The organism is Paenarthrobacter sp. AB444 (assembly GCF_028736865.1).
Classification (GTDB): Bacteria; Actinomycetota; Actinomycetes; order Actinomycetales; family Micrococcaceae; genus Arthrobacter; species Arthrobacter nicotinovorans_B.
This window is the reverse complement of the sequence record NZ_JAQZBY010000003.1, coordinates 166,218-220,082: the sequence shown is the minus strand read 5'-3', so window position 1 is coordinate 220,082 and position 53,865 is coordinate 166,218. Positions and strand designations below refer to the sequence as shown.

Annotated in this window: 60 protein-coding genes, 4 tRNA genes and 1 riboswitch (2 of these 65 running past the window's edge); of the genes, 26 read left to right on the top strand and 38 right to left on the bottom strand. The window is 63.8% G+C overall.

Annotation, left to right across the window (positions count from 1 at the left end):
- Positions 1–496, top strand: the 3' portion of a protein-coding gene (locus PQ627_RS06305) for a CoA transferase subunit B (protein ID WP_274259377.1). The gene continues 209 nt to the left of window position 1, outside the view; 496 of the gene's 705 nt are visible here — the last part of the coding sequence; its start codon lies off the left edge, out of view; the stop codon is at positions 494–496.
- Positions 493–1,707, top strand: a complete 1,215-nt coding sequence (locus PQ627_RS06300) for an acetyl-CoA acetyltransferase (protein WP_274259375.1) — start codon at positions 493–495, stop codon at positions 1,705–1,707. The genes PQ627_RS06305 and PQ627_RS06300 overlap by 4 nt, the downstream gene beginning before the upstream one ends.
- Positions 1,708–1,786: 79 nt before the next feature.
- Here PQ627_RS06300 and PQ627_RS06295 read toward each other — a convergent pair whose 3' ends face one another.
- Both PQ627_RS06295 and PQ627_RS06290 read right to left on the bottom strand, forming a co-directional pair.
- Complete coding sequence (locus PQ627_RS06295) at positions 1,787–2,470, bottom strand: ankyrin repeat domain-containing protein (RefSeq protein WP_274259373.1); 684 nt, start codon at positions 2,468–2,470, stop codon at positions 1,787–1,789.
- Between the two features lie 62 nt (positions 2,471–2,532).
- The gene (locus tag PQ627_RS06290; RefSeq protein ID WP_274259371.1) at positions 2,533–3,105 is read right to left on the bottom strand and encodes a GlcG/HbpS family heme-binding protein; all 573 of its coding nucleotides are present in this window, start codon (positions 3,103–3,105) and stop codon (positions 2,533–2,535) included.
- A gap of 185 nt (positions 3,106–3,290) precedes the next feature.
- Here PQ627_RS06290 and PQ627_RS06285 point away from each other — a divergent pair, with 185 nt between their 5' ends.
- From PQ627_RS06285 to PQ627_RS06265, 5 genes are all read left to right on the top strand, one after another.
- Positions 3,291–4,487 carry a sensor histidine kinase gene (locus tag PQ627_RS06285; RefSeq protein ID WP_274259369.1) on the top strand — a complete coding sequence of 399 codons (1,197 nt, stop codon included), beginning with the start codon at positions 3,291–3,293 and terminating at the stop codon, positions 4,485–4,487.
- On the top strand, positions 4,484–5,110 hold the full coding sequence (locus PQ627_RS06280; RefSeq protein ID WP_274259366.1) for a response regulator: 627 nt from the start codon (positions 4,484–4,486) through the stop codon (positions 5,108–5,110). Before PQ627_RS06285 ends, PQ627_RS06280 begins: the two co-directional genes overlap by 4 nt.
- Positions 5,111–5,136: 26 nt before the next feature.
- On the top strand, positions 5,137–5,703 hold the full coding sequence (locus PQ627_RS06275; RefSeq protein WP_274259365.1) for an HdeD family acid-resistance protein: 567 nt from the start codon (positions 5,137–5,139) through the stop codon (positions 5,701–5,703).
- Positions 5,704–5,783: 80 nt separating this feature from the next.
- The gene (locus PQ627_RS06270; RefSeq protein ID WP_274259363.1) at positions 5,784–6,590 is read left to right on the top strand and encodes an exodeoxyribonuclease III; all 807 of its coding nucleotides are present in this window, start codon (positions 5,784–5,786) and stop codon (positions 6,588–6,590) included.
- Positions 6,591–6,626: 36 nt separating this feature from the next.
- A complete protein-coding gene (locus PQ627_RS06265; RefSeq protein WP_274259361.1) occupies positions 6,627–7,511 on the top strand; it encodes a hypothetical protein in 885 nt (294 codons plus the stop codon).
- Here PQ627_RS06265 and PQ627_RS06260 read toward each other — a convergent pair.
- The 5 genes from PQ627_RS06260 to PQ627_RS06240 form a co-directional block, all read right to left on the bottom strand.
- A complete protein-coding gene (locus PQ627_RS06260) occupies positions 7,508–8,566 on the bottom strand; it encodes a LacI family DNA-binding transcriptional regulator (protein ID WP_144661806.1) in 1,059 nt (352 codons plus the stop codon). The two genes, PQ627_RS06265 and PQ627_RS06260, sit on opposite strands and share 4 nt — an antisense overlap.
- Positions 8,567–8,699: 133 nt before the next feature.
- The gene (locus tag PQ627_RS06255) at positions 8,700–8,906 is read right to left on the bottom strand and encodes a hypothetical protein (RefSeq protein ID WP_400452519.1); all 207 of its coding nucleotides are present in this window, start codon (positions 8,904–8,906) and stop codon (positions 8,700–8,702) included.
- A 59-nt stretch (positions 8,907–8,965) separates the two neighbouring features.
- Positions 8,966–9,850 carry a carbohydrate ABC transporter permease gene (locus PQ627_RS06250; protein ID WP_274259357.1) on the bottom strand — a complete coding sequence of 295 codons (885 nt, stop codon included), beginning with the start codon at positions 9,848–9,850 and terminating at the stop codon, positions 8,966–8,968.
- A 1-nt stretch (position 9,851) separates the two neighbouring features.
- The gene (locus PQ627_RS06245; protein WP_373458807.1) at positions 9,852–10,871 is read right to left on the bottom strand and encodes a carbohydrate ABC transporter permease; all 1,020 of its coding nucleotides are present in this window, start codon (positions 10,869–10,871) and stop codon (positions 9,852–9,854) included.
- Positions 10,872–10,958: 87 nt separating this feature from the next.
- Positions 10,959–12,251: an ABC transporter substrate-binding protein gene (locus PQ627_RS06240; RefSeq protein WP_144661803.1), complete on the bottom strand. Its 1,293-nt coding sequence runs from the start codon at positions 12,249–12,251 to the stop codon at positions 10,959–10,961.
- Between the two features lie 289 nt (positions 12,252–12,540).
- Here PQ627_RS06240 and PQ627_RS06235 point away from each other — a divergent pair, with 289 nt between their 5' ends.
- Complete coding sequence (locus tag PQ627_RS06235) at positions 12,541–12,942, top strand: helix-turn-helix domain-containing protein (protein WP_144661802.1); 402 nt, start codon at positions 12,541–12,543, stop codon at positions 12,940–12,942.
- A 4-nt stretch (positions 12,943–12,946) separates the two neighbouring features.
- On the opposite strand, the gene PQ627_RS06230 is transcribed toward PQ627_RS06235, so the two are convergent.
- From PQ627_RS06230 to PQ627_RS06200, 7 genes are all read right to left on the bottom strand, one after another.
- A complete protein-coding gene (locus PQ627_RS06230; RefSeq protein WP_274259354.1) occupies positions 12,947–13,633 on the bottom strand; it encodes a DNA alkylation repair protein in 687 nt (228 codons plus the stop codon).
- 1 nt (position 13,634) lies between these two features.
- A complete protein-coding gene (locus tag PQ627_RS06225; RefSeq protein ID WP_144661800.1) occupies positions 13,635–14,246 on the bottom strand; it encodes a hypothetical protein in 612 nt (203 codons plus the stop codon).
- A complete protein-coding gene (locus PQ627_RS06220; protein ID WP_274259352.1) occupies positions 14,243–14,896 on the bottom strand; it encodes a DUF6286 domain-containing protein in 654 nt (217 codons plus the stop codon). Before PQ627_RS06220 ends, PQ627_RS06225 begins: the two co-directional genes overlap by 4 nt.
- Complete coding sequence (locus tag PQ627_RS06215; protein ID WP_274259350.1) at positions 14,893–15,273, bottom strand: hypothetical protein; 381 nt, start codon at positions 15,271–15,273, stop codon at positions 14,893–14,895. The genes PQ627_RS06220 and PQ627_RS06215 overlap by 4 nt, the downstream gene beginning before the upstream one ends.
- Positions 15,270–15,461: a DUF2273 domain-containing protein gene (locus tag PQ627_RS06210; RefSeq protein WP_144661797.1), complete on the bottom strand. Its 192-nt coding sequence runs from the start codon at positions 15,459–15,461 to the stop codon at positions 15,270–15,272. The genes PQ627_RS06215 and PQ627_RS06210 overlap by 4 nt, the downstream gene beginning before the upstream one ends.
- Complete coding sequence (locus tag PQ627_RS06205; protein WP_144661796.1) at positions 15,458–15,904, bottom strand: Asp23/Gls24 family envelope stress response protein; 447 nt, start codon at positions 15,902–15,904, stop codon at positions 15,458–15,460. Before PQ627_RS06205 ends, PQ627_RS06210 begins: the two co-directional genes overlap by 4 nt.
- Positions 15,905–15,981: 77 nt before the next feature.
- Positions 15,982–16,500 carry a hypothetical protein gene (locus tag PQ627_RS06200; RefSeq protein WP_274259347.1) on the bottom strand — a complete coding sequence of 173 codons (519 nt, stop codon included), beginning with the start codon at positions 16,498–16,500 and terminating at the stop codon, positions 15,982–15,984.
- A gap of 168 nt (positions 16,501–16,668) precedes the next feature.
- Between PQ627_RS06200 and PQ627_RS06195 the strand changes: the two genes are divergently transcribed.
- Together PQ627_RS06195 and PQ627_RS06190 are read left to right on the top strand one after the other, a co-directional pair.
- Positions 16,669–17,310, top strand: coding sequence for a DUF6318 family protein (locus PQ627_RS06195; protein WP_274259345.1), 642 nt, complete (start codon positions 16,669–16,671; stop codon positions 17,308–17,310).
- Between the two features lie 218 nt (positions 17,311–17,528).
- Positions 17,529–18,257 (top strand): PKD domain-containing protein, encoded by a 729-nt coding sequence (locus PQ627_RS06190; RefSeq protein WP_274259343.1) that lies wholly within the window; start codon positions 17,529–17,531, stop codon positions 18,255–18,257.
- Between the two features lie 282 nt (positions 18,258–18,539).
- Here the strand turns inward: PQ627_RS06190 and PQ627_RS06185 are convergent.
- The 3 genes from PQ627_RS06185 to PQ627_RS06175 form a co-directional block, all read right to left on the bottom strand.
- A tRNA-Phe gene (locus PQ627_RS06185) sits at positions 18,540–18,615 on the bottom strand.
- 46 nt (positions 18,616–18,661) lie between these two features.
- Positions 18,662–18,735, bottom strand: a tRNA-Asp gene (locus PQ627_RS06180).
- A gap of 84 nt (positions 18,736–18,819) precedes the next feature.
- Positions 18,820–18,892 (bottom strand) — tRNA-Glu (locus PQ627_RS06175).
- 304 nt (positions 18,893–19,196) lie between these two features.
- Here PQ627_RS06175 and PQ627_RS06170 point away from each other — a divergent pair.
- Positions 19,197–20,138 (top strand): DMT family transporter, encoded by a 942-nt coding sequence (locus PQ627_RS06170; RefSeq protein WP_274259341.1) that lies wholly within the window; start codon positions 19,197–19,199, stop codon positions 20,136–20,138.
- Here PQ627_RS06170 and PQ627_RS06165 read toward each other — a convergent pair.
- Positions 20,135–21,058: a PfkB family carbohydrate kinase gene (locus PQ627_RS06165; RefSeq protein WP_144661792.1), complete on the bottom strand. Its 924-nt coding sequence runs from the start codon at positions 21,056–21,058 to the stop codon at positions 20,135–20,137. The two genes, PQ627_RS06170 and PQ627_RS06165, sit on opposite strands and share 4 nt — an antisense overlap.
- 92 nt (positions 21,059–21,150) lie before the next feature.
- Here PQ627_RS06165 and PQ627_RS06160 point away from each other — a divergent pair, with 92 nt between their 5' ends.
- Together PQ627_RS06160 and PQ627_RS06155 are read left to right on the top strand one after the other, a co-directional pair.
- Positions 21,151–21,612 carry a metallopeptidase family protein gene (locus tag PQ627_RS06160; protein WP_144661791.1) on the top strand — a complete coding sequence of 154 codons (462 nt, stop codon included), beginning with the start codon at positions 21,151–21,153 and terminating at the stop codon, positions 21,610–21,612.
- Between the two features lie 10 nt (positions 21,613–21,622).
- A complete protein-coding gene (locus PQ627_RS06155) occupies positions 21,623–22,543 on the top strand; it encodes a cation diffusion facilitator family transporter (protein WP_144661790.1) in 921 nt (306 codons plus the stop codon).
- Here PQ627_RS06155 and PQ627_RS06150 read toward each other — a convergent pair.
- Together PQ627_RS06150 and PQ627_RS06145 are read right to left on the bottom strand one after the other, a co-directional pair.
- Entirely contained in the window at positions 22,540–25,191 is a 2,652-nt protein-coding gene (locus PQ627_RS06150; protein ID WP_274259437.1) for a PEP/pyruvate-binding domain-containing protein, read from the bottom strand. The genes PQ627_RS06155 and PQ627_RS06150 overlap by 4 nt on opposite strands.
- Positions 25,192–25,241: 50 nt before the next feature.
- Positions 25,242–26,279 carry a universal stress protein gene (locus PQ627_RS06145; protein WP_274259338.1) on the bottom strand — a complete coding sequence of 346 codons (1,038 nt, stop codon included), beginning with the start codon at positions 26,277–26,279 and terminating at the stop codon, positions 25,242–25,244.
- Positions 26,280–26,696: 417 nt separating this feature from the next.
- Here PQ627_RS06145 and PQ627_RS06140 point away from each other — a divergent pair, with 417 nt between their 5' ends.
- The gene (locus tag PQ627_RS06140; RefSeq protein ID WP_274259336.1) at positions 26,697–27,377 is read left to right on the top strand and encodes an FAD-dependent monooxygenase; all 681 of its coding nucleotides are present in this window, start codon (positions 26,697–26,699) and stop codon (positions 27,375–27,377) included.
- A gap of 107 nt (positions 27,378–27,484) precedes the next feature.
- Here the strand turns inward: PQ627_RS06140 and PQ627_RS06135 are convergent, their stop codons facing one another.
- Together PQ627_RS06135 and PQ627_RS06130 are read right to left on the bottom strand one after the other, a co-directional pair.
- The gene (locus PQ627_RS06135; protein WP_274259334.1) at positions 27,485–28,270 is read right to left on the bottom strand and encodes an NlpC/P60 family protein; all 786 of its coding nucleotides are present in this window, start codon (positions 28,268–28,270) and stop codon (positions 27,485–27,487) included.
- Between the two features lie 3 nt (positions 28,271–28,273).
- A riboswitch (cyclic di-AMP (ydaO/yuaA leader) is annotated at positions 28,274–28,438 on the bottom strand.
- Between the two features lie 174 nt (positions 28,439–28,612).
- Complete coding sequence (locus tag PQ627_RS06130) at positions 28,613–29,245, bottom strand: copper resistance CopC family protein (protein ID WP_274259332.1); 633 nt, start codon at positions 29,243–29,245, stop codon at positions 28,613–28,615.
- A gap of 114 nt (positions 29,246–29,359) precedes the next feature.
- On the opposite strand from PQ627_RS06130, the gene PQ627_RS06125 reads away from it, so the two are divergent.
- The 5 genes from PQ627_RS06125 (at position 29,360) to PQ627_RS06105 (ending at position 32,966) form a co-directional block, all read left to right on the top strand.
- A complete protein-coding gene (locus PQ627_RS06125; protein WP_144661785.1) occupies positions 29,360–30,802 on the top strand; it encodes an NCS2 family permease in 1,443 nt (480 codons plus the stop codon).
- A gap of 88 nt (positions 30,803–30,890) precedes the next feature.
- The gene (hutG, locus tag PQ627_RS06120) at positions 30,891–31,841 is read left to right on the top strand and encodes a formimidoylglutamase (protein ID WP_274259330.1); all 951 of its coding nucleotides are present in this window, start codon (positions 30,891–30,893) and stop codon (positions 31,839–31,841) included.
- A gap of 52 nt (positions 31,842–31,893) precedes the next feature.
- The gene (locus PQ627_RS06115; RefSeq protein ID WP_274259328.1) at positions 31,894–32,391 is read left to right on the top strand and encodes a hypothetical protein; all 498 of its coding nucleotides are present in this window, start codon (positions 31,894–31,896) and stop codon (positions 32,389–32,391) included.
- Between the two features lie 64 nt (positions 32,392–32,455).
- Positions 32,456–32,526 (top strand) — tRNA-Cys (locus PQ627_RS06110).
- Between the two features lie 218 nt (positions 32,527–32,744).
- Complete coding sequence (locus PQ627_RS06105; protein WP_144661782.1) at positions 32,745–32,966, top strand: hypothetical protein; 222 nt, start codon at positions 32,745–32,747, stop codon at positions 32,964–32,966.
- 87 nt (positions 32,967–33,053) lie between these two features.
- Here PQ627_RS06105 and PQ627_RS06100 read toward each other — a convergent pair whose 3' ends face one another.
- From PQ627_RS06100 to PQ627_RS06090, 3 genes are all read right to left on the bottom strand, one after another.
- Positions 33,054–33,302, bottom strand: a complete 249-nt coding sequence (locus tag PQ627_RS06100) for a hypothetical protein (protein WP_262277012.1) — start codon at positions 33,300–33,302, stop codon at positions 33,054–33,056.
- Between the two features lie 197 nt (positions 33,303–33,499).
- The gene (hutH, locus tag PQ627_RS06095) at positions 33,500–35,092 is read right to left on the bottom strand and encodes a histidine ammonia-lyase (RefSeq protein WP_144661780.1); all 1,593 of its coding nucleotides are present in this window, start codon (positions 35,090–35,092) and stop codon (positions 33,500–33,502) included.
- On the bottom strand, positions 35,093–36,823 hold the full coding sequence (locus PQ627_RS06090; RefSeq protein WP_274259323.1) for a urocanate hydratase: 1,731 nt from the start codon (positions 36,821–36,823) through the stop codon (positions 35,093–35,095).
- Positions 36,824–36,986: 163 nt separating this feature from the next.
- On the opposite strand from PQ627_RS06090, the gene PQ627_RS06085 reads away from it, so the two are divergent.
- Entirely contained in the window at positions 36,987–37,430 is a 444-nt protein-coding gene (locus PQ627_RS06085) for an SRPBCC family protein (RefSeq protein ID WP_274259321.1), read from the top strand.
- 38 nt (positions 37,431–37,468) lie between these two features.
- Here PQ627_RS06085 and PQ627_RS06080 read toward each other — a convergent pair whose 3' ends face one another.
- Together PQ627_RS06080 and PQ627_RS06075 are read right to left on the bottom strand one after the other, a co-directional pair.
- A complete protein-coding gene (locus tag PQ627_RS06080) occupies positions 37,469–38,278 on the bottom strand; it encodes an IclR family transcriptional regulator (protein WP_144661777.1) in 810 nt (269 codons plus the stop codon).
- Between the two features lie 156 nt (positions 38,279–38,434).
- Positions 38,435–40,486, bottom strand: coding sequence for an ALF repeat-containing protein (locus tag PQ627_RS06075; RefSeq protein WP_274259319.1), 2,052 nt, complete (start codon positions 40,484–40,486; stop codon positions 38,435–38,437).
- A gap of 259 nt (positions 40,487–40,745) precedes the next feature.
- Between PQ627_RS06075 and PQ627_RS06070 the strand changes: the two genes are divergently transcribed.
- Entirely contained in the window at positions 40,746–42,182 is a 1,437-nt protein-coding gene (locus tag PQ627_RS06070) for an amino acid permease (RefSeq protein WP_274259317.1), read from the top strand.
- A gap of 21 nt (positions 42,183–42,203) precedes the next feature.
- Here the strand turns inward: PQ627_RS06070 and PQ627_RS06065 are convergent, their stop codons facing one another.
- The 3 genes from PQ627_RS06065 to PQ627_RS06055 all read right to left on the bottom strand — a co-directional run bounded on the left by PQ627_RS06065 (position 42,204) and on the right by PQ627_RS06055 (position 45,050).
- Positions 42,204–42,788 (bottom strand): hypothetical protein, encoded by a 585-nt coding sequence (locus PQ627_RS06065; protein WP_274259315.1) that lies wholly within the window; start codon positions 42,786–42,788, stop codon positions 42,204–42,206.
- Between the two features lie 128 nt (positions 42,789–42,916).
- Positions 42,917–43,666, bottom strand: a complete 750-nt coding sequence (locus PQ627_RS06060; protein ID WP_274259313.1) for a 3-hydroxybutyrate dehydrogenase — start codon at positions 43,664–43,666, stop codon at positions 42,917–42,919.
- Positions 43,667–43,670: 4 nt separating this feature from the next.
- Entirely contained in the window at positions 43,671–45,050 is a 1,380-nt protein-coding gene (locus PQ627_RS06055) for an MFS transporter (protein WP_274259311.1), read from the bottom strand.
- Between the two features lie 137 nt (positions 45,051–45,187).
- On the opposite strand from PQ627_RS06055, the gene PQ627_RS06050 reads away from it, so the two are divergent.
- The gene (locus PQ627_RS06050) at positions 45,188–46,084 is read left to right on the top strand and encodes a LysR family transcriptional regulator (RefSeq protein WP_274259310.1); all 897 of its coding nucleotides are present in this window, start codon (positions 45,188–45,190) and stop codon (positions 46,082–46,084) included.
- An 82-nt stretch (positions 46,085–46,166) separates the two neighbouring features.
- Here the strand turns inward: PQ627_RS06050 and PQ627_RS06045 are convergent, their stop codons facing one another.
- Entirely contained in the window at positions 46,167–47,042 is an 876-nt protein-coding gene (locus tag PQ627_RS06045; protein ID WP_274259308.1) for a spermidine synthase, read from the bottom strand.
- A 117-nt stretch (positions 47,043–47,159) separates the two neighbouring features.
- Here PQ627_RS06045 and PQ627_RS06040 point away from each other — a divergent pair, with 117 nt between their 5' ends.
- Complete coding sequence (locus PQ627_RS06040; protein ID WP_274259306.1) at positions 47,160–47,360, top strand: hypothetical protein; 201 nt, start codon at positions 47,160–47,162, stop codon at positions 47,358–47,360.
- Between the two features lies 1 nt (position 47,361).
- On the opposite strand, the gene PQ627_RS06035 is transcribed toward PQ627_RS06040, so the two are convergent.
- From PQ627_RS06035 to PQ627_RS06025, 3 genes are read right to left on the bottom strand one after another with little or no spacing between them, the layout of a single operon-like run.
- A complete protein-coding gene (locus PQ627_RS06035; protein ID WP_274259304.1) occupies positions 47,362–47,865 on the bottom strand; it encodes a GNAT family N-acetyltransferase in 504 nt (167 codons plus the stop codon).
- Entirely contained in the window at positions 47,866–48,537 is a 672-nt protein-coding gene (locus PQ627_RS06030) for an O-methyltransferase (RefSeq protein WP_274259303.1), read from the bottom strand.
- 40 nt (positions 48,538–48,577) lie between these two features.
- On the bottom strand, positions 48,578–48,910 hold the full coding sequence (locus PQ627_RS06025) for a thiamine-binding protein (RefSeq protein WP_144661767.1): 333 nt from the start codon (positions 48,908–48,910) through the stop codon (positions 48,578–48,580).
- Positions 48,911–49,001: 91 nt separating this feature from the next.
- On the opposite strand from PQ627_RS06025, the gene PQ627_RS06020 reads away from it, so the two are divergent.
- Complete coding sequence (locus PQ627_RS06020; RefSeq protein ID WP_144661766.1) at positions 49,002–49,631, top strand: TetR/AcrR family transcriptional regulator; 630 nt, start codon at positions 49,002–49,004, stop codon at positions 49,629–49,631.
- Between the two features lie 30 nt (positions 49,632–49,661).
- Here PQ627_RS06020 and PQ627_RS06015 read toward each other — a convergent pair whose 3' ends face one another.
- Genes PQ627_RS06015 through PQ627_RS06000 form a run of 4 tightly spaced genes read right to left on the bottom strand, consistent with a single transcriptional unit; the run spans position 49,662 to position 52,090 of the window.
- Positions 49,662–49,973: an AzlD domain-containing protein gene (locus PQ627_RS06015; RefSeq protein ID WP_274259299.1), complete on the bottom strand. Its 312-nt coding sequence runs from the start codon at positions 49,971–49,973 to the stop codon at positions 49,662–49,664.
- Positions 49,970–50,728, bottom strand: coding sequence for an AzlC family ABC transporter permease (locus PQ627_RS06010; RefSeq protein ID WP_274259297.1), 759 nt, complete (start codon positions 50,726–50,728; stop codon positions 49,970–49,972). The genes PQ627_RS06015 and PQ627_RS06010 overlap by 4 nt, the downstream gene beginning before the upstream one ends.
- A complete protein-coding gene (locus tag PQ627_RS06005) occupies positions 50,725–51,159 on the bottom strand; it encodes a DoxX family protein (protein ID WP_274259295.1) in 435 nt (144 codons plus the stop codon). Before PQ627_RS06005 ends, PQ627_RS06010 begins: the two co-directional genes overlap by 4 nt.
- 43 nt (positions 51,160–51,202) lie before the next feature.
- Positions 51,203–52,090: a glycerophosphodiester phosphodiesterase gene (locus PQ627_RS06000; protein ID WP_274259293.1), complete on the bottom strand. Its 888-nt coding sequence runs from the start codon at positions 52,088–52,090 to the stop codon at positions 51,203–51,205.
- Between the two features lie 50 nt (positions 52,091–52,140).
- Here PQ627_RS06000 and PQ627_RS05995 point away from each other — a divergent pair, with 50 nt between their 5' ends.
- Together PQ627_RS05995 and PQ627_RS05990 are read left to right on the top strand one after the other, a co-directional pair.
- Complete coding sequence (locus tag PQ627_RS05995) at positions 52,141–53,496, top strand: DUF445 domain-containing protein (RefSeq protein ID WP_274259291.1); 1,356 nt, start codon at positions 52,141–52,143, stop codon at positions 53,494–53,496.
- 45 nt (positions 53,497–53,541) lie between these two features.
- Positions 53,542–53,865 carry the 5' portion of a VOC family protein gene (locus PQ627_RS05990; protein ID WP_274259289.1) on the top strand. It continues 111 nt past the right edge of the window, so the window shows 324 of its 435 coding nt (coding positions 1–324); it begins with the start codon at positions 53,542–53,544; its stop codon lies beyond the right edge, outside the window.

Sequence of the window (53,865 nt, the reverse complement as noted above, 5' to 3'; positions counted from 1 at the left end):
TAAACAAACCGTCACCATCACTCCCGGCGGCAGCATCTTCGACTCGGCAACGTCGTTCGGCATGATCCGCGGCGGCCACGTCAAGGTCGCCATCCTCGGTGCCATGCAGGTGTCCGGCAGCGGGGACCTGGCCAACTGGACCATCCCCGGCAAGATGGTCAAGGGCATGGGCGGGGCCATGGACCTGGTCGCCGGAACACCGCGGGTAGTGGTCCTGACCGAGCACAATGCCAAGGATGGCTCAGCCAAGATCGTCACCGAATGCACGCTGCCCCTAACGGGCCTGAAGTGCGTGGACCGGATCATCACGGACCTCGCCGTTTTCGACGTCGAGACTAATGAAACGCACGACGGCGGCACGCGCCTGCTGCTGACCCGGCTCGCCCCGGGCGTCACGGTGGAAGAAATCACGGAAAAGACAGAAGCGGCTTTCGAGGTCGCGCTGGAGGACAGCGTGACGGCTGAAGCAGCAGCACTGGAAGGAGCTACGGCATGAGCCTCAAGGATCAATTCGGCAAGGACATCCTGCTCACGGGCTGGGGCCACAGCAAGTTCGGCAAGCTCACGGACGACACTTTGGAGACGCTGATCGTTGAGGTAGCCGGTGACGCCATCCGGAACTCAGGCCTGGACCCCAAGGACATCGACGAGATCTACCTTGGCCAGTTCAACTCCGGCATGCAGCCCTTGGGTTTCACGTCGTCGCTGGCGTTGCAGCTGTCGGCGGATCTGGCCAACGTTCCAGCCACGCGCACCGAAAATGCTTGCGCTTCAGGTTCTGCGGCGTTCCAGCAGGGAGTGAAGGCACTCCTTGCGGGCACAGCCCGGAATGTCCTGGTGATCGGTGCGGAAAAGATGACAGACGCCGGAGCCGACGTGGTGGGGGCAGCGCTGCTTGGCGCGTCCTATGAGATGGCCGGCAAGCCCTCGACAACCGGCTTCACGGGCCTTTTCGCCGAGGTTGCCCAGCACTACGACAAGCGCTACGGCTCATCGATCAGCAGCCCGGGCTACGAAGCTGGCCTCGGAGATGTCCTGGGTTCCATCTCGGCCAAGAACCACCGCAACGGCATGGACAACCCGTACGCCCAGATGCACCGTGACTTCGGCGAGGAGTTCTGCCGCACCATTTCGGACAAGAATCCCATGGTGGCCGAGCCCCTGCGCCGCACTGACTGTTCGCCGGTCTCCGACGGTGCTGCCGCCGTCGTACTGTCCACCCAAGCGAGCAACGGCGCAACCACAGCCGTGCGCCTTGCCGGATTTGGCCACGCGAACGATTTCTTCCCGGCGGAGAAGCGCGACCCCACCGAGTTCGCCGCCACGCGGGCTTCGTGGGAGCGGGCGTTCGGCATGGCGGGCGTTGAGGTAGGCGACCTGGACTTCGCGGAGGTGCACGACTGCTTCACGATCGCCGAACTCATCATGTACGAAGCCATGGGACTGGCGCCACGCGGCGAGGGTTCCCGGGCGATCAAGGAAGGCTGGGTCTACAAGGACGGAAAGCTGCCCGTCAACGTGTCCGGCGGCTTGAAGGCAAAGGGCCACCCTGTTGGCGCCACGGGCGTGTCGCAGCACGTGATCGCGGCGATGCAGCTCAGTGGCACCGCCGGGGACATGCAGTTGCCCAATGCCCGGCGCGGAGCGGTTCAAAACATGGGCGGCGTGGGCATCGCGAATTACGTGAGCATCCTCGAATCGCTGTAGGAACCCAACTAGGGGACAGCAAACGTTCCACTGAGCTCTCATTGGAACAAGTGCTGTCCCCTACTTGGGTGGGCGGGGCTCAGCGGTTCCGGATCAGCGCCGCGATCTCCGTAAATCCGAGCCGCTCCGCGTTCTGCAGGGCGGTCCGGCCTTCGGGGTCGCGGATGTCCGGATCAGCCCCGGCCGCGAGCAACTGCTTCACCACGTCCTGCTGCTTCGGCCCGCCGTTGTTGAGCAGGATCGCTTCCTGCATCGCGGTCCAGCCCAGGTTGTTCACGTGGTTGACCGGCACACCGGCGGCGATCAGGATCCGCACCGTGTCCGTATGCCCGTGCTCGCTCGCGGGGATCAGTGCTGTGCCGCCGTACCTGTTGATGCTGCGGACGTCGGCCCCGGCTTCCAACGTCAGCTGGAGGACTTCGTTGAACCCTTCGGCCCCTGCATAGAGGAACGCGGAGTCCTGGATGGAGTCTTTGGCGTTCACGTTCCCGCCCGCCGCGATCAGCTCCCGGACCCGGACGGGATCGTTGGCTTTCGCGGCGAGGATCAGGAGCCGGTCGGTTTCCCTTTGTGCCTCGGGAGACAGTGGGGTTGGGGCCACCACGGCAGGGGACGACGACGCCGGGCCCGGGCTCGCGCTGGACGCTGCGGTTGGGCTGGGAGCTCCGGGAGTCGTGGCCGCGCTGGGAGGCGACGGCACCGCCGTCGAACATCCCGCCAGCACCCCAAGCACCACCACCAACCCGAGAGTTTTTGTACACATAACGCTCCTAAAACGCTTCCTAAAGGGCATTATCTGCACAAAAACTCCGAGAGGGGGCACGGCTACTTCGCCGCGGCCAGGGCGTCGGCTCCGGCGGTCGCGCAGGCTTCGTCGAGGGCACCGTCGGGGGCACCGCCGACGCCGATACCCGCCACCGATACGCCGTTCACCTTCAGCGGCACGCCACCGGAGAGGAACAAGGTGCCGGGGAGGTCGGCGATGGATGGGCCGTTGCCGTTGACGCGCTTGGCCAACTCGCTGGTTGGAGCACCGAAGGCCGCAGCGGTGTAGGCCTTCTGCTTTGCGGCCTCGATGGTGTGCTCAGCGGCGTTGTCTCCGCGAAGAAGTGCCTGGACGGTACCGAAGCGGTCAACCAAGGCCACGGTCACGAACGGCAGTTTGTCGACCTGGCACTTGGCGAGCGCCGCGTTGACGGCCTTGCTGGATGCACCGACGGTGATGCGGTTCTGGGCTACGACGTTCTCCGGCGCCGGCTGGACGTCCGCCGGAATCTTGGCTGCCGCGGCCTCAGGCACCGCGGACGGTGCAACGGCGTTGGCCACGGCTGTGATCCCGCCGGTGAGCAACAGCGCTCCGGCAGCGGCGGCGGCAAGCATCTTGTTGGGCTTCTTCATGGGTTCTCCTTGGAATGTTCCGGGGTACAACTCCATGCTTCCGCGGGGCACAACAAAGCACATCGGCCCAACGCAGCGCCCAACCTCAGCCTTTCCGCCTCCGGTATCAGCCAAAAGGCGGAGAGACGTTCAGCGGCCCGGGACCTAGCATGGAAAGAGCGCCATCAACCGAACGGGAACCATCCATGACAGCAGGCACCAGGCCGCCGGCCGACGGCCAAAAGGACGGCCGCATCGACGTAGTGGTGCATCTCGGATTCGCGGTGCTCATGGTCGCATCGGGCGTCCGGTACATCATGCGCCACTCCCCCTCGGACAACCTCTGGACCGTGGCCCTGGCCGCCGCAGTGTGCGCGCTTTACGCCGTGACGGCCGCGCTGGCCCGGCCCAGGCCGGCCACGGACCGGATGCAACGCCGGAACGGGCCCCGGATACAACGCCGGAACCTGTGGATTCCGTGGATGATCGCCCTGGTGGCAGCCTGGTCCACCCTTGTCATCGTTGCCCCGAGCTTCGCCTGGTGCTCCTTCGCCATCTTCTTCCTGACGCGCAGGGCTTTCAGCGGCTGGGCGGGCTACACCGCCGGCGGCGTGACCGCAGCGGCCACCGCCGTCGGGCTGTTCCGGATGAGCGACTGGACCGACGTGGCCATGTTGCTCGGCCCGCTGGCCGCCGGCGCCCTGCTCACCCTGATCTACGACAAGATCGAGCGCGACCAGGAGCAGTTGGCCGCCACCGAACGCGAGGCCGGAATCGTCGCCGAACGCGAGCGCGTGTCCCGGGAAATCCACGACACCGTCACGCAGGGCCTCGCCAGCAGCTTGCTCCTCCTTGAGGCGGCGCAGCGTTCCTGGCCCGAGGGTTCGGCCCGGCAGGACGTCGCCAAGGCGTCCGGGCTGCTGAGGCGAAACCTCGCCGACACCCGCAGCCTGGTGCACGAACTTTCCGCCCCCGGCTTGGAATCCGAGCCCCTTCCGGAGGCCCTGCAGCACGCCGCGCGCCAGTACGTGGAGTCCATCGACGTCCACGTCACCGGGCAAGCCCGCCCCATCCCCGCCGAGGTCCGCCATGCCTTGCTCCGCGTGACCCAGAGTGCGGCCGCCAACATCAAGCTCCACGCGCACGCGGACCACGCCAGCGTGACCCTCGGGTACCTCCCGGAGGCGGTCACCCTGGACGTGTACGACGACGGCCGCGGCTTCGATCCCACAGCGGTACCTCCACCGTCGCCCACCGGAGGGTACGGCCTGCGGGCCATGCGGCAACGGGTGGAACAGCTGGGTGGAGAATTGTCCGTGGAGAGCACGCCGGGCGAAGGAACGATCATCGCGGCGCAGCTGCCGCTCGCCCCGCCGACGCGGTCATCAAGGGAGGGCCTTTGACCACCATTTCCGTGCTGCTTGTGGATGACCACACCGTGGTCCGCAGCGGACTCAAGGCGCTGCTGGGCACCCAGCCCGACATCGCCGTCGTCGGTGACGTCTCCTCGGGTGAGGAAGCGCTGGAAGCTGTCCAGGAACATGCGCCCGCTGTGGTGCTGATGGATCTGTCAATGGGCGCCGGGATGGACGGCATCGAGGCCATCAAAAAGCTCCGCCAACGCAACCCGAAGCAGGCGGTGATTGTGTTCACCACCTACGACTCCGACGCCGACATCGTCCGGGCAGTGGACGCCGGAGCCATGGGGTACCTGCTCAAGGACGCCGTTCCCGAAGAGATCTTCGCGGCCGTTCGCGGCGCCGTCCAGGGCAAAAGCGTCATGAGCGCGCCGGTGGCTTCGAGGCTGTTCCAGCACATGCGGAACCCTGACGAAGTGCTCACGCCCCGGGAGGCGGAACTGCTCAGCCTCCTGACCCAGGGCCTCAGCAACCGGGACCTTGGCAAACGCCTCTTCATCTCCGAAGCCACGGTCAAGACACACCTGGCCCACATCTATGCCAAGCTCGGGGTCGAGACCCGGGCGGCGGCCATAGCCACGGCCATCCGTCGGGAGGGGATGCGGTAAAGGCAGCCGTTGGTTACGCTGACCGTATGTCGGACACAACGGGTCGCAGAATGTTCACTACTCCAGGGACGGCTTTGTTGGTCCGGGGAGTCCTCGCCATACTTTTTGGGCTCTTGGTGCTGGTGTTGCCAAATGCCGCGGTGTTCGCAGTCGTGGTGGTGTTCGGATTCTTCGCGATCATCGACGGCGTCACCAGCGTTGCCCACTATTTTTACGATCCTGCCGGCCGCTCCGTCTGGAGCCTGGTGGGTGGATTCGTTTCCATCGCCGCCGGCATCCTGGCCATCGCATGGCCCGGTATTACGGCTGCCGCGATCGGCATCCTCATCGGCTTGTGGGCCTTGATGCTGGGAATCTCGCAGATCATCCTGGCGCTGGCTGCCCGCAGCTTTATCCGGAGCTGGGGCCTGTGGCTGCTGACCGGCCTGATCACTACGGTTTTCGGGATTGTCGTCCTGGTCAACCCAGGTGTAGGGCTGTTGGGACTTACGGGCATGCTGGCCGCCTTCGCCATCGTGACGGGGTTGCTGCTGATCGCTTCCGGCATCGGTCTCCGCAAGTTGGCCACCAACCGGACGCTGTACAGGTACTAGTCCCGGGACGCACGGCCCAAGGCGACGGTATTAAGCCGCAGGGGGATGCGCTCAGCGCCAAGTTCGGTAAGTTAGTGGCTGTGAAGATAGCTACCTGGAATGTGAACTCCCTCCGCGCCCGAGCCGACCGCGTGGAGGCCTGGCTTGAGCGCAGCGACTGCGATGTCCTGGCCATCCAGGAGACCAAGTGCAAGGACGAAAACTTCCCCTGGGAACTCTTTGAGCGCATGGGGTACGAGGTAGCGCACTTCGGCGTGAACCAGTGGAACGGCGTTGCCATCGCCTCCCGCGTGGGCTTGGAGGACGTGGAACGCACGTTCGTGGACCAGCCCGCTTTCGGCAAGGCCGGCAAGGACCCGGCCCAGGAAGCCCGCGCCATCGCAGCCACCTGCGGCGGTATCCGCATCTGGAGCCTGTACGTTCCCAACGGCCGCTCCTTGGACGACGAACACATGCCGTACAAGATCAAGTGGCTCGAAGTCCTCCGCGGCCAGGCTGCCGAGTGGGTCCAGGCCGATCCCAACGCCCAGATTGCCCTCATGGGTGACTGGAACATCGCCCCGTTCGACGACGACGTCTGGGACATCGAGCTCTTCCGCAACAACAACTACACCCACGTCAGCGAACCCGAGCGGGCAGCGTTCCACGCGTTCGAAACCGCCGGATTCACCGACGTCGTACGTCCTTACACGCCGGGTCCCGGCGTCTACACGTACTGGGACTACACGCAGTTGCGCTTCCCGAAGAAGGAAGGCATGAGGATCGACTTCTGCCTCGCATCGGCCCCTCTCGCCGCAAGGGTCACAGGCGCGTCGATTGACCGTGAGGAGCGCAAGGGTAAAGGCGCATCCGATCACGCTCCTGTGATTGTGGAGCTCGCAGACTAGGCACCACTGACTCGAAATGAAAGGGGCTGGCCGGACATGAGTGGAAAGCTGTACAGGGGCCAGGCCGGTCTGCCCTTTTCTTCGTCGCTGCGGGTCTACGAGCCCCTCGAGGCTTTCCCTCCCGAGCAGCAGCGCCAGCTCGTGGCCGAGGGCAGCAAGGCAGGTTCCCGGGCCGCCGTCGAAAATGCGGAGCTCCAGGCCTCGCTGGGACGCATCACGCGCTCGGGCGGTGACCCCTTTCCGACCGGCCGCACCGATCTGGTGCGCATGACCCGGGTCCCGATCGGGCGCCACGCCGCGCCGTCCAATGAAGAGGACGACGCCGGGCGGGTACTTTACTGCCCCAGCCAACTGGTGATTCGGGCCGGCTTGGCGGCCAACGCGCTCATGGACGGGGTGCACAGTCCGCTGGCCGACCTGCTCATCCCTGTCTCGCAGAGGGACAAGCACCAACAACGGATCGACCGGATCAATGCCCGGGAAGATACCAAACGCGTCCACACCCGGGCCTCCACCTGGGGAATCCCCTTCAGCTGGTTCTCGCTTTTTGCCGAGTCGGACCGCAAGGACGTGGTGGAATCGGAGGGACGGATCCTCACGGTGCGGGTGTGGACGCCGCTGACCGAGGCTTTGGAAAGGGCGCGGTTTTCCGTGGCCCACCTGGCGCTGGCCGCCCCGGATTTGGACATGCTCGACGACCTGACCCAGCTCACCGAATGGCTTGAACTGTTCCACGTTCAGTCCATGGTGGAGCTGGATTACGGTGCTGTGGCAGACAAGGTGTACCCCGACGATTCGCCCATGGACGTCCGGCTGGGCATAGAGTGCTTGGCCGAAGGCGACATGACCGGCGCCGCTGCGGCCTACAGGCGGCTTGCCTCCCGGTGGATTCCCATCCGGCAGCTGGCGCGCGCTTCCTAGTTTGAGCTGTAGGGCGGTGCGGTTGTCTCGCGGATGATCAGATGGTGCGGCGCCACTTCCGAGTGGACGGCGCCGGGGTTGCCGTCGAGCTCGTCCAACAGCATCCGGGTGGCCAGTTCCGCTTGGTTGTCGGGACGTTGACCAACAGTGGTCAGGCCGAGTGAGGACGAAAAATCGTGATCATCGATGCCGATGACGGACAGGTCCTCCGGGACCCTGACTCCGTGCCGTCCGGCCTCAAAGATCACGCCCATGGCCATCTCGTCGGAGGAACAGAAAATCGCCGTCGGTTTGCGCCCGGGCTGGCTCCACAGCCGGTTGAAGGCCTGCTGCCCACTCGCCACGGTGAAATCGCCCCACTGGTCCCATTCAGGGCGCACTTCCAAACCGGCGTCTGACATGACTTCCTGGAAGGCGCGGATACGCACGCGGGGAACGTCGAAGTTCAAGTCCGTTTCGTCGTCGCCATGAAGCAGGGCAATGTCCTTGTGTCCCAAATCCAGCAGGTGTTTCACGGCGGTGGACGCGGCATCGTAGTCGTTGATGCCAATGTAGGCGCAATCCTCAACGTGGCCACCTACCACCACCAAGGGGATGTCGATCTTGTGGAGGTGCTCCAATTCATCCTCCGTCAAGGACATGCAGAGCACCAACAGGGCGTCGATCTGTTTGTAGACCATGGTGGAGCTGAAGAGCCGCTCGCGGTTGCTGCCGTGGCCGCCCAGGTTGAACAAGGAGAGGTTGTACTTCCTTGAATGGAGTTCACGGTCGGCGCCCTCAATGGCTTTGGAGAAAAACCAGCGGCTGACGAAGGGAGCAAGGACGCCAATGGTGCGGGTGCGGCCCGTCGCCAGCCCGGAGGCCGACGACGACGCCACATAACCCAGCTCACCGGCGACCCTGAGGATCTTCTCCCGCGTTGCCGGAGAAACCCGTGGCAAGCCACGCACTGCCCGTGAGACAGTCGCCGTCGAGACTCCGGCCGCAACGGCAACGTCCTCGATACTGACGCCGGCATGGCCGCCGCGTTGGGACCGCTCGTTCGTCTTTGCCACTAAAGCCCCCTTTTTGGTGCATGCCGAAAGCCGAGGGCTCGTTCCCGGACGGCACCTTACAGCCTATTCCGCCTGCCTGCCGATCGCCGACTTCATGCAGCTTGTTTCGACGTCGGTCAGTTACTGTTCTCTCCTAACCAAGCCGCCGCGTGGTGCGCCGGGGCAACTTGCTGCGCAGCCGGAGCATGCCCCAGAGCGCCAGCACCACGGCCAGAAGACCGAGCGCCCAGCCCCAGGCCGACTGTCCTGAGAGTTCCATCGAAACGGTGGCGATCAGGAGCACCAGGCCCCAGAAAGCCAGGAAGCCGATGATGATGTCGAAATCCTCCGCGGAACGCACCCTTTTGTTGCCCGCATCGGGTTTCGTGGGCGAGGCCCGCCGTCGATCACCGTAACTTGTCACTTGACGGCACCCGCCGTGAGACCCGCAACAATCTTGCGCTGGAAGACCAACACCAGGACCACCAACGGAATGGTGACCACGGTACCCGCTGCCATGACAGCCGTGTACGGTTCCTGGTGGGGCTGTGCACCGGCAAAGTAGGCGATGGCTACAGTGACCGTCTTGGTTGCGTCGTTGGACAACTGGCTGGCGATAAGGAATTCATTCCAGGAGGCAATGAAGGCCAGGATTGCCGTGGTGAACGTTGCCGGCGCTGCCAGCGGAAGGATCACTTTCCGGAAGGCCTGCCCCTGCGTGCAACCGTCGATCCTTGCCGCTTCCTCGAGCTCCCACGGCATTTCACGGAAGAAGGAAGTCAGCGTGTAAACCGTGAGTGGAAGAACGAAGGAGATGTTCGGAATGATCAGCGCCTGGTAGGTTCCGAACCAGCCGATGTTGGTGAACAGCTGGAACAGCGGGGTTACCAAGGCGACGCCCGGGAACATTGAAGCTCCCAGGATGAAGCCGAGGACCACGAACTTGAACCGGAAATTCAGCCGGGCCAGCGCGTAGGCGGCAAAGACGCCGACCAGGAGCGCAACGACTGTCGTGACAGCGCCAACGATGAGGCTGTTCAACAGGTTTCGGCCGAAGTGGTTGCCCAGGCTCTCGTCGAACACTGTGGCGAAGTTGTCCCACGTGACGTGGGTAAAGAACGGCGTAGTGTCGAACGTGTACCCGACATCCCGGAAGGCCGTGACAACCATCCAGTAGAAGGGTGCCAAGCACCAGATGAGGATGACGACGGCACTGATGTAAGTGCGCAGTGACCCCCAGTTGAAGGCGCGCTTGGGTCGTTCAACCGGAGTGGCGGACGTTTTGGAAGCTGTGGCTGTGCTCATCTCACTTGGCCTTTCCGGAAGATGTGGCTGCATCCACGGCGTTCGCCCCGAGGAAGCGGACGAAGATAAAGGCCACAAGGAAGATCACCAGGAATGTAATGGTCGATAGCGCCGCCGCTGTATTGAACCCTTGCCTGATTTGTTGCACGACAAGGATGGACAACGTGGTGGTGCCGTTGGCGCCCTGGGTCATGATCGCGGGAAGGTCGTACATGCGCAGTGCGTCCAGGACGCGGAACAGGATGGCTACCATCAGTGCCGGCCTGACCAACGGAAGCGTGATCAAGCGGAAGCGCTGCCACGTGGACGCGCCGTCGACTTTGGCTGCTTCGTAAACTTCATCAGGAATCAGTTGCAGGCCTGCCAGGATCAACAGCGCCATAAACGGCGTTGTCTTCCAGACGTCGGCAATGATGATGGCCCACTTGGCCGGCCATTCCGAACCTGTCCACAGGATTTGGGTTCCGAACAGCTTGTTGGCGATGCCTTCGAAGGCGAAGATGAAGAACCAGAGCTTGGCGGTGACGGCCGTTGGAATGGCCCACGGCACCAGGACGGCTGCGCGGATCAGGCTGCGGCCACGGAAAGCACGGGCCATGATGATCGCCATCCAGAAGCCGAGGATGGTCTCAAAGGCGACCGTAACTGCCGTGAAGAAAAACGTCGTCCCCATTGAATCCCAGAACTGGGCTCCGAGTGTTCCCGGAGGACAGGCGACGGATCCGCCGCCGGGGGCGGTGCACTGCTGCAACAGCCAGTGTGTGTAGTTTTCAAATCCGGCCGGGCCGCCTTCTGAGAAGAACCCGGTGGCGGGGTCAAGGCCTGAGTCCTTCTGGAAGGACATGATGATTGCGTTGAGCACCGGGTAGATGATCACGATGGCCAGAAGGATGAGCGACGGCGCCAGGAGGGTGTAGGCCCAGCGTCCTTGCGTGAGTTGCTTCCGGTCGGCGCTTTCACGGCTTGGCATTGTGTGCTTGGAAGCGGTCGCCGTGTCTGGTTTTTGTAATTCTGTTGACATGTCAAGACTCCTGTCAGGGAGAAGGCCGTGGCCGGAGTCCGGCTGCCCGCCACTCAGGAACGGGCAGCCGGACTTTAGCCCGGGTGGTTACTTAGCTCCGGCCGACTCAATAGCCGCTTGCATGTCGGAGATTGCCGAGTCCACGGTCTTCTCTCCCTTGAGGGCGGCATAGGCGTTATCCTGCACAGCCTTGGTGACGGCGGGGTAGAACGGCGTCACGGGGCGCGGAACCGCGTTCTCGATGGACGTCTTCAGCACCGGGAGGTACGGCAGCTTGGTCACGAGTTCCTGATCGTCATAGAGCTTGGTCAGGACAGGGGCCAGCGAACCCTGGGTAGCGTAGAAGCGCTGCGTTTCCTCGCTGGTGATGAACTTGATGAAGTCCGCAACCGTTGCCTTGTTCTTGGAGTACACGCTCATGGCGATGTTGTGGCCACCCAGCGAGGAGGCGCCGGGGCCATCCTTGCCCGGGAGGGGAGCCATCTTGAAGGTGTCCTTCACAGTGGACGAGCCATCGGTCTTGGCCAGGTTGTATACGTACGGCCAGTTGCGGTGGAAGAGGAGCTTGCCGGCTTCGAAGGCCTGGCGTCCCTGCTCTTCCTGGAAGGTGATTGCCTCGGTCGGGATGTTGCCATCCTTGTAGGCGTTGACCAGGTTGGTGAGGCCCGCCTTGGCTTCACTGGAGTTCACGGCAGCCTTGCCGGACTCATCAACAATCTTGCCGCCTGCGGAGTTGATGGCTTCGGCCGCGTTGACCGTGAGGCCTTCATACTTCTGGAACTGGCCTGCGTAGCAGCCGATATTGTTCTGCTTGGCGATGTCGCACATCTTCATCATCTCGTCCCACGTCTTGGGCGGGTTGGGCACCAAGTCGCCGCGGTAGTAGAGGATGCCACCGTCCGAGCTCTGCGGAGCCGCGTAGAGGGTGTTGTTGTACGTGGCGCTCTTGACCGTGGACTCGAGCATGCCATCCGTGGAGATCGCCGTCTTGTCCTTGAGCGGCTGGAGCCATCCCTTGGCAGCGAATTCTGCCACCCAGATGAGGTCAACGCTCATGACGTCGTAGTTGGCGTTCTTGGCCTGGAAGTTCTGCACAAGGTCATCGTGCTGCTGGTCGGCCTGGTCGGACTGCTCCTTGAACGTTACTTTCTCGTTCGGGTGCGCAGCATTCCACTTTTCAATAAGCGGCCGGACAACGTTGCTGTTGTCCTTGCCTTGGACGTAGGTGATCGGCCCACGGCCGTCAAGGTTGTTGGCTGCATCGCCGCTGGCACCTCCGGAGTTGGTGCCGCCGCCGCCACCTCCGCCACCACAGGCGGTAAGGGACAGAGCCAGGACTCCGGCGACAGCTGCCGGGAGCAGGAACTTTTTGGATTTCATGCTGGGAACTCCTCGGTGAGTGGACCAGGTTTTTCCGCGGTGCGGTTGATGTGGTGAGGCTCACAATAGTCATGTGATTGCAGAAAATGCAAGCGCTTACACGCGCCGTGACCACAACGATACAAAGTAGTCTGATTATTTGCCGCGACGGGGCCCATGGAGGGGCGTCTTCCGGTCAAGCCGCCCGCATATTCCTCGGGCAGGCTGCCTCCGCGGAAGGCCCTTTCCCGGGCGTTAGTATCCTGTTTCGATTTGATTGCCCAGTATTGCCTATGGAACAGTGGGAAGCGTGGATGAACTCGAAGCACTACAGACCATTGGACGGCTCATCAAAGAGGAACGCCTTGCCCAAGGTCTGAGCCAGGTGCAGTTGGCCAAACAGGCCGGGACTGCCATCAAGACGGTGCGGACGCTGGAATCAGGTACGCGGCGCACTCAGGAAATCAACCAGCGCAAGCTTGAGCATGCGCTGGGTTGGCGTGCGGGGTCCGTGTCCGAGGTACTCAAGGGCAAGTCGAATTTCGCGCCGGACATGATCACACCGGACGACATGCGCTCAAGCGACGTTTCGCGGCAAGCAGGGCCCCATGTTGCGGTTCCCGCTGCCCCCATCGCGCGGGCCTCGCACCTGTCCGACGAAGAACTCCTGGCCGAGCTCACCTACCGGATGATGCAGCGCAACAGAGACTAATGAGTTAGGCACCGGCTTTGCGTCTGACCATTTCAGTGATCCAAACAGGGGCGAAGGGTGAGGTGCAGTTCGGCGGCGTCGGATAATCCTTCAGCACTTCCAGACGCTCACCGATATCCAGTGCACGGTCGCGATATTCCGGGTGCTCAATTCCGATTTGCGCCAGGCAATTGTTCATTGCCCACTGCAAACGCTCCGGAGCCTCCTTCATTTCTGCTTCAATAATGTCCAGCAATTTGCCCAGGTCCAGGCCCTCAGGCTTTTTGACGATGCGCTCCGAGGTCAATGCCCAGCCCGCGCTGGCCACCACAGGATCGGGGTCGGAAAACCAAGCCACCCGCAGATCTTCGGCTGCTGGATTCTTCTTGACCACGTAATTCACCAGCCAGTCGTGCACCTTTGGTGCGCGGGCCTCCCGCAGCATGCCATCCAGCTCGTTTTGGTCATAAGACTTTGGCCGGCAGATCAGGAGAGAAAGCAGTCGGGCGGCGGTGTCGCCCGTAGCCCACAGTTCCCGGGCCAAGTCGGGCTGGACTTTGAGCCGCTTGGCTATGGCCCGCAGTTTTCCGAGATTTACACCGTGATCGTCGCCGTGCTTTTCGTTTATTTCGCGGGCCCGCGGATCCTCCAGCGCTGCAAGCTCCGCGCGGACGTCGGCGACAGAAGCCTTCAGCGCACTGACTGTTTCCATCTCAGCGCACCCGTTCGGCCTTGGTAAACCGTGACCGAGCCCCTGAAACCATATGCACCAGAACGGGGGTCTTCCGGCCGATGACAAGATCCAAGGCCTCAACCAGTTGCGAGATTTCCGCGGCCAGAAGGTGTGGTGCCACACCCTGCCGGGGTTGAACCCGTATGCGAAGGCCCGGCCTGCCCCTGAACTCGTAGGTTGCTACGGACGCACCTGCAAGGTCGGTCCGCTCCGCCAATGCTGACCGGAGTGCCTGCTCGGCGACGCCACCGCCTATCCTTACTTCGCCGTCGACATCGCTGTCATCGCTGCTGGCCACCAGCAGGTTAGCCCGACCCTTGCCCTGCTGCGATAGCCACGCAATCATGGCGACGATGACCACCACCAGGACCACGCCGGCCACGATCCAGAGCCAGCTCTCTTCACGGCCCGGGAAGCGGGTCTGCCGGAACGCATTTTCCGCTTCGGCCCAAACCCCGGCCGCCCAACCGTGCCACCAAGCCGCCACCGCGGGAACGGTAGCCAGCAGCAGGAGCAACAGGCCGACAGCCAGGAGTTTGAACCCGATGATGAACAGCAATACGCGGTTCAGTGCCCGAGGTGTCCCGTTCAAGCTCCGATCACCCCCGAAGACGCCAGGTTGACCCGCACTGTTGGCATGGGCACCGGCGACATCTCTTCGAGCTCAGCCTGGACCGCGGCGAGTACAGCCTCGCGGCTCACCCTGCTCCCGGACGTTGGCCGGACGTTGACCACCACGGTTTGGCGGGAAACCACCACCATGACTTGTTCCTGGGTGACGTTGGCGGCCGTCCGTGCTCGACGGGCCAGCGCCGAGGCCAGCACTTCGTCATCAACCACGACGGCGGTACGCGGGTCGCGGAGCAGATGGCGTGCCCGACGCCCGGGCAGTACAGCTTGGAGGAGGAAGAAGAGGCCTGCCATGGCGATCACGGCTCCGCTCGCTCCCAGTAACAGATGCGAAATGCCCTCTGGAAGGGCGATGATCCGTTCGGCTGCAGTTGTGGGGTCAACCAGCCACGGCGGCTGCCCGACGGCACGGACCCCTGCTTCCAGCAACGCGTACACGCAGAGGACGATGACCAGCACCGCTGCAATGACGGCTGCGGCGGCCCGGGACGAATGGGTCTCCCGGCGCAGAATACGACTCATTTCAGGGTCTTCCCCCGCCACAGGGGTAGCCCCGGGGTTTTGGTCCGGGCCGACAGCCAGGAACTTCTCCGTTTCCTGATCCTGCGTCATTGAACGCGGCCTCCCTCCCTGACGTGGGCCCCACTAATCCTGATATCCACCCTGCTTAATTGGGATCCACTCAGCCGGGTCACCGACTCAAGGACGACGGCTTTGGCAGCTACGGCCCGGTCCCAGATGGAGCCACCGAATCCCTGAACGCGCCTCGGATCGCGGAGGACTTCCGTCAAAGCCGGGACGCTGATGGGTGCCACGATCGACAAAGCCAGCAGGCCGTCGTCGTCAGTCCAGTCTGCGCGGATGTCGCTGGCCTCCACGCCGAGCGCCTCGGCGGCAGCGGCGCGAGCCAGGGAAGTCAAAGCCTGGGTACTGATCCGGTTGTGGCCGGCCAGGCTGGTGGTGTTCTCCACAGCCTCAGCCACGCTCATGATGAAGAGCGCCGGCCCGTAATGGCGTCAAGGACGCTTCGTAGATCCAGCTTTCCGTCAGCTGCCCGGCCAAGGAGCGCTCCGATTCCCATGAAGAGCAGCGAGATCACGAAGCCCCACAGCCCGAACGAGAATGACATGAACGCCACGAAGGCTCCGATCGCGATTCCCACCACGGTCATGCTCACTGGAGTGCCTCCCTTTCCACCACGACGGTCTTGGCTCCGGCCTGTTTTGCCGGCGGCGCAATGAAGACATCGGTGATCTCAATGTTCACTTCGATCACCTGGAGGCCCACGAGTTCCTCGACGGCGCGGTACACCGCGGCCCTGACCTGGTTGGCGACGCCATGCAAGGGATGACCGTAGAGGGCAACCAGCGTGATGTCCACGGCAACTTGGGTTTCGCCCACCTCGGCGCGGACGCCCGCTGCGTGGTCTGAACTTCCTACGGCGTCACGGATCGCGCCAAGAGCACGGGAAGGACCTGATCCGAGGGAGTAGACTCCCGGCACTGCCCGGGCGGCGATGCCCGCCACTTTCGCCACGGCCGCTTCCGAGATAATGGTGCGTCCCGTCCCGGGAATTTCGCCCCCGGGCACAGGATCCGGCTGCACGTTCTGGACTTCCATGGAGCACTCCCCTTCTCTTGAGTACCACCCTAGCGTCTAGCTGCGACGCTTTGGAGACAAAGGGATGCGCGCGGCGCCTAGGCGCAGTTCTTCTCCACCCAGGCCGGGATGGGCTTCATCAGTTCCTCGAACTGGCCGTCGCCGTACTTGGTGAGATCCGATCCCGCGGACTCGGTAAAGTTGCGGAGTTTTTCGAAGGCCGGCTTCAGCTCTTCGGGCACCTTGCCTTGCGCCTTGGACAACTCGTCCTTGGCCTTTTGGACTTCCGCAGGGTCGCCGCCGGTAATGGCCGCCATGGGGAGGATGGTGACGCTGAGCAGCGATGCACTCACCGCGATACAAGCCTCCGACATGGACGCGTATTGTCCGTAGGCGCCGCCGGTTCCCGTGGACGTGCTCGTGGATGTGCTGGGGCTGGCCGAAGCGGAGCTTGACGCATCTTCCGCGGCCGGCGCCTTGGATGAGGCTGCATTCGATGCCGACGGCGTGCTTTGAGCGGCTGGCGCCGGAGCAGAGCAAGCGCTGAGCGTCAGCATTGCGACGATACCGGCAGCGGCAGCGAAGCGACCGGAAGCAGACAGGCGTGAACGTTCCATGATTTCCCCCAAGGATGATGAAAAGACAATTCGATGGGCTAAGAATACGTCGAGGATGCAGCGGGGGCCAAAGACGTTATCCACAGGCACCGGTTCCGGCTGGGAGCCGACCGAATGCCCTGCTTAGACTGGCCGCCACACCGTCGAACAGCTGTTGGGGAGCTCGTCATGTCACGCGTTACGTTTGCCGCTTTATTCATCGCGGCTGCTGTGATTCTCACCGGATGCCAGGGCGGGCCCGGTCCCAGCGCTTCGCCTTCAGGACCGGGCACGACGCCGGCGCCCACCTTGAGCGTCTCGGTTCCGGCGCCCTCGGCTACTCCTACAGCGGTTGCGGGGGTTTACAAGCCGGCAGATTCGAAGGGGAAAGCCGAGAATGTGCCAGTTCCCGTGATGCCGGAGCTGGCGAAGGAGAACTCGAAGGCGGGGTTGGAGGCGTTCATTGGGTACTGGTACGCGACTTACTCCTACGCGATTGAAACTGGCGATCTCACAGCGTGGCGAAACATCACAAATATGGCGATCCCGGTGGCCATAGCCCACAACGACTCAGTGAGACTGAACTACATCGAGGGCAGATGGATGGCCGGAGGCCGACTCGTGACGCCGAGAGTTGACGTTACGTGGAACAGTAACCCGGATCGGATCCAGTCGGCCAAAGTCCAAGTAATCCAGGAAGCCATCCAGTACTACGATGCCGGCGGCACCAAAGGGCAAGCGGATTCCGCCGCAACGAATACGGCCGACGCTGTCTTCGCCAAGTATGGTGACGGTTGGCAAGTAACCGACTACGGATCGATAGTGGGTTAGCTGTGAAGCGGCTGAAATCGAGTGGTGCTTTTCTGCTTCTTCTCATTCTGCAGTCCATCGTCATCTCCACTCCAGCACAAGCAGATGAGACACGCGTCAGCGCTGATCGACATGAGAGGCAGATAGAAGTCGGAGCCACGTTCGTCCTGAATACTGAAACCGGAGCTTCGGAGCCGATATCCGGCACTTCCCCAGGCGCTGAGGACCCGAATCAATACATGGCCGATGTTCACTGCCGTTCAGGCGGCTCCGATACTCCGGATAGAGGCTGCCTCACGCTGGACTGCCCGCCGAAAACTCCCGGCGGCGAAGCAGGCACCCCCGTCATTTGGCGGCAAGCTCCGAAGTCGATCACGAACCCTGTGTGGACGGACTACCCCGCCGTCAGCGGACCCACTTGCTTGTACGGCCCCCAACCCGGGAACGTCCTGGCCGACATCGCTGCCCGGATCCTCACCGACTTCCGGCAACTCCCCGTCAACCCCGGAACACTTCAAGCCCAGCCGTTCCCCCACACCCTCAAAGGCGCACCCACCAACTTCTACACCAGCACAACCGCACAAACCTTCGACGTCACCATCCTCGGCCAAACAGTCCACCTCACCGCCACCCCGACCAGCTACACCTACAACTTCGGCGACGGCACCACCCTCGGCCCCACACCAGCCACCGGATACCCCATCCCCCAAACCGAATGGCTCACCACCGACACCCGCACCAGCCACACCTACACAAACACCGGCAACTACCCAGCCACCGCCACCACCACTTTCACCGGCACCTACTCAGTCAACAACGGCCCACCCCTGCCCATCAACGGAACCCTGAACCTCACCACCCCGCCCATCACCATCCAGGTCTGGAAAACAGAACGAGCCCTCGTCGCCGACACCTGCGAACAAAACCCCCAATCCTGGGGCTGCCCCGGCACCGAACCAACCCACTAAGGCCTCGACACCGCCGCTTCCTGACCCGTTTTGAACCCGAAACAGCTCGAACCCGCCGGAAAATCACGCCATCCGACCTCAAACAAGGTCAGGAAGCCACACAAAGACCCAGCCCGGGCCGCCACCACCCACTTTGACCACGAAACCACCGGGGACACACCACCAGAACGGGCATGTTGGCTTCATCATAGTTCCAAAGTCGGTGGTGGCGGCACACGCAAAGACGGGAACAACGGGTTAAAAGAAGAAAAGCACCAGTTCCGAAGAACTGATGCTTCCCAGTGGTGGCTCCGACCGGCGTCGATCCGGTGACCTTTCGATTTTCAGTCGAACGCTCTACCAACTGAGCTACAGAGCCTAGGTGACATCTCACCTTGAGAACCGAATTGCTTCGGCGCTCAGAGCGACCCTGACGGGACTTGAACCCGCGACCTCCGCCGTGACAGGGCGGCGCGCTAACCAACTGCGCTACAGGGCCTTGCGTTTGCAGTATCTCTACTGCGTTTTTTTCAAGGCTTCTAGCTTACCAGACTTTTTTCGTCCGATTTACCACTTCCTTGCGTACCCCCAACGGGATTCGAACCCGTGCCGCCGCCGTGAAAGGGCGGTGTCCTAGGCCGCTAGACGATGGGGGCCTGAACTCAATTCGGATTTTGCAAAGAAAAGGCACGCTTTATGCGTTCTTTCCGTGTCTCGCTCGTCCGAACTGGACTCTAAAACTTTAGAGCATAGATGCCGATATTCCCAAATCGAGCTCTGCGGGCGCTCGTAGACCCCTCATCGAGAGGCGGGGTCCCACCCCGTTGAGGCCGTCAAAGAGTCGAGATCCCGCCCCTCACGCAGGCACCGGAAGGCCGCGGGCAAACTTTGGCAGGATCTTGCCCTGACGCGTCCGAAAACCGCCAGCCTGCCAAGGCGATGCCCGGATAGATTTGGCTCATGACAACCACTTCCCCGGCCGAACCCGGCCAACCGTCCCCGGGCTTGCCTCCGCGCACCACCCCCGCGCCAGGAGCAGCCATCAGCAAAGCCGGCATCGCAGCGGTCGTCGTCACGGTCGTGCTCTGGGCTTCGGCCTTCGTCGGCATCCGGGCAGTCGGCCCTAGCTTCTCCCCCGGGTCCTTGACCCTGGGACGGTTGGCGGTTGCCGCCGTCGTGCTTGGCATCGTCGTCCTGCCGACCCTGAAAGTCTGGCCGCGCGGCCGGGAGTGGCTGCCCATCGTGGCTTACGGGGTGATGTGGTTCGGCGGCTACAACGTGGCCCTGAACGCCGCTGAACACATGCTCGACGCCGGCACCAGCGCCATGCTGATCAACGTCTCGCCCATCCTCATCGCCATCCTCGCCGGCGTCGTGCTCAAGGAGGGCTTTCCCCGCTGGCTGTTGATCGGCAGCGCCGTGGCCTTCTGCGGTGTCGCGATGATCGCCTTGGGTTCGGGACAGCGTTCGACGGCGGATGTCGCCGGGGTGTTGTTGTGCCTCCTGGCCGCTGTGCTCGCCTCCGTGAGCGCGATCCTGCAGAAACCCGTGCTCCGCAAGTTCTCCGCAGGCCAGGCAACCTGGTTCGGCATCATGATTGGTGCGTTGTGCTGCCTGCCTTGGGCGGGCCAGCTGGTGGCCGAGGTCCAAGCTGCGCCGCTTCCGGCCACGCTCGGCCTGGTGTACCTGGGCGTTTTCCCCACGGCCATCGCCTTCACCACGTGGGCCTATGCGCTCTCGCTCATCTCGGCCGGCAAGCTGGCAGCCACCACATACCTGGTTCCGGGCACGACCATCCTGATTTCGTGGGCTGTCCTCCAGGAAGTTCCCACCATCTGGGGATTGATCGGTGGCGTGGTGTGCCTGGTGGGCGTCGGGCTGACGCGGCGCGGCAACAGCTAGCGGGCCATCTCTGCCAAGAGTTCCCGGTGCGTGGGAGGGTTGGCTCCCCGACGCCCTACGGTAATGGCCGCAGCCATCGACGCGATGTTGCCGATGCGTTCGAGCACGGTAGGTGCGAGTCCGTCGCTGCCTCGGAGCAACAACCCCATGATCAGTGCTGACATGTAGGAATCACCGGCACCAATGGTGTCGGCCACGGTGGACGGCACAGCGCGAACCCGGATCTGTATGTGGCGGGTTGCCATCAACGAACCCTTTGCACCCTCGGTCATCACTGCCAAAGTGGTGCCCAGCGTCAGAAGATGGCTCGCGATGTCTTCCAGCGCCTTGCCCGGATAGAGCCAGTGCGCGTCGGAGGCACTCATCCTGACAACGTCGGTCAGTGGAACAATCTCTTCGAACGTGGTGAGTGCCTCGTGGTGGCTGCCCAGCAGATCAGTGCGGATGTTGGGATCGTAGGTGACCATGCACCCGCCCTGCGCCTGTTCCAACAAGCTCCGGACCGACCCCGCCCCTGGTTCCAGGAACGTCGCGATGGACCCTGTGTGCAGAATCCTCGGCGCATACGGCAGGGCAAGTGGAGCCAGTGCCCATTCAATGTCGAAGGTATAGGCGGCCGAGCCGTCGGCAGCTATCCGGGCTGTCGCCGTCGCGGTCTTTCCCATCGACTGGGACCCGGGCAGCAGCACCACGCCGGCGCTCTGCAAGTGCGCGGCGATGGCGTCGCCGCGCTGGTCCCTGCCGATAGCCGTCAGCAAGCCGGCTTTCACGTCCAGCCGGCCCAAGCCATAGGCAACGTTGGTGGGCGATCCGCCGGGGTACTCGGCCTGCCCGTCGGGCGACTGCACGATATCGATCAGCGCCTCACCCACCACGACGACGTCGAGGGGTTCAGACATGGGGGAAGCGGTGGAAGTCATGCGGTTCCTGTGTCTATGCGGAAGGGACTGAGTTCAGTATCCCTCATCACAGACAGGGCCCCAATACTGCCACAGCAGACTAAAGTCGAGTCATGCCCGCGAATCTTCCTCCCGGACTTCCCATAATTCCCGACGGCGAGCGCCCGTTTTCGCCGTTGCCGGACCGAAGCGCCGCGCACCGGCCGCCCTTCGAGATGTCGCCCGAGGATTTCGAGGAAGCTGTCAGTGATGCCTTGCAGCTGATTCCCGCGAAGGCCGCCCGCGCCATGGACAACGTGGCCATCTTCATTGAGGACGATTACACGCCCCAGCCAGGTGAGGACCCGGCCACCGTGCTGCTGGGTCTCTATGAGGGCGTGCCGCTGACGGAGCGCGACTCGTGGTGGGATGCAGGGTCGCTGCCGGATCGGATCACGATCTTCCGCCAGCCCATCCTGAATATCTGCACCAGCCGCCAAGAGGTCATAGACGAGGTGGCAATCACCGTTGTCCACGAGATCGCCCACCACTTCGGGATTGACGACGACCGCCTGCACGAGCTCGGCTGGGGCTAGCCTTATAACCATGGGGCATGATCACAACCACTCGCACGGCGTCACTGCAACCGGCAAGCACCGGAAACGCCTGATCGCTGTCCTGTGCATCACCTTGGGCGTGGTGGGCATCCAGGTGATTGGCGCCGTCGTCTCCGGCTCCCTCGCACTGCTGGCGGACGCCGGACATATGCTTTCCGACGCCGCAGGCGTCTTCATAGCGCTGATGGCGGCATGGATCGCCACCCGGCCGGCCAGTGACCAGCGGACGTACGGCTACCAGCGCGCGGAAGTGCTCGCTGCCTTGGCCAACGCGCTGATCCTCCTTGTGATCGCCGTCGTGATCATGATCGAGGCCATTCGGCGATTCGGCGAAACAACCGAGATCCATACGGACGTGATGCTGTGGGCCGCCATCCTGGGCGCTGTCGCCAACCTGGTTTCCCTGCTGATCCTGCAAGGAGCGCAAAAGGAGAGCCTCAACGTCCGCGGTGCCTACCTTGAGGTCCTGGGCGACCTTCTGGGCTCCATCGCCGTCATTGTGGCTGCCGTCGTGATCATGACCACCGGCTTCTCCGCTGCCGACCCCATCGCTTCCGTCCTGATCGCCCTGATGATCATTCCGCGCGCCTGGCACCTGCTCCGCGACGTAGTGGACGTGCTCCTTGAGGCAACTCCCAAGGGCGTGGATGTGAACATGATCCGCGAACACATCATGGCCGTTGACGGTGTGGTGGAAGCCCACGACATCCACATCTGGACCATCACCTCCGGCGTACCCGTGTTCTCAGCCCATGTGGTGGTTGAGGACGATGTCCTGAACGCCACGGGAGCCGACAGCATCCTGGACCAGTTGGGATCCTGCCTTGGCCGCCACTTCGACACCGAGCACTGCACATTCCAGTTGGAGCCCGTCAGCCATTCCGAGCACGAATCCCACCAACACGCCTAAGCGGTTTCCCCTTCCGCAGTGACCGTCCCCGCCCCGCCGTCCACGGTGATGAGCTGGCCGGTCCGTAGTCTCGTGGTCGCGTCCGCGACGCCCACCACCGCAGGGATGCCATATTCACGGGCCACCACGGCGCCATGCGAGTTGGGTCCTCCCATCTCCATGACCAGGCCTCCGGCTGTGAGGAACAGCGGCGTCCAGCCAGGATCCGTGGACGGCGCAACGAGGATCTCCCCCGGTTCCAGGTGGGCTCCTACAGGATCCATGACCACCCGCGCAGGCGCGGTGATGAGACCCGACGACGCCGGACTGCCGGACAAAGTGCCCGGGCGCTGACCCGCGTTGGCCGCGGCTGTGGCTGTCGCCTCGGGTTCCGTGCCGTCGGACAAGAGCATCCGGGGTATGTGCCTCCGGCGTAGTTCTTGTTCGTAGGCAGCCCTGTGTTCAGCTGCTGCGCCGCGCAAGTCGTCGCCGGCCAAGGCGTTTTCCACCGCGTCCAGGTCCAGGAAGAAAATATCCTCGGGCCGTTCGATCCGCTGCGATGCGGCCAATTCGTTCCCGACCAGCAGCAACTGCTGCCGGGCGGCGGAGAGCCCCAGGACCAGGTTGTATTTGGGCGACTCCCGTAGACCAGCAAATCTCCGTGTACGGTCCAGAGCTAAGCGCGCCACCCACGCGTGAAGCGGGCTGATTGTCCGGGCCCGCGCCACGAACTTTGCCACTTGCTGCTCGGCGTCCGCTGCTGCCTTCCGGAACTGCTCGTCGGGGGCGCCGGCACCGGGCTGCAGCCTCAGATAGTTGGCAAGGACTCCGAGGATATGGGTTGGATCATCGCGCCAACGGGGCATGCCAAGATCGATCTCAGCCACGGCACGGTGACCGTACGTTTGAAGGAACGCTTCCAGACCGGATTGGGCCACGGCAGGCAGTTCGGCGTTCCTGTACTGGCCGGCCAAGGCTTCCGCCGTTTGTCCCACCATGGAGGCGACGGCGTCGGGATCTTCCCGGATCCGCGAGGCGAGCTGCCACAGCGCCAGGTCCATCTCAGTGGTGACATTGTTCGGCAGGCCACGGATCACGGTCTGAAGTTCATCGTAGGAGGCCCGCTCGCCCAGCATCCGTCCCACCAATGCCAGCAGCGCAAAGCCAAGAAGGGGAAGCGGCAACAGCTGGGGCACTGTGGCAAAGAGTTCCCGTCCGAGAATTCTCTGCACGTGCGCGATCCGTTGATGTGCTGTGGCCTGGGCGGGGACGGCCAGCGCCTTCCGAAGGTCCGAGTCGAGTCGCTCCACCCTTTGCATTGCAGCATCCGGACGGAACAGACCCCGAAAAATCGATTCCGGAACACGGTACTTGGCCGCCACGGGTGCAACGTGGCGGATGAGTTTCAGCGGAGTCTTGATGGTTACTGAAAAGCGTGGGTCTTCGAACAAGCCCCGCATCAGTTTTGCGGACCGGGCTTCCATGACATCAAAGACCCGGGGCACAATCGTCCGCCCGACCCGGCTCCGCAACACCGACGTCAGATCGAAGAAAATGCGCTGGCCTGCCTCGTAATAGGGCGGTGGGCCAGACCGGGGATCCGGGACGGAAAAGCCCGCGGTTCCGGCAACACACGAAGCTATGAGACGGATTCCGGCCAGGCCCATGGGTGTCAGTGGCCGGGTGAGCCCCTGGGCGAGGCTGAAATTCAGGAAGGCATGGACACCGGGCACGGGAGGGGTGCGGGTTGTCAGGGGGTACAAGGTGGTGATGGGCCGCGCCTGGGTCAACCACAGTTTCCCGTCGGCATCGAGCGCCCACTCGGTATCCTGCGGGGCTCCGTAGTGTTTCTCCACCAGGCGGCCCAGCCCCGCCAGCTCGCGGATCTGCCGATCACTGAGGCAAGGTTGAAAGCCCGTTTCCGGGTGGGCCCTTTCCCTCCGCTCAGTCCCGCCTCCCGGGACGGAACGGATCTCTACCTGCCTGTCGCCGACTGTACGTTTCAAAATGGCGCTGTTGGTCAGGTCCACAACGTACTGATCCGGGTTCACGGCCCCGGACACCACGGCCTCCCCCAAACCCGGGCTGGCATCGATCACAGCCTCGGACCTCTTGCCCGTCACCGGATTGGCTGTGAACATTACGCCCGCCGCGACGGAATCCACCATCACCTGGACGACGACAGCCAAGGCCGCGGATGCATGGTCGATGCCGTTGGTGGCCCGGTATGTCACTGCGCGGTCGGTCCAGAGGGAAGCCCAGCAGCGGCCCACGGCGTCGAGAACCGAGTCCACGCCCACGACGTTCAGGTAGGTGTCCTGTTGACCGGCGAAACTGGCAAAGGGCAGGTCTTCGGCGGTGGCCGATGACCTGACGGCCACGGGGGCTTCGATCCCCAGCCCTTGGTAGGCCGACCGCACCGCGGCAGCGACATCGGATGGCAGCCCTGCCTCGAGCACCAGTGAACGGGCCCGTCCTGCGAGCAGGTTCAACCCCGGGAGGTCGGCCGTGCTGGTGGACTTCAGTGCCTCGCAGACTTCATCGAGGCCGCTGGCGGAGAGAGCCCGGCGATATGCCTCTGTGGTCAGGCAAAAGCCCGGCGGCACGGGCAGGCCGGCACTTGCCAATTCCCCCAGATTGGCTGCCTTGCCACCCACGTCGGGGAGCATGGGTCCACGAATATCCCTGAGGTCCAGCGTGAACACCGACGGCCCGTTTCCTATGCCGCGCCGAGCATCGGGCCAAACTTGTCGCGGTCCGCCAACCGGGGATCCTCACGGTCCGGAACTACCAGCACCGGTCCCTTGGCATGGTGAAGGACGCCGTCGGAGGTAGAGCCGAGGAGCATGCCCGCAAACCCACCGCGTCCGCGTGTACCCAACACCACCAACTCCACGCTGCGGCTTGCTTCCACAAGGACGTCTACGGGCGAGCCGTCCCTGAGGTCCGTTTCGATGGGCAGCTGCGGGAAATGGCTCCTCAGCCACGCGACGCCTGCTTCAAGCTGGACCTTGATATCTGCAAACAGGGCGTCCCGGTCCAAGGGGGCGGGCACCCAGGCCAACGAACCGCTGTACTGGGGGACGGCACATATAACGCGGAGCTTGGCTCCCATGCGCTGTGCCTGTTCGGCGGCTTCGAGGACAGCAACACGCGCTTGTTCGGAGCCGTCAACGCCCACGGCGATGACGTTTTCCACGACACGGGGACCGGCCTTGGCGTGCTCGGCCTTGATGTGTTTGTCCTCGGTATTCTCTCCCAGCCGGTCGGCGCAGTAGAGGGGGACAGTAACTGTGGGGCACTTGGCGTGGGCAGGCAGTGCGCTGCTCACAGATCCCAGCAAGCGGCCAACGAAACCACCGCGTCCGCGGCTGCCGAAAACCAGGAGCGCCGCGTCCGCCGAGAGATCCAGCAGCACACCGGCCGCATCTCCGTTTTCGACCGAAGCATCGACGTCGATGGAGTATCTGGCCACCTTGTCCATGGCCTGCCGGACAATGGCTTCCGCGCCTTCGCGTATGACCGAATCGTCCACGGTGGCGTACCCGCCGTCCAGTCCGGAGGCGGCAAAGATGGGAACCGAGTAGGCAGTGACGATGTGCAGTGGAAGCTGCCTGCGTTCTGCCTCGCGTGCGGCCCAGACCAAGGCACACTGCCCATGTTCCGAACCGTCCACCCCAACGACGATGCCGCCCGCTGCTACCGTCAGGCCCTCGCCGTCCTGTGGCTCTTCACTGTGTCTGCCGTGCTGGTCCATTTGGGGCCCGCCTCTCCACCTACTGCTTGATGTTCCGGCCATTCTGCCAGAGGTTCTCCGAATCGGATTCCCAGATGGCTCCATTGTCAATGGCCAGGGCTGGATTAATGTGAAATTTCTCCCTCCAATGCCCACTATTCTCGGTCGCGAGGGCCGAATCAAGGTGGGTTGACGCTATGTGTATAACGGTCCGGGCTCGGTTCCTGAAGGCCGATTTTGTGCTTCCGGTGAACGTGCCAAACACGCTGCCCGGGGAGGCTATCCACGGCCGAAAAAGTTAGGTAATGTTCGAATCACCGAATGGCCGGCCAACGTGTCCAACAACACAATCCGGCCATTTGTTTGCGGCCGCTTGGGGAACTCGGACGCGATCCCACGCGATGCCGGAAGGCACAAACGTCAAGGAGGAACCAAGCAGTGTCACACGCGCCTGATTCCGGCACGGAACGCACTACCACCGTGGTCATAGGTGCCGGCCTGTCCGGCTTGGCAGTTGCCAGTGAACTTAGCCGCTACGGCGTGGGGTCCATCGTGGTGGATGGCTTCGGCGCCTTGTCGGCCACCGGCCCCGCCGTCCATACGGGTATGTTGCAACGCTGCGAGGTCACCGATCCCGCCTCCATCCAGGAACGCAATGAAATCCTCCGCCACCTGCGTAACTACGCGGCCAGCCACCATCTGGACGTCCGCAACACGACGAGGGCCGTGCGCCTCGATTTCCTGGGCGCAGACGCCTCCCAGCACATCGCCCACGGACTTGCGGCGAGCATGACCCGGAACGGACTCGGTGCTTCAGGTCCCCTTGAATCAGCACCCCGCCAATGGGCAGTCCACACAGCCAATGGAATCCTCCTGGCAGACCATGTGGTGGTGACGCGTTGTGCGCAGAGTCAACTGCGGCGGATGCTGGCCGAACTGGGTATCGCTGTGGGACAGAACCTCGTAGCCGCCATGCGTGCTCTGGGGATGCACCTGGTGGGCGTGGGAGAACTCATCACGCCGACGCCCAAGGAAGTACTTCGCCAAGCCAAGGCAGTAGGCCAGGCCATCTCTTCAAAGGTTGCGCTGCCCGGCGGCCCGGGAATCGCCATCGCCTAGCTGCGCAGGCGGTGGCGCTGCAAAACCGATACTTAAAGCCCAAAGGCCGGTGTCTTTCGAAGAATCAATCTTCGGAAGACACCGGCCTTTGCGTTGAAGCGTGAGGCTTATGCGCCAGCGCGTACGTAGGTGATGGGACCCGTCGCGGTCAGCCAGCTGATCGGGTGGATGCCCGTCTGGTTGCCGTTGATGCCACCGCTGATGGCCTGGCCGTTGCCGATGTAGATGGCAACGTGGCCGGACTGGACGATCATGTCGCCGGGCTGGGGGTCGCTGACAACCTTGCCGTAGTTCAGGAACTGCATGGGTGCCAGGTCGCCAACAGGGATGCCGGCGGAGCCGAGGGCCCGCTCAACCATGGCGGTGCAGTCCTGCATGATGCCGATCTGGGCGTAAGCCGAGGCAACCATGGCAGCGTTGACGCCACCGGCTGCAGGAGCAGCAGCCACCGGAGCGGCAGCAGGAGCGACAGCGGCGGGAGCAGCAACTGCGGCCTGGGCGGCAACAGGAGCCGCAGCAGCAGTGACGGTAGCGGTCTTGGGGGCAGGTGCCTCAACGACCGGAGCCGGCTTTTCGATGACCGGAGCTGCAACGGAAGCAACTGCGGGACGCTCAAAGTTGATGGTCGCCGTCGAAAGGGCGGTGACAACCTTGGTGGGAGCCTCGGAGGCGGTCTCGGCGACCGTGGCGGGGCTGGAGTCGCGCTGGGCCGGAGCCTCGGCTGCGTGGGCAGCTACGGAGCCGGTCAGAACGAGTCCGGAAGCTGCTGCGATAACGGCTGCCTGGCGGCCAGCGCCTGAAGCGTTGCTGGCAACGGCCTTGGAGATGGAGATGAACGGATTAGGACGTACGCTGTCCGCCTTACGACGGCCGCGAAGAATGCGTGAAGACATGAAAGAGCCTCTCCCGATGCCTGCGAGGTTAGCTGTCGGATTCGGATGGGAGTCACCCGGCCACTATCTCCCGCTGAGCGGAAGCTTCGTGACTTCACCCCAAGGCACGCTCGTAAGCGGCCCAAATTGGGTTCCCCGTCTCTGCCGTAGGTTTGTCTGCGAACGGATTCCGGACTGCGGCAGAGCTAGGCAATCAGGCCGGAAGTGCCTGCTACGTGGAACAGGCACAGGTACCACCGTACGCGATGATCGCCACGAAGTCACATTTAAGTAACGGGAACCGTTGCTTTGGCGTGTCGCGGTAACCGAACCGAGATATTCGCAGCTATGTAGAAAACCCCGTTATTCCGCGGATGCGGGGCCTTCAGGGTCATCGGAGGCAGCGAGTTTCCTGCGCGCTGTCACCGCGAGGAAGATCACGAGCGCCACAGCCACTGCCGCAATGACAACAATGCTCCACGGGAACGGCTGGGACGCGTCCGCCGCGGGTGCGCTGCTCCCCGTTCCAGGAGGTGCCGACCCCACCGACGGGACCGTGGCCGACGTCGCCGATCCGGACGGTGAGGCAGCCGCCGTGCCGCTCGCCGCCGTCGTGCTTCCTGCGGTGGCCGTGAACTTGAAGGTCCCCTCGATCGGGTGCGAATCGGAGCTGACGACGCGCCAAACGACCGTGTACTCCCCCGCAGGCGCGCCCGGGCGCAGCTTCTGCACAGCTTGGCTGTCGATGATTTCCACGGGTCCGTCCGCCCAGTTCTCGCCCCCGGCGGTTACGGTGACGCCCGAACCGATGGCCAGGGGCCGGTTGTTGAACGTAATGGAGACCGACGCCGGTACTTCAGCCACGGTGGCACCGTTCGCCGGCGCCGTGGATTCCGCGACGTCGTGCGCGGACGCCGGTGCCGCGGAAAACAGCAGGGCAGAGGCGAAGGCAAAGGCGGCGACGACGGCGGCCAGAAGCGGACGGATGGTACGCATGGGGCGGTTTCTCCTAGTGTTGGCTTCCTTACAGACTAGGGGAATGGTCCGCAGCCCCCACATTCCACGGCATAGGATTTGATAGCACACTCCCCCCAAAACCCGGAGACCTTCATGCTTAAACAAGGTTCTGCAGTGGACCGCTACTTCAAGATTTCCGAACGTGGATCCACGTACTCAAGGGAAATCCGCGGCGGTTTCGCGACATTCTTCGCCATGAGCTACATCGTTGTGCTGAACCCGCTGATCCTCTCGGGCGCCGATTCCAGCGGCGCGTCCCTGGGCTTCACCGCGGTGGCGGCCACCACGGCGTTCGTTGCCGGCATCCTGACCATCCTCATGGGCGCCTGGGCCAAGCACCCCTTCGCCGTGGCCACCGGGTTGGGTGTCAACGCCTTCGTAGCGGTCACCGTCGCCTCGCATCCCCAGCTGACCTGGCCGGACATGATGGGCCTGGTGGTCCTCTCGGGTGTCACCATGCTGATCCTGGTCCTCACAGGGTTCCGCACCGCCGTGTTCAAGGCAGTGCCCGAGGCCCTCAAGACCGCGATCGTGGTGGGCATCGGCCTGTTCATCGCCCTGATCGGCCTTGTGAACGCAGGCTTCGTCCGCCGCATCCCGGACGCCGCGGGCACCACCGTTCCGTTGGGCCTCGGCGTTGACGGCAAACTCATGGGCTGGCCCACGCTGGTCTTCGCCGTCGGTTTGATCCTGACCATCGCCCTGGTGGTCCGCAAGGTCCGTGGCGCTATCCTGATCGGCATTGTCGTCTCCACGGCGCTGGCCGCCATCCTCGAGTTCACCCTTCACATCGGGCCCAGCTTCGACGGCAAGAACGTCAATCCCCGCGGTTGGTCCCTCGTGGCGCCCACCCTGTCCGAATGGGGCGCTCCGGACCTTTCCCTGATCGGCAAGGCAAACCCGTTCGGCGCCTTCCAACACCTGGGCTTCATCGCCGCCGCGCTGCTGGCCTTCGTGATCCTGCTCAGCATCTTCTTTGATGCCATGGGCACCATGGTGGGCTTGGCAAACGAGGCCGGGACCGTGGACAAGGACGGCAACATTCCCAATGTGGACCGGGTACTTCAGGTGGACGCCCTCGGTGCGATTGTGGGCGGTGGAGCGTCGGTTTCCTCCAACCAGATCTTCGTGGAGTCCGGCGCGGGCATCGGCGAAGGCGCACGGACCGGGCTCGCCTCAATCGTCACCGGCGTTCTCTTCCTCATTGCCATGTTCTTCACGCCGCTGATCAACCTGGTGCCCTTTGAAGCCGTAGCTCCCGCACTGGTGGTAGTGGGCTTCATGATGGTGTCCCAGGTGGGCAAGATCGATTGGCAGGACTGGGGCGTCGGCATTCCCGCGTTCCTGACCATTGCCCTGATGCCGTTCACCTACTCCATCGCCAACGGCCTGGGCGCCGGCTTCATCTCCTTCGTCCTCATCCGCACTTTCCAGGGCCGTGCCCGCGAAGTCCACCCCCTGATGTGGGCTGTGGCTGCGGCGTTCCTGCTGTTCTTCGGCATTGGAACTGTGGAGGAGTTGTTGGGCGTCAAGTAGCCCTGCGTCGGGTTGGCATTCCGGTATTTCAGACACTCTGGACCCGGAACTGCTGTTTTAAGCAGTCCGGGTCCGGTGTGCTTTAAGCATGCAAACCAGCCACATCACCGTAGATGTCAGCCCTTCTCCGTGGACCGGCCGTTTCGACGGCGACGGCGCGGAACATCGCCGCTGGTGGCAGGCCATCACCCCGCACACGCCCGAAGCTGCGGACGCAGCCTCGCGTCCCGCCGTCGTGCTTGGCTTCTGCAGTGACGCCGGCGTCCTCCGCAACAAGGGACGCGTGGGGGCCGCTGCGGCTCCGGCCGCCATCCGCTCGGCGCTTGGCCCGCTGGCCTACCACCTCGACCGTGACGTGTTCGACGCCGGTGACGTGGTTGTGGAGGGCGAATCACTGGAAGCGGGACAGGAGCGTGCCGGCCGCGCCATTTCGGAATTGCTCGACGCCGGTAATCTCACCGTGGTGCTGGGCGGCGGGCACGAGACCGCGTTTGCCAGCTACCTGGGGGTGGCGGGATCGGAGGCCGTGCAAAGTGGCCAGCGACTCGGTGTGCTGAACCTGGATGCCCACTTTGACCTGAGGGACGAGCCGGTACCGAGCTCGGGCACGCCGTTCCTTCAGATGGCCCAGGCGGAAGCTGCCGCCGGGCGGGAACTGCAGTACGCCGTCGTCGGAATTTCGCAGCCGAACAACACGCCCACGCTCTTCGACATCGCGCACCGCCTCGGCGTGAAGTACCTGCTGGACGAGGACTGCTCCTCCGAAGCCGTCGAGGCATTCGTTGCGGACTTCCTGCGCGGCATCGATGTGCTTTACCTGACCATTGACCTTGATGTGATGCCGGCTTCGGTGGCTCCGGGAGTCAGCGCGCCTGCGGCGTATGGCGTGCCACTGCCCGTCATCAGCGCAGTGTGCCGACAGGTTGCAGCCAGCGGAAAGCTGCTGCATCTGGACGTGGCTGAGCTGAACCCGTCATTCGACATCGATTCCCGGACCGCCAAAGTTGCGGCCCGGTTGGTCAACACTTTGCTCACGTAGGCCTGTTGCTGGCGCCATCCTCCGCTTAGCCTGTGTGGAGGGAAGGATGGCGATGCGCGCAGTTCCTGTGCAGGAGAAGTGGGCCTGGGTATCCGGGCTAATCGCGGTTGGACTGGGCCTGGCGGCCCACATGGCGGCAGGCGGCAGTTCGCCTGCGCTCCCTGTGCTCCTCGGACTCGCTGCGTTGTGTTGCCTGGCGGCGGAACTCCTGGCGCGCTGGGTGCATGGGCCCTTGATCCTGCTGCTGGTCTCCGGCGTGGCCCAGCAGCTCTTGCACTTTGGCTTTGCCGCCTTTGGAGGATACTTCCCCGGCAATGGATGGTTTGAGCACCTCCACGGCGCCGGGCAGGCTCCGGGTGATCTGACGGGGGTGGGGGCCTCGAACGGGGGGTCGCCACACATCATGCTCTACACGCACACGGCGGCAGCCATCCTGACCCTCATTGCGGCCGCAGGCGTGTCCGCGCTGGCCCGGCGCGCGTCGGTGGCCCGTCATGCGTCGGTGGCCCGCCATGCGTCACCAGCCGCAACCAAAAGCAACACCGCGTAGCGCGGAGAAAGCTCGGGAAACCAACGTTGGACCTGCCGCTGCGGGGTGCCTAGTGTCGTTTGCACGTGGTGTGCCCGAGAGGCCAGGGAGCTGCCTGCAAAGCAGCGGACGCGGGTTCGAATCCCGCCACCACGTCTGCTGGGCTCGCCTCGGTCATCGCCGCCCCCCCGGTCTGCGCCTCCGCCGAGTTGGCACTTAATGACAGTGTTTTGTCCAAACATTGTCATTAAATGCCAACTCGGTGCGCCTGAGACACGGGTCACTCCCTTGCCAGTCATCTTACAAATATTCGGCTTTCACCGACTATGATTGATGGGTCGCCCTCGCATGCGGCAAGTAATAGGAGGCCCCCCATGACCCCTGCAATGACTGCAGAACGCGAAATCCGTCTGTCCTTTTCCCGGGCAGACGAAATCCACGACGGACTCGAGCAAGCCGTGGATGCACTGATCAAGAACGCAGCGGCAGACGCCAACTGCGGCATTCTGGTGACCAGGCACGAACCCGGCACCTACACCGTGGCGCTGGACGAATCCGTTCCCTTCGGTCAGACCCACGAAGCACTCGCTGCCTGATCGGCAGCGACAAAAACCGGGGCCCGTTCCCTTCCGCCACTACTACCTGCGGAAGGGAACGGGCCCCGGTTTCTGTTTAAGCCACACCTAGGCGCGGCGGAGAACCACGCCGTCGGACTTCATGAACAGTTCCTTGCCCTCTTCGGTGACACCCGGGCCGGAATGCTCAAGCCACACCACGTTCCCGCTGCCGGAGACTTCCTCGACCCGACCGGCTGCGATGACGTGGGCGTACTTGACCACTTCCACCGTGTCGCCGACTTTCAGCATCTTCCAATCCGAAACCGTTGCCGAGTGAGCGTTTCGCCTGGACAGGACTGCTCCGCGTGCCTTCATTGAACTTCTACCCCTTTGTGGATGTTCTCTGTTGTGTATTGAGTTGTGGACGGTTGACCGTCAAGCCCACGACATCTTCGGCGTGGACGTGACGTACACCATAAGTTCTACTACATTTGCCACGCCCCGGTGCCTGCGTTGCGTACAAAGACCGGGGCGTGACAAATTTGCGCCTCAAATGAGGCATTTATTCGACGTCAGGCCAAAATCCCGACGGCGGATTCGGCGGCCGCGCGGACCGCACCGGAGCCGACCAAGCGGTCAGCCGCTTCGAGTTCGGGCGACAGGAACCGGTCCGTACCCGGCCCCTGGACCACTTCACGAAGCACCTCAAGCACCGCCGCGCCCGCAGGACCCGGGGTGAGTTCGCCGTCGGACAGCTGCGTGCGCATGTCGATCGCGCGGGCGCTGGTGACAAGCTCGACGGCGAGCACGCGCCGCAGGTTCTCAACGGCCTTGCGCAGCTTCCGGGCCGCGTGCCAGCCCATGGACACGTGGTCTTCCTGCATGGCGGAGCTCGGGATCGAGTCCACCGACGCCGGGACCGCGAGGCGCTTGTTGTCCGAGACCAGGCCGGCCTGGGTGTACTGGGCGATCATGAGGCCCGAGTCCACGCCCGGATCGGCAGCCAGGAACGCCGGAAGTCCATGTGAGCGGGCAGGATCCAGCATGCGGTCCGTACGACGCTCGGCAATGGAGCTGAGGTCGGCGACCGCGATGGCCAGGAAGTCCAGCACATACGCGACGGGGGCGCCGTGGAAGTTGCCGTTGGAGGTGACACGGCCGTCGGGCAGGACCACCGGGTTGTCGATGGCTGCGGCCAGTTCGCGGGAAGCGACCAGGGCTGCGTGGTCAACCGTGTCGCGGACGGCACCGGCAACCTGGGGTGCGCACCGCAGGGAGTAGGCGTCCTGGACCTTGGTGTCGTTGATCCGGTGGGATGCAACGATCGGCGAGTTAGACAGCACGCGCAGCATGTTGTCGGCGCTGGCGGCCTGCCCCGGGTGCGGACGCAGTGCTGCGTGCAGTTCGGGCAGGAACACTTGGTCCGTGCCGAGGAGGGCCTCCACGCTGAGCGCGGCGGTGACATCGGCGGTCGCCAGCAGCATGCGCAGGTCCGCGATGGCCATGAGCAGCATACCGAGCATTCCCTCGGTGCCGTTGACGAGCGCCAGGCCTTCCTTCTCGGCCAGGGTTACCGGCTCGATGCCGTGCTGCGCGAGCAGCTCAGCAACAGGTGCCTTGCCTGCGGCCCCATACAGTTCGCCGTCGGGCCCTGTTGCTTCGCCTTCACCCATCAGCACCAGCGCGCAGTGGGACAACGGAGCGAGGTCGCCGGAGCAGCCGAGCGAGCCGAACTCGCGGACCACCGGGGTGATGCCGGCGTTGAGGACATCCACCATGGTCTGCAGGACCACGGGCCGGACGCCCGTGCGGCCGGAAGCCAGGGTCTTGGCGCGGAGGAACATGATGCCGCGGATGACTTCGCGTTCCACGGCCGGACCCATGCCCGCCGCGTGGCTGCGGATCAGTGACTTCTGCAGCTGGGTGCGGAGTTCGTTCGGGATGTGGCGGTTGGCCAGGGCACCGAAACCCGTTGAAATGCCGTACGCCGGAACCTCGCTGGTAGCCAGGCCGTCGATGTGGGCGCGGACCTTGGCAACGGTGTCCAGGGCGTCCTGGGAGATGGTCACCTTGGCGTCGTGGCGTGCGACGGCGACGACGTCTTCCGGGGTCACGCCGCTGGAGCCGAGGGTGACGGTCAGCGGTTCGTGTGTTGTCAGAGTCATTTATTTGCCTTCATTCATGGGGATGCGGACGCCGCGTTCGTGGGCGACGTCGATGGCGCGTTCGTAGCCGGCGTCGGCGTGGCGGATGACGCCCATGCCGGGGTCGTTGGTCAGCAGTGCGGTCAGTTTCGCCGCGGCGAGTTCGGTGCCGTCGGCCACGGAAACCTGGCCGGTGTGGATGGACCGGCCGATCCCGACCCCGCCACCGTGGTGGATCGACACCCACGTCGCCCCCGACGACGCAGCGGTCAGCGCGTTCAGCAGCGGCCAGTCAGCGATAGCGTCCGAACCGTCCTTCATCGCCTCGGTCTCCCGGTACGGGGAAGCCACCGAACCGGAGTCCAGGTGGTCACGGCCGATCACGATCGGGGCCTTGACCTTACCCTCAGCCACGAGCCGGTTGAACAGCAGCCCCGCTTGGTGGCGTTCGCCGTACCCGAGCCAGCAAATACGCGCCGGCAGGCCCTCGAACTCGACCCGCTCCGCGGCGGCATCCAACCACTTGTGCAGGTGCTTGTTCTCCGGGAACAACTCCTTGATCGCCTCATCCGTCACACGGATGTCTTCCGGGTCCCCCGACAGGGCGACCCAGCGGAACGGGCCCAGACCCTCGCAGAACAACGGCCGGATATACGCCGGAACGAATCCCGGGAACTCAAACGCCCGGTCATAGCCGCCCTTGCGGGCCTCATCCCGGATCGAGTTGCCGTAATCGAACACCTCAGCCCCGGCGTCCTGGAACTCCACCATCGCCTGCACATGCCTCGCCATCGACGCCTGGGCCTTCTTAGTGAACCCTTCCGGATCGGCTCCGGCTTCGGTGTGCCACTCCTGAACCGTGATGCCCTCGGGCAGGTAGGACAGGGGGTCGTGGGCGGAGGTCTGGTCCGTGACCACATCAATGGTCAACTCGCCCGCCTTGTGGCGGCGGAGCAGCTCCGGGAACACCTCCGCGGCGTTACCCACATAGCCTACGGACCAGCCACGACGCTCAGCCTTAGCCGCATTGACCTTCGCGATCGCGGTGTCCAGGTCCGTTTCGACCTCGTCCAGGTACCGCTTGCCGGCACGGCGGCGCAGCCGGGTCTCGTCCACATCCACGATCAAGCACGCACCATCATTCAAGGTCACCGCCAGCGGCTGCGCCCCGCCCATGCCACCGCACCCACCGGTCAGGGTCAGGGTCCCGGCCAGGGAACCCTCCTCCGAGCCCTCCGGCGCGGGCGCCGGGTGCCGGCCCTCAGCAGCAAGCTTGCGCCCGACGGCGGCGAAGGTTTCGTAGGTGCCCTGCAGGATGCCCTGCGTGCCGATGTAAATCCACGAACCCGCGGTCATCTGCCCATACATGGTCAGGCCCTCAGCCTCCAGACGGCGGAACTCAGGCCACGTCGCCCAGTCCCCCACCAGGTTCGAGTTCGCCAGCAACACCCGCGGCGCCCACTCATTCGTGCGGAACACACCCACCGGCTTCCCCGACTGGACCAGGAGGGTCTCGTCCTTTTCCATGGTTTCCAGGGTCCGGGTGATGGCGTCGAAAGCAGCCCAGGACCGCACTGCGCGGCCCGTGCCGCCGTAGACCACCAAGTCATCAGGACGCTCGGCAACCTCAGGATCAAGGTTGTTCATCAACATACGCAACGGCGCTTCGGTCTGCCACGACTTGGCGGTGAGCTCAGTACCACGGGCGGCTTTGACCGGGCGGGCTCCAGTAGTGAAATCGGCGGGTGCCATGATGGCTCCTTCATCTCTCGAAAAGTGTCTGGGTGAAAGATCTTCTGTATCCAGTAGAGCCTGTTCGACAGTTGCCTGGAATGCCTTTTGGACGGGTGCTGTCCGGTATTACAGACATGCGCAGGGTCTCGCTTTCGGACGCCATCACGCGCATCCTGGACCCATGGCAACGTATCGAGTGTCCACGTTCGTCGCAGTGCCCCCGGAGCGGGTTTTCGAGGCCTGGACCGACCCGGACCGGTTCACCGAGTGGATCGGCGGCGTCACCCGGGTGACGGATCGCGTCGGTTCCACCGACCAGGCCGGGAGCAGCTATACGGTGTGGTTTGGCCGGATGGCGAGCCCCACGGTGGTCATCGCAGCGGAACGGCCACGGCATATCCGGACGAAGTTCGGCAACGCGATCCTCAAAGGGGAATCGGATGTCACGTTCACACCCGAAGGCGGTGGAACCCGCATCCAGCAGGTGTTCGAGACGCGGGGTTTGGTGGCCACGGTGGTCGGCAGGCTGTTTGCCACGGGATCGTACCGGGGCAGTTTCCGGGCCGAGCTGGAAACCTTCCGCGCGATGGTTGAGCGCGATTCACCGCAGGCCGACGGCAATTAGCGGACGACACGCAGGGCGCGCCAAGACCGCGAGCCGCGTCAGCCCGCCGTCGGACGCCCGTGGATCCGGACGGAAAGTTCGTCCGCAGCCTTCCTGATGCGCGCGGCCAGTACCGGCCACTGCTCAGCAGGCACTTTGTCCTCCAGGAAGGTGACGGCGACTGCCGCCGTCGGCCATCCAACGTGATCCGTCACGGGCACTGCGATGGAGCCGAATCCAGGCGTAATTTCGCCGTTTTCGGTGGCGTAACCGCGCTGCCGCACCTGGTCGAGGTGGGACGACAGGGCCGAGTACTTCATGATGGGAAATTCGACCTCGTTGCGCGAGGTGAAGGCCGCAGCGTTCGGGTACAGCGCACGGACCTGCGACTTGGGCAGGGCAGCGAGGATGGCGCGGCCGCTGGCGGTGAGGTGGCTGGGAAGGCGGACGCCGACGTCGGTCACCAGACTGGGGCGGTTCTTGGCGCGTTCCTCCACAATGTAGAGGACGTCCCGGCCGTGGAGCACCGCCAGGTGTGCGCTCTCGCCGATCACGTCCACGAGCGAAGCCAGCATGGGCCGGCCCAAACGGGACAGCGGCTCCTGGCGCGAGTACGCGGAGCTGAGTTCGAAGGCGCTGATGCCCAGGCCGTAGCGCTGTTCCTCATGGAGGTGCAGAACGAAGCCGTTCGCCTCCATCACGCCGAGCAGGTGGTAGACGCTGGACCGCGGCAGGCCCAACGCAGTGGCAATGTTCGACGCCGCCATCGGCCCCCGCCGCGAAGCCAACAGCTTCAGGATGCGCAGGGTATTTTCGGCAGCCGGGACTTTGGACGTGGCTTTGCCCGGCGCGGTTGGCGTGGTGGTCATTGTTCCTCGCTGCTGTGGTCCTGAAGGGCTACCGCAGGAGCTGTCCGGTATCCCGTACTCAAGCGTGCACCTTTTAGGGAGTGAACACCAGCGGGTTGGCGGGGATCGGTGTCTGGGATCCCGTACGGACGGCGGTGCGCTCAGTGGTTACTGTGGCTAGCCCTTCCCCGCTGTGCCCTTACGCCTCAGCAGGAGCGTGATGGCTCCAGCCGCTGCCAGGACCAGCACCACAATCAGCCTGATGGTCCACCAATTCATGCCCGCAGAGGACGCAGCCAAGGGAGCAGCCGCTTCCTGTGACCGTGAATCCACCGACGTGGAACCCTGCGCGGCAGATGCTGCCGGGGGCACGGAAATGCTCGGGGCTGCCGACGGCGTTGATGCGGCAGCCGGTGCGGCTCCCGTTTCGCCCAGTACGACGGCGGGGGAAGAGTCGCGCGGCCACGGAACGACGATCGGGGCAGCTCCGGTTGCGAATCCCTGCGATGCGTCCACGTTTCCGGCCGCAAACGGGGAGTTCCCCGCTGCGGCGGCTTGGCGTGCAGCTTCGGCCTGGCGGGCGGCCTCGGCCTGACGGGCAGCTTCCGCGGCAGCTTCGGCCGCCTTGGCAGCGTCAGCGGCCTTGCCGGCGTCGACCGTTGCCTGGTTGGCCAATCCGGCGAGTTCGGTGATCATGGCGTCGATGGATGCAACGTGGGTGGCAGTTGCGGCGTCCCGGTCAGCGGCTGCAAAGCGTCCATTTGTAGCGAAGGCCTGGGTATCTGCCCGGCTTCCCTCCAAAGCGAGGTTCGCCGCTACCCGAAGTTCGAGACCAGCATTGTTCAGCTGTTGATAAGCGAGGATGCGATTATCTAGGTCCTGCGCCATGGCAAATCCGAACTCCAGGAAGAACCGGACGTCTGCATGGTTAGTCGACTTCACGGCATTCAGAGCAGCTTCCTGCAGATATTTGCCCCCGGTTGCTTGGTACTGGAAAGCACGCTGCCGGTCCGCGACCAGGGCTGCCCCGTCCAGTTCGAATGCGGCATCGTGTCCGACGGCGATGAAGTCCTTGATGGCGGCGTCTCCGCCAAGCAGGGCAGCTTCCGCGGCTTTCCGGACTTCAGGCGTGCCCACGAGCGCAAGGTCCAACGCGGCCTGGCGGCCTTCCTGGGTCAGCGCGCCGAGGTCAGCGCCGGGCGCCGTCAGCGTGGCGAGAAGACCGGGTATCTCCTTGGCTGCCTTACTGAAAGCCTCCAGGAAAGGTTTGTTGGTGCTCATACTGGCACCGTCGATGATGGCGCGCGGCTTTGCCTGTGCAGACTGGAATTTCCAGTCAGCCATCAGCCGCGCGGTGTCCGCGGTCCTCGCGGCGGCTGCGGTGTTTCGCGCCTTCACGACGGCGGTATTGGCTCGGTCAGCGATGCCGGCAGCACCGGCAGGATTGGATGCGATGTCCGTTTTAACCTGCTGCAATAACGCCGAAACTGCCGAGGATTCTGCGTCGTGATCGGCGGCTACAAACTGGCCGTAGCGGAGGAAGTCAGCAACGACAGCTCCATCACCGGTGTTGAGTGCTGCCTCCGCAGCGGCAGAAACCGTGGCATTCGACGAAGCAAGCACCGCGTAAGCCGCCTGGCGGTCTGTCATGAAGACCTTGGCACGCCAACCTTCAAGGACGAATTTCTCCACGGCAGCGTCGCCTTGGTCCAAGCTCTCGGAAGCAGCCTGCGCGACGTGGACATTGCCGTATTCGAGGAAGTAGGTCGCAGCCGTCCTGAGATCACCGCGCCACGTCTGGCCCCATCCGACGGCGAGGAAGTCGTTGATCAGCGCGGGGTCGTTGGATGCCAGGACTTTTGCGGCCGACGGTCGTACGTGCTCGCTTCCCCGCGTCGTCAGCTCGGTGACCAACTGCTTCCGGTCAGCTGCCAGCGCGACGTCCTGTCTGCCGTCGAGAAATGCCTGGATCGCATCAGCGCCATCCACCAGGGCTGCAGCTGCGGCGGTGCGTGTCGCGGGACCGCCGGTCTTCCACAGTTCAACGACACCGGCGGCGTCACTCACCCGCTCCACAAACGGCACGGGCGCCTGGGACGCGTTCGGGACCTCGAATGTCGGTATTTCATAGGCCTGGGCAGGAGCAGCGAAAAGCAAGGAAGCCCCGGCCACGACGGCAACAACGGCAGCGGCCCAACGGCGTCGGGTAGCGCGGATTACGGAAATCATGAGTCCCCCAGATAACAGATGCGAGTCAGCACAGAGTTCAATTGGGGGCGACGCGAGTGCGAGGGATGCCTGACCGTGTTGAAGTCCTGTCCGCGGTCATCCTATCCGACCGGGAACTATGACTTTTACCACCGTGTAACTGGCAGCGCTCCGGAGTGTCTGCGATCAAAGACACCAAACACCCGTGAGTCCGATCACAGAGCCCCCAAAAGTGATCTGCTGGATAGCGATCCCCTCCCAAAGACGAGAAGGTTTTACCATGCAACAAACCAAGCTGGCTGAGGAGAGCTCTGTCCTCCAAGCCGCAGGTACGGCACTTAGCCGGGGCCTCAACGTCCGACACATCCGCTTCATGGCACTCGGATCAGCGATCGGCACGGGCCTCTTCTACGGCTCCGCGTCGGCCATCCAAAAAGCCGGCCCGGCCGTTCTCCTCGCCTACATCATCGGCGGCGCCGCCGTCTTCATGGTGATGCGCGCACTCGGCGAAATGGCAGTGCGGCACCCCGTTTCCGGCTCCTTCGGGCAGTACGCCAGCCGCTACCTCGGCCCTTTCGCCGGTTTTGTGACCGGGTGGACGTATGTCTTCGAGATGGCAATCGTGGCAATCGCCGACGTCACTGCTTTCAGCATCTACATGGGCTTCTGGTTCCCGCAGGTGGACAGATGGATCTGGGTGCTCGCGATCATCCTGTTCCTGGGGGCCATGAACCTGCTCAGCGTGAAGGTGTTCGGCGAGCTTGAGTTCTGGTTCTCGCTGATCAAAGTGGTGGCGATTATCGCCATGATCGTCGGCGGCGCAGCGATCGTCGTGTTCGGTTTCCAAACGGCCGACGGCGGCGGCGTGGCGCCGGGGCTGGGGAACCTTGTGAACCACGGCGGTCTGTTCCCTAACGGTTTCGAGGGGCTCTTGGCCGCGTTCGCCGTCGTGATGTTTGCCTTTGGGGGCATCGAAACGATTGGCATCACCGCAGGCGAAGCTGCCGATCCCAAGAAGGTCATTCCGCAGGCTGTTAATACTGTGCCCGTTCGCGTGCTGCTGTTCTACGTCCTGACCCTGGGCGTGCTGATGAGCATCTTCCCGTGGAATGAAATCGGCAGCAACGGCAGTCCGTTCGTGCAGATCTTCGATGGCCTGGGCATCCCCGCCGCACCGCACATTCTCAACGCAGTGGTGATCACGGCAGCGTTGTCCGCCATCAACAGCGACATCTTCGGGGCCGGCCGCATTCTGTTCGGGCTGGCGCAACAGGGGCACGCGCCAAAGAGCTTTGGCAAGATCTCCCGCCATGGCGTCCCGTGGATGACCGTGGTGATGATGGGCGGCATTTTGCTGGTGGGCGTCGTGCTGAACGCAGTGATTCCCGAAGACGTCTTCGTGGTCATCGCTTCCATTGCCACCTTCGCCACCGTGTGGGTGTGGGTGATGATCCTCGCCTCGCACGTTGCCATGAAGCGGGAGATCAGGCGCAAGGGCCTGCCGGCGTCGGAATTCGGTTCACCGCTGTGGCCGACGGCGTCCATCCTCACCATGGCATTCATGGCGATGGTGATCGTGATCCTCGGCGTTTTCGAGGACACACGGATCGCCCTGTATGTGGGCGGGGCCTGGCTGGCGCTCCTGTTTGTGGCCTACAAGCTGTGGGTCCGCGGTGACGGGCTGCGCCGGGCCGAGTTGGTGGACGAAACGGCCTGATCAGCCCCGCCGAGTTGGCAATTAATCACAATCCGCGCGCCAAACATTGTCATTAACTGTCACCTCGGCGGGGGCGAGGAAGAGCTCCACTTCCAGCTGCTCCATGGCCTCGGGAAAGCCGGCGATGTCAATAGTGCCCCGGGTTGTTTCCAGCTGGATCGAGCGGACACCCCGGCCAAGCCAGCGCGCATCATTCGGGAGCGAGTCCCGCAAGTTGGGCTCGACCCTCCCGGAGACCAGAAAAGTGAAGAGCTTTTCCTGCGACGGATTGTTCGGATCCGTTCTGACAAAGTCCACAGCTGGAGCCCGGAACGTCACCAGTCCACGCTCCCAGCCCACCCATCGACCGTTCCGCTGTGGCTCATGGCAGCGGATCCAACACTCCAATTTTCCGCGCCGCAGCAAGCGATGGAAGCGCAGCTTTGCGAAGACAGCGTCCAAATACAGAACGGCGTAAGAACCAAAGACGCCAACAACAGCAAAGATGACTGCCCAGTACAGTGGTGCCCCTGTTGTCACAAGCATCACCGTGAATGCGGTCACGGCGGCCAAGTTGATCACCGTCGCGGCTGTCCGCTTGAAACGCAAAGACCTCACTTTAGCCATGCGGCCACTCTAAGTGCCGGCGGGTTGGTTCCCCCGCCGAGTTGGCAATTAATGACAATCCGAGCGCCGAACATTGTCATTAACTGTCACCTCGCGGGAGCGGGGGCGGGGCACGAGGGGGCGCGGGACTACCTCGCCGACCACCCACCGTCCATGGTGTAGCTCGCGCCGGTGACCATGCCGGCGTCGTCGGAGGCCAGCCAGGCCGCCAGAGACGCAACCTCGGAAGGCTCCACCAGCCGCTTCACAGCCGACTCCGTCAGCATCACCTTGGCGAGCACCTCGGCCTCGGGGATGCCGTGGAGCCGGGCCTGGTCGGCGATCTGCTTCTCCACCAGCGGCGTGCGGACGTAACCGGGGTTGATGCAGTTGGACGTGACCCCGTGCTCGCCACCCTCCAGGGCCGTGACTTTACTGAGCCCCTCAAGCCCGTGCTTCGCCGAAACGTACGCGCTCTTGTAGGCCGAGGCCCGAATCCCGTGCACTGACGAGACGTTGATGATGCGGCCGAACCCGTTGGCGTACATGTGCGGGAGGGCAGCCCTGATGAGGAGGAACGGGGCCTCCAGCATCAGGGCCAGGATCCGCCGGAACTCGGAAGGATCGAACTCCTCGATCGGCGCAACTTTCTGGATGCCCGCGTTGTTGACCAGGATGTCGCAGTCGAGGCTCAGCGCCGCCAAAGCATCAACATCCAACAGATCCACGGTCCAGGCAGTGCCGCCCAGCTCATCGGCGAGGGCCGCCGCTCCGGAGGCATCGACGTCGGCCACTACTACTTTCGCCCCGCGGGCGGCGAGCGCACGGGCACAGGCGGCCCCGATTCCGCTCGCGCCTCCGGTCACCAGCGCTTTGCGTCCGTTCAAGGAGTTGTCCATCTCATTAGCCTTTCGCGGTGGTCAGTCCATGACGCTCTGCGTCCGCTTCATCCACGGACTCAAGCGCAATACCCTTGGTTTCCTTCAAGGAAACGACGGCGACGGCGGTAATCGCACAGGCGACCACAAGGTAGATCGCGGTGGGAACCCAGGAGCCGGTGTCCTTGAGCCACTGGGTGGCCAGCAGCGGTGCGAGTGATCCTGCGAAGATCGACGTGACCTGGGAGCCGAGTGAGACACCGGAGTAGCGCATCCGGGTGGGGAAGAGCTCTGACATGATGGCCGGCTGTCCGGCGTACATGAAGGCGTGCAGGCACAGACCGATGGTTACGGCGAGCACGATGATCACGGCGTTCTTGGTGTCGAACATCGGGAAGGCGAAGAACGGCCAGACCGCACCGGTGATGGCACCGATCAGGTAGACCGGCTTGCGACCCCAGGAATCAACCAGGCGGCCGACCTGCGGGATCACCAGGAAGTGGATCACGTGGGCGATCAGGAGTGCCAGAAGGAGCGAGGAGGTGTCGTACTTGTGGACGCTTTTGAGGTAGACGATCGCGAAGCTGACCACCAGGTAGTACATGATGTTCTCCGCGAACCGAAGGCCCATGGCCTGCAGGATGCCCTTGGGGTACTTGCGGATGACTTCGCCGACGCCGTAGCTGATGGCCTTGGATTCCTCCACCTGTGCTTTGGCTTCAAGGAAGATCGGGGCTTCGGTGACGTGGGTACGAATGTAGTAGCCGACGAACACGATCACTGCGGAGAGCCAGAACGCTACGCGCCAACCCCAGCCGAGGAAGGCTTCACTGCTGAGCGTGGTGGACATGACGAACAGGACCAGAGTGGCCAGCAGGTTGCCAACCGGCACGGCTGCCTGCGGCCAGGAGGACCAGAAACCGCGTGACGTGTTGGGGCTGTGCTCAGCGACCAACAGGACCGCGCCGCCCCACTCGCCGCCGAGCGCGAAGCCTTGGATGAAGCGGAGGGCCACCAGCATGGCCGGCGCCCAGTATCCGATGTCCAGGAAGCCCGGGAGGCATCCCATCAGGAAGGTGGAGACGCCCACGATCACGATCGTCAGCTGCAGCGTGGGCTTGCGGCCGAGCTTGTCGCCGATCTGGCCAAACACGATGCCGCCCAGGGGCCGGGCGACGAAGCCGACGGCGTAGGTGATGAAGGCCTGGATGATGCCGTCCAGTTCGTTGCCGGTGCTCGGGAAGAAGTACTTGCCGAAAACCAAGGTGGCGGCGGTGGCGTACAGGAAGAACTCGTACCACTCCACCACGGTGCCCACCATCGAGGCCGCGACGATCTTCTTCAGGCCGGAGCCCTTGCCGGAGTCTTTCCCAGCCCTTGATGCGGAGCGCTGCTCTACGCTCATATCCATCTCCTCAGTGTCTTCTTCGACCCTTTTGAACGTGATGTGAACCACAACACGACATGCTCCACTGAGTATTGCCGCAGATTTGTTATGCCTCAATGACCAATAAGGCACCTTAGGTGTGCAGAATTGCAGATATGAATCCCAACCCCGACGACCTCCTCATCTTCCTTGCCGTCTCACGTTCAGGTAAATTCACGACGGCGGCCCAAGCCTTGGGACTGAACCACACCACCGTTTCCCGCAGGATAGCGGCGCTGGAGAAGGCGCTGGGCGGCCGGGTCCTCGCGCGTGCGGCCGGTGGTTGGGAAGTGACGGACCTCGGCGCCGAAGCCGTGCTGGTCGCCGAACGCATCGAAGCTGCGGTGAGCGCCCTGGGACCCAGCGACCGCGCACCCGACCCGATTACCGGCGTCGTGCGCATGACCGCGACCGATGGCTTCAGCGCCTACATCGCGGCTCCCGCTGTTGCCCGGCTTCGGCGGGAGCATCCTGGGCTGAGCGTGGAGATCGTGACCGTCACACGTCGGGCGCTGCAGCAGAGGTCCGGGCTCGACATCGAGGTGGTGGTGGGGACGCCGCAGGTGCACCGGGCCGAGGCGCTCCGGCTGGGCGAGTACAGGCTGGGCATGTACGCCTCGCGGCAGTATCTGGCGGACCACGGGACGCCCTCCAGCATTGAGGAGCTCACACGGCATCAGTTGGTCTACTTTGTGGATTCGATGCTGCAAGTGGACGATCTCGACGCGCCCCGCAGGCTGGTTCCCACCATGCGCGACGGCCTGAGCTCCACGAATGTGTTCGTGCACGTGGAGGCGACTAGGGCCGGGGCCGGTGTTGGCTTCCTGCCATGCTTCATGGCGGACCGGCACCCGGACCTCGTGAGGCTTTTGCCGTCGGATTTCGCGGAACTACTGCCTTACTGGATGGTCCTCCGCCCCGACTCCATGCGCCGCCCCGCGGTAGCCGCCGTCGTGCAGGCTTTGCGCGAGGAGACCGAGAGCCGCCGGAAGGAGCTGCTCGGCGCCCCCTAACCCCTGGAGTTTTTGTACATCTAATGGCCTTAAAAGCCGTTCATAAGGGCGTTATGTGTACAAAAACTCCAAAGGGGGTGGGTCAGTCGGTGGGCGGATCGTGGCGGACGGGGGTGCCGGCTGCGAAGGCCCGGACCTTGCTGTCGTCCCAGATATGGGCGGGCACGCCCCCGCCCAGAAGCCTCCGCGCCAGGGTTGGATCATCGCCGAACGGGACGTGGCTTCCGGCCATGATCATGTTGCCGTAACGACGCCCCTTGAGCATGGCGGAGTCGGCGATGATCATGGTGTGCTCGAAGGTGTCGGCGATGGTGGCGGCATCCGCCCGGGCATTCTTCAGGTCGGGCGCGTCTCCGGAATTGACCACATACAGCCCGTCCGCGGCCAGCACGGCGTCGGCGTGGGCCGTGAATTCCCGCGTAGTCAGGGCGCGCGGAGTGAAGGCGCCGGCGAAGACATCACGGATGATGAGATCCCGGGTATCAGGCGTGAGGGACTCGGTGACCTCCCGCGCTTCACCCACGCGGATCCGCAGCAAGGGCGCTTTCGGCAGGTCGAACCAGCCGCGGACGTAGTCGGCCAGCTTGCCATCCAGTTCGACGACGACCTGCCGGGCTTCCGGGTACGCGGAGTGGAAGTACCGCGCCATCGAACAAGCACCTCCGCCCAGATGCAGCGCGCGCAGCTTCGGTTTATGCTCCCGGGGCCATCGTGATTCCACCAGGGCCGCGATCCAGCGCATGTACTCGAAGTCCAGGAAGAGCGGATCCGCCAGGTCGATGTGCGAGCTCATGACGCCGTTGATCTTCAGGAGCCACCCGTTGGAATTGTCCTGGTCCTGGAGCAGCTCGCAATCGCCGGTATCAATGTAGTAGACGCCTTCTGCCGGACCTCCGGGGCGGGTGCCGGAAGGCACCTCGACGACTCCCGCCGTCGACTTCTTTCCTCGTCGTGCCACTATTTCCGCCCCGCCTGATCCATGCTCCCAGCCTAGTGGAATGCCGTATTACCCGGTTCAGTCACATAATTAGTAAGGATACTTACAGTTGGGCTGGTTGAGCCATATGATCGCATCATGAATGTTGGAGCGTCGGTGTGGGCGGAGGTACTGACTGCCGCAGTCGCGTGGCTCACGGTGGTCTGCCTGCTGCTGACGCGGGTGCCCAAACCGCCCAGCCTGCTCGACTCGCCGCCGGTTCTCGAACCGCCGGCGGATCCCGACGCGCCGCTGGATGCGCCCGTAGACATGGGCCAGCCGGAGGACAGCGAACGTTGAGTCAGGACACGACGCCGGGACGCACCATCCGGTGTTCGGGCAGCGAGTACCAGGACGGGTCGCACAGTTGGCGCTTTCCGTCGGGAACGAAGCCGTTGCGCCGGTAGAAGGCCTGCGCCCGCGGGTTGTCGTCCAGGACCCACAGGTACGCCGGACCCTCGCCGATCAGGGCATCCACCAAAGCCTGCCCGACTCCCCTGCCGTGGATGTGTTCCAGGGTGTAGAGCATGAACAGCTCCACGTCGCACGGGCGGTCCTCATCCCGGCCTTCACCGGCGGCGCCAAGTCCCACCAGCTCACCATCGGGACCGAAGGCCAGCATCCGAGTATGACCTGCCGCGATGAACTCCCGGTATTTGTCGGCGCGTTGGGGCAGCCCCGCTTCCTGCCGCTCGAAGAATTCCCGCGGCAGCAGGTGTCCGTAGCTTTCCCGCCAGGACTGCAGATGCATGGCGGCCATGGCCCCGGCGTCTTCCACCGTTGCAGGGCGAAGCGTGAAATCCATCTACCGCACCCGCGCGATCGCGAAGCCGTCCCAGCCCTTGCTGCCCACCGTCTGGATGGCCGTGGCATCCAAGCGCGGGTCCTGGCCCATCATTTCCAAAGCCTTGACGATCCCCGGCGCGTTGGTTTCATCCCGCCCCGGCTCGAGGATGGCCCCGTCCCAGATCACGTTGTCCATCACGATCACCGTGCCAGGGTGGCCCAGCCTGATGGCCCAATCAAGGTAGTTGGCATCGTTTTCCTTGTCGGCGTCGATGAAGACAAGGTCGAACGGTTCCTGGCCGGCCAGCGTCGGAAGCGTGTTCAGGGCAGCCCCCACCCGGATGTCCACTTTGTGTCCCACGCCGGCAGCATCGAGGTTGGCACGGGCCACGTCGGCGTGCTTCTGGAGGTATTCGCACGTGACGATCCTGCCGTCGTCGGGCAGTCCCTGAGCCATCCAGATGCTGCTGAATCCGGCCAGCGTGCCGATCTCGAGTACGCGCCGGGCCCCAGACAACTGCACCAGCATCCGCAGCAGCTTGCCCGCATTGGGTGCCACCTCGATAGCCGGCATGCCCGCCTCAAGCGCGGAATCCACCGCGCGTCGGTGGGCAGGCTCAGGACGCACGACGACGTCAGTCAGGTAACGCTCGACGTCAACCCACCCAGGTTCAGCCACGTGTTCAATCATGGCCCCCAGTCTGGCACTCGCGGCCTGCTGGGGAAAGCTTCTACTCCGAGGCGGAGATCGCGTCTTCCAGGCGTTCGACCTTGCCGGTCAGCTCGCCGCTGTAGCCAGGCCGGATGTCTGCCTTAATGACCAGCGAGACGCGGCTGCCATAGCGCCCAACCGCCTCAGTGGCGCGCTTGACGACGTCGAAAACTTCGTCCCATTCGCCCTCAATGGTGGTGAACATGGAGTCGGTCTGGTTGGGCAGCCCCGACTCACGGACGATCTTGACGGCGGCGGCAACAGCATCGTGCACGGAAGCGTCGGGGGCTGGTCCCCCGCTGGTGGCGGACGCGGGCTGGCCTGAAGGGGCGACTGAGAATGCAAGCAACATGAATCCAGTGTTTCATGTGCTGGTTTGTCATATAAGAACGTACTCCCGCGTAACAACAGGCCGGAACGCCTGCGTTGCTACTCTGACAAACATGGAACAGCCCTCTGAACGCAAGCCCCTCAGGGCAGACGCCGCACGCAATGTGGACAAGATCATTACCGCCGCCCGGCAGTGCTTCCGCGAATTTGGACCGGACGTACCCTTGCAGACCATCGCCGCCACCGCTGGAGTTGGCCCCGCAACGTTGTTCCGCAACTTCTCCGACAAGGAACAGCTGGTCCTCGCCGCACTGTCGCGGCAACTGCGCCAGCACGTGGACCCTGTGGCAGCTGCGGCAACCGACGGCATGGATGCCGCCGAAGGACTCATCAACGTCATCGACGCCGTGATGCGGGTTGCCAGCGAAGACGCCAACCTGCTGGATGCCGTTGCCGGCCGCCGCGGGCTTCTCATGGGAATCACCGGTGGTCTCATCGGAGCCATGGCCACCCTTCTGGAACGCGGGCAGGGCCAGGGAACCCTGCGCCGCGACATCACCATCGAGGACATGGTCCGGTTGGTTGCCATGCTGATCGGCGCCGTCGACACCATGGAACCGGGCTCCGAGGCCTGGAAGCGCCCCGTGGCTTTGATCGAGGACGCCATCCGGACCGAACGGCCCTCGCGCCCCCTTCCTGAGCAGTCGGGAATCCCGGGAGTGACCCTTAGCGAAAGCGCCTGAACCCGCCGCAGCTGGCGTTCAGTTCTGTCGTCAGCCCCAACCGAGCAGCCGCAGCAATGCTGCGGCTGCCGCGCCCGCAATGACGACCACCAGGAACGGCGCGCGAAGCAACAGTGCGACGGCGGCAGCCACCAAGGCGCCGATCCGGGCATCGAGAACCAGCCCCTGCCCGGACGCCACAGCGTTCACCACCGTCAGGGACGCGAGCAGCCCAATCGTCATGGTCCCGGCCACATGCATGATGCGGGGATTGTCCAACAGCTTCGCAGGCACAAAGTAGCCAATCAGCTTGGTGAGGTAGGCCAGCGCGCAGGCAATGAGGATCCACAGCCAAAGGTTCATTTCCCGCCCTCATTCCCGTGCCGGTGCTTCTCCGCGTAGGGATCGACGTCCGGCTCCAGGCCTTCGTCCATGCGGGCGTGGCTGAACCATCCGATGACCCCGGCGACCACTGCGGCCACGAGGATGGGAACGCCGGACGGAACCCACGGGACGGCCAGGATCGTGGCCAACGCGCAGGCTGCTGCGATGGCCCATGGTTCACGGCCTTTGAGTCGCGGCCATAACAGTGCAAGGAACGCCGCGACGGCAGCTCCATCCAGCCCCCACTGCTTGGGGTCACCCATGGCATCGCCGGCCAAGGCTCCGACGGCCGTGAAGATATTCCACAAGATGAATATTCCAATGCCGGCGGTCCAGAAGCCTCGGCTTTGCTCACCGGGATCGGACTGGCCGGAGGCGGTGGCAGTCGACTCGTCGATCGTGACGTGGGCCGAGACATAGCGCCTCCAGCCCCTCGGGCGCAGCATGGCATTGATCTGCATCCCGTAGATGCCGTTGCGCATACCCAGCAGGGCACTGGCCGTCATCGCCGCGACACCTGAACCGCCGCCTGCCACAACACCGATGAACGCGAATTGCGATCCCCCGCTGAACAGCAGGAGACTCAGCGCCATCGTCTGCCAGAAGTCAAACCCGGACGCCACCGACAACGCGCCGAAGGACACGCCATAGAGGCCCGTTGCAATACTCAGGGACAGGGCGATCTTGAAGGCCGGCGACTCCCTCAGCTTCATGGGAGCGGAACTGCTGCTCATTTCCGGAGACTCCAGGACCACAGGATGAGGGGCAACTGCAGAGGCAGCCGGACGGTGTGGATTCGTCGCTCTTTTTCTGTGCCGTCCGGCCCATAAGCACGTCTCAGGGCATCTATATGTCCCGCAAGGAATGCAGTGAACATGGCCGTGGTGGCGTCGGCGGCTGCCTTACGCGTGGCCGGGATCAGGAGTCCGACGGCGGCAGCGGCCTCAAGCAGGCCCGAAGAAGCAATCCATTCCTCGCGGGACATGACTGCCAAGGGACCATTGGAACCGGAGCCGGGCTCATCGTTGCGGCACAGATAGTCCGGTACCACGGGGTTGTAGAAGGACGGCGTGCGGAAGTGCTTCGCAGCGCTGGCCAGGAGCAAAGCGCTCAGGGCAACTGCGGAGGTGGTGCGGCGTGCTTGGACTGACCAGCGAAAAGACATGAGACCACTCAATCACAAGCGGGGTGGCCCCCAAAGCTGCGTGCTAGTTGGAGACCATCAGTTGGGCGAGCACCTGCGCCGGCCGGTTGGTGGTGATCTCGTGGATACCCAACCCTTGGCACAGTGCAACGTCCTTTTCGGAGTCAACAGTCCAAACCCGGAATATACGCCCGGCCTCCAGCCAGCGCTGGACGTTTCGGGCATGTTCACGCACATAGTCAATGCCCGGACCAGCGATGCCCACTTGCCCTTCGTCGAGCACGCGTTCCGCGTCTTCCTGGGCAGCCTTCATGACATTTGCTACGGCACCGCCGGTGAGGAATCCCAGGCCAAGCTCCTGGCGGATTTCCTGGACGGTGAAGTCATCCACCAATTGGCAGATGTGCTGCCCGGGGACTGACTCAAGCAACTTCTGGACGGAGTCCGAGTCAAAGCTCATGAAGGAGATCTGTATATTCTCCAGCCGGGATTCGTCGGGCGACCATCCTTCTTCCTCCAGAAGCGCCAGGACCCGTTCCTCGAGTTTGAGCCCATAAGGGCTTGGGTGTTTTAGTTCGATCGCCAGCCCAATATCGCGGCCGGCTCCACGCAGGATGTCCAACAATTCAGGCAGCGTCAGGAATTGGTCGGCCACTCCCCCGTAGGCGTCGGGGATACGGGCTCCCTTCCACGACGAGAAATCCAAGGACCTGAGCTGCTCAAGGGTGTGCTCGGAAACAGGCCCGGTCCCCGTGGAGGTGCGGTCCAGGTTGGCATCATGCAGAAGGACCACGTGCTGGTCCCGGGTCAGGTGGACGTCGCACTCAACCCCGTCCGCGCCGTCGGCAATAGCCTTCAGATAGGCCGCCCGCGTGTGCTCTGCGTACGCGGCACTGGCGCCGCGGTGGGCGTAAACCTTGGGTCGGAGCGGGGTGAAGTCGTCGGTGGTCATGCAGACACGGTAGCCCACACCGCTGTACGAACGGGGACTACGCTGGGCTAATGCAGGTGAACTCTGAGCGAACCCCAACTGACGATGTCGCCACGCCGGACCCGCAACCCACACGGCGCGGTGACGCAGACGCACGGGGCCGTTCCGCCGTCGTCGATTTTTCCGCCGGTGAGCGGGAGAAAGCGGCGGCGCTCCTCCGCATGAAGCGCTTGGCGCTGGGCCTCCTGATTGCCATGGCCGTGATTTTCACGGTGGCCTTTGCACTGCAGAAGCAGTACCCGTGGCTGGAATATGTTCGCGCTGCCGCCGAGGGCGGCATGGTGGGTGCTTTGGCCGACTGGTTCGCCGTGACGGCCCTGTTCAAGTACCCGATGGGACTGCGGATTCCGCACACGGCCATCATTCCGCGGCGCAAAGACCAGATCGGTGAGTCGCTCAGCGAGTTCGTGGAGAGCAACTTCCTCTCGCAGGAGGTTGTGCAGGAGAAGTTGGCCAGCATCGACATCGCCCGCAAGGCCGGGCACTGGCTATCGGGACCCGGCGGTGCCGAACGTGTGGCCAAGGAGGGTGGCGCGGCGATCCGTGGCGTGTTCACGGTCCTCAACGACGACGACGTGCAGGCAGTCATCGAGGGCATGGTCCGCAAGCACCTCCTCACACCTCCGTGGGGGCCGCCCGTAGGCCGGATGGCCGAACGGATCTTCGCCGACGGTCATCATCACAGGCTGGTGGACCTGCTGGTGGACCGCGCCGCCGACTGGGTGGATGCCAACCACGCAACGGTGAACCGGCTGGTGTCGGACCGGTCTCCGCTATGGGTGCCGACGTTCGTCGATGGACTGGTGGGTGACCGCGTGCACGTTGAGCTCTCCAAGTTCGTCCGCGCGGTCCAGGCCGACCCGAACCACCAGGTCCGGCAGTCGATTGACGCCTACCTCACCGACCTGGCGCAAGACCTCCAGCATGATCCGGCGATGATCGAGCGGGCTGAGGGGATCAAGGCGCAGATCCTCGGCGATCCGGAGGTCCGCGAACTGGCCTCCCGTACCTGGGGAACAGTCAAGACCGCGCTGCTCAACGCCGTCGACGATCCCGACAGCGAACTGAGCCAGCGCTTCAAGAGCGCCGTGCGCGACTTTGGTACGCGCCTGGTCAACGACGAGGAACTGGCCGGCAAGGTCAATACCTGGATCGGTGATGCCGCCGGGTATTTGGTGAACACCTACCGCTCGGATATCGCCGGTGTCATCTCTGACACGGTGGCGCGCTGGGATGCCGAGGAGACGTCGCAGAAGATCGAGCTGCAGGTGGGCAAGGACCTCCAGTACATCCGCATCAACGGAACGGTGGTGGGCGCGTTGGCCGGTTTGGCGATCTTCACCGTGGCCCATCTGCTTTTCGGTTAAGTCCGGCCCCTGGAGGTGCCGGATGGGCCTTGGTACCGTCAACGCATGCCTATCAAGCTTGAGAACGTCGGAATAGCTGTCCGGGACCTCGAAGAAACCATCGCCTTCTTCACCGACCTGGGCCTGACGGTGCAGGGCCGGGACACTGTCAGCGGTGACTGGGCCGACACCGCCGTGGGACTCGACGGAAACCACGCGAAGATCGCCGTGCTCCAAACCCCCGACGGCCAGGGCCAGCTGGAGCTCTTCGAGTACCTCCACCCCGATGCGATCGAAACGAGCCCAACCCTTCCCAACGAGATCGGCATGCACCGCGTGGCTTTCTCGGTTGACGACATCGACGCCGCCTTGGAGATCGCCGCCAAACAC

What these genes read in the sequence shown, in the direction of transcription:
- PQ627_RS06300 (WP_274259375.1), top strand. Translation starts at nt 493, where the DNA reads ATGAGCCTCAAGGATCAATTCGGCAAGGACATCCTGCTCACGGGCTGG.
- PQ627_RS06295 (WP_274259373.1), bottom strand. Translation starts at nt 2,470, where the DNA reads ATGTGTACAAAAACTCTCGGGTTGGTGGTGGTGCTTGGGGTGCTGGCG.
- PQ627_RS06290 (WP_274259371.1), bottom strand. Translation starts at nt 3,105, where the DNA reads ATGAAGAAGCCCAACAAGATGCTTGCCGCCGCCGCTGCCGGAGCGCTG.
- PQ627_RS06285 (WP_274259369.1), top strand. Translation starts at nt 3,291, where the DNA reads ATGACAGCAGGCACCAGGCCGCCGGCCGACGGCCAAAAGGACGGCCGC.
- PQ627_RS06275 (WP_274259365.1), top strand. Translation starts at nt 5,137, where the DNA reads ATGTCGGACACAACGGGTCGCAGAATGTTCACTACTCCAGGGACGGCT.
- PQ627_RS06265 (WP_274259361.1), top strand. Translation starts at nt 6,627, where the DNA reads ATGAGTGGAAAGCTGTACAGGGGCCAGGCCGGTCTGCCCTTTTCTTCG.
- PQ627_RS06250 (WP_274259357.1), bottom strand. Translation starts at nt 9,850, where the DNA reads ATGAGCACAGCCACAGCTTCCAAAACGTCCGCCACTCCGGTTGAACGA.
- PQ627_RS06245 (WP_373458807.1), bottom strand. Translation starts at nt 10,871, where the DNA reads ATGTCAACAGAATTACAAAAACCAGACACGGCGACCGCTTCCAAGCAC.
- PQ627_RS06240 (WP_144661803.1), bottom strand. Translation starts at nt 12,251, where the DNA reads ATGAAATCCAAAAAGTTCCTGCTCCCGGCAGCTGTCGCCGGAGTCCTG.
- PQ627_RS06230 (WP_274259354.1), bottom strand. Translation starts at nt 13,633, where the DNA reads ATGGAAACAGTCAGTGCGCTGAAGGCTTCTGTCGCCGACGTCCGCGCG.
- PQ627_RS06220 (WP_274259352.1), bottom strand. Translation starts at nt 14,896, where the DNA reads ATGACGCAGGATCAGGAAACGGAGAAGTTCCTGGCTGTCGGCCCGGAC.
- PQ627_RS06215 (WP_274259350.1), bottom strand. Translation starts at nt 15,273, where the DNA reads ATGAGCGTGGCTGAGGCTGTGGAGAACACCACCAGCCTGGCCGGCCAC.
- PQ627_RS06205 (WP_144661796.1), bottom strand. Translation starts at nt 15,904, where the DNA reads ATGGAAGTCCAGAACGTGCAGCCGGATCCTGTGCCCGGGGGCGAAATT.
- PQ627_RS06200 (WP_274259347.1), bottom strand. Translation starts at nt 16,500, where the DNA reads ATGGAACGTTCACGCCTGTCTGCTTCCGGTCGCTTCGCTGCCGCTGCC.
- PQ627_RS06195 (WP_274259345.1), top strand. Translation starts at nt 16,669, where the DNA reads ATGTCACGCGTTACGTTTGCCGCTTTATTCATCGCGGCTGCTGTGATT.
- PQ627_RS06190 (WP_274259343.1), top strand. Translation starts at nt 17,529, where the DNA reads ATGGCCGATGTTCACTGCCGTTCAGGCGGCTCCGATACTCCGGATAGA.
- PQ627_RS06170 (WP_274259341.1), top strand. Translation starts at nt 19,197, where the DNA reads ATGACAACCACTTCCCCGGCCGAACCCGGCCAACCGTCCCCGGGCTTG.
- PQ627_RS06165 (WP_144661792.1), bottom strand. Translation starts at nt 21,058, where the DNA reads ATGACTTCCACCGCTTCCCCCATGTCTGAACCCCTCGACGTCGTCGTG.
- PQ627_RS06160 (WP_144661791.1), top strand. Translation starts at nt 21,151, where the DNA reads ATGCCCGCGAATCTTCCTCCCGGACTTCCCATAATTCCCGACGGCGAG.
- PQ627_RS06155 (WP_144661790.1), top strand. Translation starts at nt 21,623, where the DNA reads ATGGGGCATGATCACAACCACTCGCACGGCGTCACTGCAACCGGCAAG.
- PQ627_RS06150 (WP_274259437.1), bottom strand. Translation starts at nt 25,191, where the DNA reads ATGCTCCCCGACGTGGGTGGCAAGGCAGCCAATCTGGGGGAATTGGCA.
- PQ627_RS06145 (WP_274259338.1), bottom strand. Translation starts at nt 26,279, where the DNA reads ATGGACCAGCACGGCAGACACAGTGAAGAGCCACAGGACGGCGAGGGC.
- PQ627_RS06135 (WP_274259334.1), bottom strand. Translation starts at nt 28,270, where the DNA reads ATGTCTTCACGCATTCTTCGCGGCCGTCGTAAGGCGGACAGCGTACGT.
- PQ627_RS06130 (WP_274259332.1), bottom strand. Translation starts at nt 29,245, where the DNA reads ATGCGTACCATCCGTCCGCTTCTGGCCGCCGTCGTCGCCGCCTTTGCC.
- PQ627_RS06125 (WP_144661785.1), top strand. Translation starts at nt 29,360, where the DNA reads ATGCTTAAACAAGGTTCTGCAGTGGACCGCTACTTCAAGATTTCCGAA.
- hutG (WP_274259330.1), top strand. Translation starts at nt 30,891, where the DNA reads ATGCAAACCAGCCACATCACCGTAGATGTCAGCCCTTCTCCGTGGACC.
- PQ627_RS06115 (WP_274259328.1), top strand. Translation starts at nt 31,894, where the DNA reads ATGCGCGCAGTTCCTGTGCAGGAGAAGTGGGCCTGGGTATCCGGGCTA.
- PQ627_RS06105 (WP_144661782.1), top strand. Translation starts at nt 32,745, where the DNA reads ATGACCCCTGCAATGACTGCAGAACGCGAAATCCGTCTGTCCTTTTCC.
- PQ627_RS06100 (WP_262277012.1), bottom strand. Translation starts at nt 33,302, where the DNA reads ATGAAGGCACGCGGAGCAGTCCTGTCCAGGCGAAACGCTCACTCGGCA.
- hutH (WP_144661780.1), bottom strand. Translation starts at nt 35,092, where the DNA reads ATGACTCTGACAACACACGAACCGCTGACCGTCACCCTCGGCTCCAGC.
- PQ627_RS06090 (WP_274259323.1), bottom strand. Translation starts at nt 36,823, where the DNA reads ATGGCACCCGCCGATTTCACTACTGGAGCCCGCCCGGTCAAAGCCGCC.
- PQ627_RS06085 (WP_274259321.1), top strand. Translation starts at nt 36,987, where the DNA reads ATGGCAACGTATCGAGTGTCCACGTTCGTCGCAGTGCCCCCGGAGCGG.
- PQ627_RS06080 (WP_144661777.1), bottom strand. Translation starts at nt 38,278, where the DNA reads ATGACCACCACGCCAACCGCGCCGGGCAAAGCCACGTCCAAAGTCCCG.
- PQ627_RS06075 (WP_274259319.1), bottom strand. Translation starts at nt 40,486, where the DNA reads ATGATTTCCGTAATCCGCGCTACCCGACGCCGTTGGGCCGCTGCCGTT.
- PQ627_RS06070 (WP_274259317.1), top strand. Translation starts at nt 40,746, where the DNA reads ATGCAACAAACCAAGCTGGCTGAGGAGAGCTCTGTCCTCCAAGCCGCA.
- PQ627_RS06065 (WP_274259315.1), bottom strand. Translation starts at nt 42,788, where the DNA reads ATGGCTAAAGTGAGGTCTTTGCGTTTCAAGCGGACAGCCGCGACGGTG.
- PQ627_RS06060 (WP_274259313.1), bottom strand. Translation starts at nt 43,666, where the DNA reads ATGGACAACTCCTTGAACGGACGCAAAGCGCTGGTGACCGGAGGCGCG.
- PQ627_RS06055 (WP_274259311.1), bottom strand. Translation starts at nt 45,050, where the DNA reads ATGAGCGTAGAGCAGCGCTCCGCATCAAGGGCTGGGAAAGACTCCGGC.
- PQ627_RS06050 (WP_274259310.1), top strand. Translation starts at nt 45,188, where the DNA reads ATGAATCCCAACCCCGACGACCTCCTCATCTTCCTTGCCGTCTCACGT.
- PQ627_RS06040 (WP_274259306.1), top strand. Translation starts at nt 47,160, where the DNA reads ATGAATGTTGGAGCGTCGGTGTGGGCGGAGGTACTGACTGCCGCAGTC.
- PQ627_RS06035 (WP_274259304.1), bottom strand. Translation starts at nt 47,865, where the DNA reads ATGGATTTCACGCTTCGCCCTGCAACGGTGGAAGACGCCGGGGCCATG.
- PQ627_RS06030 (WP_274259303.1), bottom strand. Translation starts at nt 48,537, where the DNA reads ATGATTGAACACGTGGCTGAACCTGGGTGGGTTGACGTCGAGCGTTAC.
- PQ627_RS06025 (WP_144661767.1), bottom strand. Translation starts at nt 48,910, where the DNA reads ATGTTGCTTGCATTCTCAGTCGCCCCTTCAGGCCAGCCCGCGTCCGCC.
- PQ627_RS06020 (WP_144661766.1), top strand. Translation starts at nt 49,002, where the DNA reads ATGGAACAGCCCTCTGAACGCAAGCCCCTCAGGGCAGACGCCGCACGC.
- PQ627_RS06015 (WP_274259299.1), bottom strand. Translation starts at nt 49,973, where the DNA reads ATGAACCTTTGGCTGTGGATCCTCATTGCCTGCGCGCTGGCCTACCTC.
- PQ627_RS06010 (WP_274259297.1), bottom strand. Translation starts at nt 50,728, where the DNA reads ATGAGCAGCAGTTCCGCTCCCATGAAGCTGAGGGAGTCGCCGGCCTTC.
- PQ627_RS06005 (WP_274259295.1), bottom strand. Translation starts at nt 51,159, where the DNA reads ATGTCTTTTCGCTGGTCAGTCCAAGCACGCCGCACCACCTCCGCAGTT.
- PQ627_RS06000 (WP_274259293.1), bottom strand. Translation starts at nt 52,090, where the DNA reads ATGACCACCGACGACTTCACCCCGCTCCGACCCAAGGTTTACGCCCAC.
- PQ627_RS05995 (WP_274259291.1), top strand. Translation starts at nt 52,141, where the DNA reads ATGCAGGTGAACTCTGAGCGAACCCCAACTGACGATGTCGCCACGCCG.